We start from the raw sequence: 50,050 nt of genomic DNA, 5'->3' as shown, positions 1-50,050 counted from the left end.
CCCCCCCCCCCCCTCTCCCCCCCCCCCCCCCCCCCCCCCCCCCCCCCCCCCCCCCCCCCCCCCCCCCCCCCCCCCGGCCCCGGAGGGGACCGGGGCGCCGGCTCAGAGACCGGCGACGACCTCGCGGATCGCCGCGATGACCTTCTCCTGGGTGTCCGGCGGCAGGGACGGGTACATCGGGAGCGAGAAGATCTCCTCCGCCAGCCGCTCGGTCACCGGCAGGCTGCCCTCCGCGTAGCCGAGGTGGGCGAAGCCGGTCATGCGGTGCACGGGCCACGGGTAGCTGATGTTCAGCTCGATGCCGTAGTCCTTGAGGCGCTCGATGATCCGGTCCCGCTCGGGGTGGCGGACCACGTGGACATAGTGGACGTGATCGTTTCCCACCGCGTTCGAGGGGAGGAGCAGATCGGTGCCGGCCAGCCCCACCTCGTAGCGGCGCGCCACGGCGCGGCGGCCCTCGACGTAGGCGTCGAGGCGCTTGAGCTTGCGGCGGAGGATCTCCGCCTGGACCTCGTCGAGCCGGCTGTTGTGTCCCGGGGTGCCGACAACGTAGTACCGCTCCTCCATGCCGTAGTAGCGCAGCCGGCGCAGGGCCGCCGCCACGTCCGCGTCGCGGGTCAGGACGGCGCCGCCGTCGCCGTACGCGCCCAGCACCTTCGTCGGGTAGAAGGAGAAGGCGGCGGCGTCGCCCATGGTGCCGGCCAGCCGGCCGTGGTGCCGGGCGCCGTGGGCCTGCGCGCAGTCCTCCAGCACCTTCAGGCCGTGACGGGCGGCGAGCTCGGTGACCGGCGCCATGTCGACGCACTGCCCGTAGAGGTGGACGGGGACGATCGCGGCGGTCCTCTCGGTGATCACCCCGGCGAGCTGGTCGGTGCGCATGAGGTGGTCGTCCTCGCGCACGTCCACGAAGACCGGGGTGGCGCCGACCGCGTCGATGGCGAGCACGGTCGGGGCAGCCGTGTTGGCGACGGTGACGACCTCGTCGCCGGGCTTCACGCCGAGGGCCTGAAGACCGAGGACGATGGCGTTGGTGCCGTTGTCCACACTCACGCAGTGCTCCACGCCGTGGTGGTCCGCGAACTCCTGCTCGAATCCGGCGACGGAGGCGCCGAGGACGAGCCGCCCGGACCGGAAGACGGTGTCGACGGCGTCGAGGATCTCCTCGCGCTCCGCCGCGTACTCCCGCAGGTAGTCCCAGACGTACGTGGTCATCGCCCGCCCTCCTTGACGCCGACGAACAGGCCGCGGCCGGTCGGGTCGCCCGGCCGGTACACGACGGAGCAGCCGGCGTCACGGAAGGCCGACTCGTACTCCTCGCGCGAGAAGAGGGTCAGGACGTCGATCTCGGTGAAGGTGCGGATGCCGTCGGGATCGCCGACGAGGAACCGCACCTCCATCCGGGTCGCCCGGCCCTGGAGCGTGGAGTGGGAGATCCGCGCGACGGTCCGGTCACCCTCGCGCGCCAGGTCGCCGGCGACGAAGCCCTCGGAGAACTGCTCGGGGAACCACCAGGGTTCGACGACGAGCACGCCGCCCGGTTCGAGGTGCCGGCTCATCGACGCGATCGCCGAGCGCATCTCCTCGACGCTGCCGAGATAGCCGATCGCACAGAACATGCACGTCACGACGGAGTACGTGCGCCCCAGGTCGAAGTCGCGCATGTCCCCTTGGTGGATGGTCAGTCCGGGCCTGCGGCGCAGCGCGAGGTCACGCATCGGCGCGGCGATCTCCAGCCCCTCCGCCGTCGTGAAGAGCTTGCTGAAGGGGCCCAGGTGGGCGGCTGTGCCGCAGGCCACGTCGAGCAGCGAGTCGGCGTCCGGGGCGTGTCCGCGTGCCAGGTCCGCGACGGCCTCGGCCTCTGCGGCCCAGTCCTTGCCGCGGCTGCGGTACACCATCTCGTAGACCTCGGCGAGGTCCGTGCTGTACATGCGATTCTCCTCGGGTCGGCTGCGGTCCACGGCGTCGGTCGGCACGCCGCTGGAGCAGGGGGTGCGGGAGGGGCCGGGGGGTGTCCCGGGCGGGTCAGGGGGCCTCGTCGACGAGCGCGACGGCACGGGTCCAGCCGGCGCCCGCGCCGGCCACCTTCACCGGGAAGCAGGCGATGCGGAAGCCGGTCGGGGCGGGCAGCAGGTCAAGGCCGGACAGCCGCTCGACCTGGCAGTACTCCCGGTGCCGGCCGGCGACGTGGGCGGGCCACAGCACGGCCTTGTCACCGGTGCGACGGTAGGCGTCGATGACGGTGCCGAACGGCGCGTCCAGGCTGAACGCGTCGGTGCCGACGACCTTCACGCCCGCGTCGAGCAGGAAGGCGATCGCACCCGCGTCGAGGCCCACGAAGTCGGTGAAGTACCGCTGCGTCCCCGCCCAGGCGTCCGCTCCGGTGTTCAGCACCACGATGTCGAGCGGGGCGAGGACGTGCCCGATCCGGTCGAGTTCCTTGCGCAGGTCGGCCTCCCCGACGACGCCGGCCTCGCGGCCCCGTACGTCGAGGACCACACCGGGGCCGAGGAACCAGTCCAGCGGCATCGCGTCGATGTGCCGGGGCACGCCGGTGCCGTACGTGGTCCGGGAGCCGTAGTGGGAGGGCGCGTCGACATGCGTGCCGGTGTGGGTGGTCAGACTCAGGCGGTCCAGCGAGAGGAACTCGCCGTCCGGCAGGTCGTCGGGGTCGAACTCCAGGCCGAAGTGGGCCCGCATCTCGTCGCGCATGTGCAGCGCGCCCTCGCGCGGGGTCAGCACCTCGTGGACCACGGGGTCCGGTTCGAACGAGCCGGCGTCCACCGGCGAGGACAGGTCAATGATGCGCACGGTCACCTCCTGAGCGACAGCGGCCAGCCTCGCGGCCCCCGCTCAAAGGGCATTGGAAGACGGCTCGACACGGCCGGCCCCGGCCCTGGGGTCGAGCCGGTCTCGACGCGGCTCCGCCAGACTCGGCCCCCGACGACGACCACCGCACCGGGAGGCACCGTGACCACCACGCCCCGCACGCACGGCGACGGCACCGACGCAGACATCGACGCCGTCGCCGTCCAACGCTTCTACGCCCGGCACATGCACCTCCTGGACGGCGGAGCCGCCACGGCCTGGGCACGCACCTTCACCGACGACGCGTCCTTCGCGTCCCCGTCCATGACGCGGCCGGTGCGCGGCCGGGACGGCATCGAGGCGGGAGCCCGCGCGGCCGTGGCGGGCCGGGCCGCCGCCGAGGAGGTCCATCGGCACTGGGTCACGATGACGACGGTCAGTCCGGCCGCCGACGGGGTCGAAGCGGTGTCGTACGTGGAGATCCTGGCGACTCCGCGCGGCGGGGTGCCGAGGATCGAGCTGTCCTGCGTGATGCGGGACAGGCTGGTGCGCCGGGACGGGGAGCTGCTCGTGGCGGAGCGCGTCATCACCCGCGACGACCGGCCGCAGGGCTGAGGATCGACCCCGTCTCGAGCCCGGCGCCGTACGGTCGCCGCCATGACGACACGGGCAGTGATCATCACGGGTGGTGGGACGGGGATCGGACGCGCGGCGGCCCTCCGGTTCGCGGAGCGCGGCGACCGGGTCCTCGTGGTGGGCCGCACCGCGGCCACGCTGGACGAGACCGCCGCCGGGCACGAGAACATCCGGACCCTGGTGGCGGACGTGACCGGCCCCGGCGCCGGCGAGCGGGTGGTGGAGGCCGCGCTGCGCGCCTTCGGCCGCCTGGACGTCCTGGTGAACAACGCGGCGACCGGCTCCTTCGCGCCGCTGGCGAAGCTCGACCGGGCCGCCGTGGAGCGGCAGTTCACCACGGACCTGGTGGCGCCCGCGTTCCTCGCCCGGGCGGCGCTGGACGAGCTGGAGAAGACGGGCGGCACCATCGTCAACGTCAGCACGGCGGCGTCGCTGACCACCCAGGGCTTCCCGGACAACGCGGTCTACATGGCGGCGAAGGCGGGCCTGAACCAGTTCACCCGCGCGTGGGCGGTCGAACTGGCACCGCGCGGCATCCGCGTGGTCTCGGTGGCGCCGGGCGTCACGGACACCGGCATCGGGCAGCGCGCCGGCATGTCGGACGCCCGGTACCAGGGCTTCCTGGACCAGATCGCGCAGCGCATCCCGACCGGGCGGGTGGCGACGCCCGAGGACGTGGCGTGGTGGATCACCACGCTGGCCGAACCGGGCGGCTCGTACCTGACCGGGGCGATCGTCCCCGTCGACGGCGGCCTCACCCTCACCTGAGGAGCACGGACCCCGAGACCCCGCCACGCGCACCGGCGGGGAGCGCGGTCATCCCTGCGGTCAGCCGGAGTTGAGGGCGGCCGTGACGCCGGCCGTCGCCTGCTGGGCGACCGTCGCGTCCTGACGGTCGGCCGCGTCGCGCAGGGCATGCAGCGCGGCGGTGATCCGGGCTGCCCGGGCCGGGTCCGCGTCGTCCTTGACGCGGTCCCAGGTGAGTTCGAGGCCGGCCACGTCGCCGGCGATCGCGCCCGCGTCCCGGGCGGCGCCGTCCAGCGTCGACTGGCGCGCCCACATCTGCATCCGGGCGGCCTCGACGGTCTCCAGCGGCTGGTACCGCAGGTGCAGGTCGAGCTCGTTCTGGGCGACCCGGAGCACGGCACCGCGGACGAGCTCCGCGTCGCGGGCCTTGACGGCCGCGGTGAGCGAGGCGACGTCCTTGTCCATCTGCTCGACGAGCAGCCCGGGCACCCGGTCGGAGGCCCGGTACGCGTCCCAGGCGGTTTGCACCTTCGCCACGGCCTCCTCGGTCGCCCCGGCGTGCGCCGCGCGGACCGCCGCCGACAGGGCCGCGAGCTCGGCGGGTACGGGGCCGGGCGTGACGTCCGTCGGTACGGCCAGCGTGACGGCCTCCAGGTCGGGGCCGGGCTCGTCGATGGTGAGTTCGCCGTACCCGGGGGCGATGACCTTGTTCTCGCGCGAGCCGTCCAGGTTGATCTCGGCCGTCCTGATCGCGCCCTTGACGGGTCCGTACGGCCCGGGGACCGTCTGCCCGACGGCCTTCACGGTGACCTCCTCGAAGACCGTGCCCGGGATGTTCTCCGGCCGGAACACGTCACCGGCCCTGGGCCCCCTCGGCATGATCATCGCGGCCGGTCCGGCGTTCCCGGCCCGCCAGCTGCCGTGCGTGTCCGCGACCACCCCGTCCTCGTAGTTGAAGACCTCCTCGCCGAGGTACCAGACCGATCCGTCGTCGGCCTGCGCGAACCAGTCGCGCGCGACCTCCTGGACCCGGCCGTCCGAGAAGGACATGAACTGGAGCGTGCGCGCCCGGACCTGCTCGCCGTTCACGGTGACGGTCTCGATGTGGGGCAGCAGAGTGAGCTCCGTACGGAACGGCTTGCCGTCGACATGACCGTCGTAGATCACCTGCTGGAGCTCCGAACTGGCGTGGAGCGGGTTGGTGATCTCGGTCGGCCGGCTGAACACGGGCGTGACCCGGTCGACCCGGGTCTGCTCCGGCGAGAGCGGCAGGCACTCGTCGGACTTCGTGCCGTTCTCCCCCACGATCCGCACGCACTCGGAGCCCGTCGCCGAGGTTCCGTTCGCGGATCCGCCGCCGACGGCACCGGCGCTGCAGGCCCCGCTCGCGAGGGTCGCGGCCAGGGCCGCGGTCAGCACGGTCGCGGGTCGTCTGTTCCTCATGGCTGCCTCCTCTGCCGTGACACCGACGCTGCCACCCGGGGGCTGAACGGAGCCTGAACGGAACTGAACCGGCCTTCAGGAGCGGTCGCACGGTCTCAGGTCGCAGGGTCTCAGGCCGCCCGGTCTCAGACCGCCGGGTCCGGCGGGAGCACCACCTCGAAGCGGGCCCCGCCGAGCCGCCCGTCGGTCACCGTCGCCGTACCGCCGTACGCCGCGACCAGTTCGGCGACGATGGCGAGCCCGAGTCCGCTGCCGGCGGCGCCGCCCGCGTCGCCCCCGTCGGGCGTCCAGCGGGACCGTGCCTCGTCGAGGCGTACGAACCGTTCGAAGACCCGCTCGCGGTCCGCCGGCGGCACGCCGGGACCGTCGTCCTCCACGCCGAGCAGCACCCGGCCGTCCGGCAGTTCGGCGAGGTCGAAGGCGACCTCGGAGCGGGCGTGCCGGGCCGCGTTGTCGCCGAGGTTGCGCACCACCCGGCTCAGGCCCCGCGGGTCCGCCCGCCGCCGCGCCGCCGACACCCCGACCGAACCGATCCGCAGCCCGGGTGCCTCCCGGCGCAGCCGGCGCACCTCGTCGAGGACCAGGTCGTCGAGGTCCACCGGCCGCATCCGGGGGCGCAGCGCGTCCTCGTCGGCGCGGGCGAGCAGCAGCAGGTCCTCGACCAGGCGCTGGATCCGCAGGTCCTCGCCGAGCACGGTCCTGGCGAGCCGCTCGTTCGTCGCCCGGTCCGTCAGCCGGTCGGGGTGGGCGAGTGCGACCTCGACGTGCTGCCGGATGGACGCCACCGGGGAACGCAGCTCGTGCGAGGCGTCGGAGACGAACCGGCGCTGGGCGCTCTGCGCCCGTTCGAGCCGGTCCAGCATGCGGTTCATCGTGGCGGCGAGGCGCGCGATCTCGTCGCGGCCGGGCGGGAGCGGCACCCTGCGGTGCAGCTCCGCCGCCGAGATCGCGTCGACCTCCGAGCTGATGGCCGCCACCGGCGAGAGCGCCCGCCCGACCGCCATCCAGGTCGCACCGGCCACCACGAGCATCAGGAGGGGAAGCCCCGTGACGAGCAGCCGGGTGACGATCCGGGTCGACTCGTCGACCGCGGCGAGGGTCTGCCCGACCAGGACGGTCCGGTTCCCGCCGGGCGCTTCGGCGGTGACCGCCACCACCAGGAACCGGTCCTCGTCGAGCGGCGTCGTGAGGGTGGACTCGGAGCCCCGCCGCGGATCGGCCAGGGCTGGCAGGTCCTTGACGTTCGGGCTGCTCGCGATCACGTCCCGCCGCCCGTCCAGGACCTGCACGAACTGGTCGTTCTGCTCGCTCACGGTCAGGGACGGCACCCCGTGCCCCGACTCGATGACGGCCGCCACCTGCTCGGCCCGGGTCTTCACGGTCTGCCGTACGTCGTCGGTCAGTTCGGCCCGCAGGAGCGCGATCAGGGCCACCGCTCCCGCGATCAGGCCCACCGCCACGACGAGGACGGCCGCCACGGTCGACCAGAACCGCACGCCCATGGCCGCCTACCCTCCGCCGGGGGCGAGGCGGTAGCCGCAGCCCCGTACGGTCTCGATGGACGCCCGGCCGAAGGGCCGGTCCAGCTTGTTCCTGAGGTGCCGGACGTACACCTCGACGATGTTCGGGTCGCCCTCGAAGGCGTCGTCCCAGACGTGCGCGAGGATCTCCTGCTTGGACAGGGTCTCGCCGCGCCGGCGCAGGAGGAACTCGAGCAGGGCCAGCTCGCGCGCGGTCAGCTCGACCCGTACACCGCCCCGCGACACCTCCTTGGCCGCCGGGTCGAGCCGCAGGTCACCGGCGGTGAGGGCGGCGGGCCGCTCGCGGGGTTCGCGGCGCAGCAGCGCACGCAGCCGGGCGAGCAGCACGGCGTACGAGAAGGGCTTCGTCAGGTAGTCGTCGGCGCCGGTGTCGAGCCCCTCCACCTCGTCCCACTCGCCTTCCTTGGCGGTGAGCATGAGGATCGGGGTCCAGTTCCCCTCGGCGCGCAGGGTGGCGCAGACGCGGTAGCCGTTCAGGCCGGGGAGCATGATGTCGAGGACGATCGCGTCGTACGCGTGCTCGCGGGCCCGCCACAGGCCGTCCGTGCCGTCCAGGGCGACGTCGACGGCGAAGCCCTCCGCCTCCAGGCCGTTGCGGAGCCCCTCGGCGAACCGCTCCTCGTCGTCCACGATCAGAACCCGCATGTCCTGATTGTGACCCGGGTCACCTGAACCGGAGCTGAAGGGCGCGCGGTGCCGCGCGCCCTCCGTCTCGCCGGTCCGACAGCGCGGGCACGAGCCCCTTCACGAGGGCGGGCTCCGCGGGCGGGGTGGTGCCGTACACGTCGGGGCTGATCTTGTAGCCGCGCTTGTCCTGCTTGAGGACCTCCTTGTCGACGGCCGCGAGCTGCTTGGCGCTGAGCCGGGTGAACTCGGTCAGGGACAGGGTCTCCGGGTTCGCCTCGCCCACGGGCACCACCTTGATGTTGCCGACGTGGGGCGCGTACGACTTCCGCTGGTGGCCGCCCTCGGGGTCGAGCGGCGCGAACTCGTCCGTCACGAGGACGTCGTCGAAGCAGGCGACCGGGACGCAGACGCTCTGCCCGGTCTGGAACACCGTGGCGCAGTCCAGGAAGTCGATCTCTGGAGCCAGGCCCTCGGTGTAGGTGGGGGAGCCCACGCGCGGCCGGGCCAGCATGGCGATGCCCGCCTTGGCGTCCTGCACGCCGGAGATCCAGGTGTCGGGGGCGCCGGTGAGCTTGCCGTTCTCGTAGAGCTCCGGGTACTCCCCGAGGCGCCAGACCGCTCCGCGCCAGTCCTGGGCGAAGAAGGCCAGCTCCGACTCCTGGACCTTGTTGCCGTTGAGGTCCTGGTCGAACACCACCACGGTGCGGACGCCGTCGATGACCTTGGTCAGGTCGGTCACCGTCGTCACCACCGTGTGGTCCTCACCGGCGACGTCGCCCTTGAGGACCAGCCGGGTCCCGGGCTTCAGCGGAAGGAACCTGTTGGTCACCCGCGGAGCGGCGGGGAAGGCGTACGGGCGCAGGGCGGGCGGGTTTCCGCAGCCGTTCTGCGCGCGCGCACCGCTGTGCGCCGTGGCGGGAGAGGGGGCCTTGGGGGCGTCGGCGGTCGCCGTGCCGGGGGCGAGGAGCAGCGCGGTGACGATCGGGCTCAGCAGGGCAGCGGACGCGCGCAGGCGACGGGGCATTCAGCTTGATCCTCTCGGTGGAGCCAGGGTGGGGCTCCACCGAGAGGCGGCGGCCCCGTCCGCCGCCTGCCTCAGTGCGTGGCGGCCGCCTCATGCTGCGGCCTGTGGCGTCTGAAGCCCTTGCCGAAACGCAGGTACAAGGAGGGCACGACCAGCAAATTCAGCAGGGTGGACGTAACCAGACCGCCCACGATGACCACGGCGAGCGGGTACTCGATCTCGTGGCCCGGCCGGTTGCCGAGGAAGACCAGCGGCAGGACCGCGAGTCCGGTCGCCAGCGAGGTCATCAGGATGGGGGACAGCCGTTCGCGCGCACCGCGCAGCACCAGGGCGGGTCCGAAGGCCATGCCCTCGTGCTCCTCCAGGTGCTGGAAGTGGTTGATCATCAGGATGCCGTTGCGCGCGGCGATGCCGAGCACGGTGAAGAAGCCGACCAGGGAACCGAGGGTGATGTTCCCGCCGGCGATCCAGACGGCGAAGACGCCGCCGACCAGGGCCATGGGCAGGGTGAGGAACGACAGCAGCGCGAGCCGCCAGCTGTGGAAGGAGACCTGGAGCAGGACGAAGATCGCCAGAGCGGCGAAGATCGCGCTGTAGAACAGGACCCGCTGGGCGGCCTGCCGCTCCTCGTGCTCGCCGAGGAGCTCCGTGTGGTAGCCGCGGGGGAAGTCCGTGGAGGCGATCGCCTTCTTGACGTCCGAGACGACACCGCTGAGGCCGCGTCCGGAGAGGGAGGCGTTCACGTCGAGGTGCCGCGAACCGTTCTCCCGCGCGATCACGTTCGGCTGGGGCTCGATGACCACCTGGGCGACGTCACCGAGCGGCACCGTGGTCCCGGCGGGCGTGTCGATCGGGAGCCGGCTGATGGCCGCCACGTTGCCGCGCGTCTCGGGGGTGCTCCACACCACCGTGTCGTAGGCCCGGCCGCCGCGGAAGATGTCCCCGACCTCCTCGCCGGCCACGAGCGTGGACGCGGCGCGGCGCACGTCGCCGGGCTTCAGCTCGTACTTCGCCGCCTTGTCGACGTCGACCCGCACCTGGACCTGCGGGACCTCGACCTGGAGGTCGGCGTGGACGTCGCCGGTGCCGGCGATCTTGCTGATCTTCTCCTGGAGTTCCAGGCCCTTCTCGCGCAGGACCTTCTGGTCCTGGCCGTAGAGACGGACGACGACCGGGTACTTGGAGCCGGTGAGGACCTCGTCGACGCGCTCGTTGAGGTACGTCTGGACGTCCTGTTCCATGCCGGCGTACCGCGCCACGGTCTCCTTGATCCGCGTGAGGGTCTTGTCGTAGTCGGCCTTGGGCTCGATGCCGATCCAGCCCTCGCCGAAGTTGACCCCCGCGATCTCGTCGCCCAGGAACGCCTGCCCGATGTGGGCCCCGAAGACGTCGCGCACTCCCGGGATGGCCCGTACCTCACGGCTCAGCCGGGAGACCATGCGCTGCTCTTCCTGTACGGACGTGCCGGGTGTGGTGATGAAGTGCACCAGGAAGTCCCGCTCCTTGAAGGAGGGCAGCAGGGACTGGCTGAGCTGGGGCACGAGGAGGGCCGCGACGACCGCGAGCACGCCGGACACCAGATAGGCGTTCACCGGCCGCTTGACGATGCGCCGCAGTCCCGCCGTGTAGCCGGTCTGCAGCCAGCGGAGCAGCGGGGACTGCCGGCGTTCGACCTTGGCCCTGCGCAGCATGATCAGGCACAGGGCGGGGGTCACCGTCAGGGCCACGACCATGGAGGCGAGGATGGCCAGCGTGTACGAGACGGCCAGCGTCCGGAAGAACGAGCCCGCCACTCCCTGGAGCAGGAACACCGGCACCGTCGCCACGACGATGATCATCGTCGCGTAGACGATCGGGCTCCGGACCTCCAGGGAGGCGTTGAGGATGATCTTCGCGACCGAGGTGCCGCTGCCGGCCTTCCGGTGCTCGCGCAGCCGTCTGAGGATGTTCTCGACGTCGATGATGGCGTCGTCCACGACGGCGCCCAGCGCGATCACGAGTCCGGCGAGGGCCATCGTGTTGATGGTGTCCCCGCGCCAGTGGAGCACGAGCACGGCCGCCATCAGGGACAGCGGGATCGTCAGCAGGCTGATCAGCGCGACGCGCCATTCGTAGAGGAACGCCGCGAGCACCACGACGACGAGCAGGAAGCCGAGCACCAGGGCCTGGGTCAGATTGTCGATCGCGGTGTGGATGAAGTCCTGCTGCTGGAAGATGGTCGTGTCGAAGTGGACGCCGGGCAGACCGGGTTCGAGGGAGGCGATGGCCTCCTCGACGTTCTTGGTGATCTCCGGGGTGTCGCCCCAGGGCAGCTTCTCGACGATCAGCAGCAGACCGGGGTCGGAGCCGACGATGGCGCTGCCGCCGAGCGGCTGGTGGGTCTCCTCCACCCGGGCCACGTCCCCGATCCTGACGGTGCCGCCGCCCGCCGCGGAGACCGGCACCTGGGAGAGGTCGCCGGGCGTCACGACCGGCAGCACGTGCCGGATGCCGAGGCGCTGCGTGGGGGTCTCGATCCAGCCGCCGGTGCCGATGAGGGAACCCGTGGTGAACTTCAGCAGACCGGAGTCGACCGACCCGTCGGTGGCCGCCATCACGTCGTCGAGACTGACCTTGTGGGCCTGCATCTTGAGCGGGTCCACCTGCACGGTCATCATCTGCAGCCGCTCGCCGAAGATGCTCACGTTGGCGACCCCGGGCACCCGCAGCAGACGGGCCCTGACCTCCCAGTACGCCGTCATGGACATGGACATCAGGGCCTTGTCGGAGTGGTCGTCCGAGGACATCCCGATCTTCATGACACGGCTGGTCGCCGCGACCGGCGGCATGATCACCGGTGGTGCCGCCCAGGTCGGCAGGGAGTGCGACACCTGCTGCACCCGTTCCTGGACCTCCTGGCGCGCCTTGAAGATGTCCGTCCCCTCGTGGAAGATCAGCTGGATCGACGAGAGCTGCGCGATGGACTCGGAGCGCAGGTCGTCGAGTCCGCTGAGGCCGTTGAGGGACTGTTCGAGCGGAACGGTGACCAGGGACTCGACGTCGCCCGTGGACAGGCCGACGCAGGTCGTCTGGATCTCGACCCGCGGCGGTGCGAACTCGGGGAAGACGTCCACCCGCTGCTGGGGCAGCGACGTGATGCCCACGACCATCATCACCGCGGCCGCGGCGACCACGAGGTAGCGGAAGCGCAGGCTGGACCGGACGATCCAGCGCATCAGGGTGCTGCGGTCCCCGGCCATCAGTGCTCGCCGTCCGTCTCGTACTCGATGCCGAGCAGTTCGGCGGCCCCGACGGTCACGACGGGCGTGCCCTTCGGGAGGCCGGACTTCACGACCGCGTAGTCCTTACCGAACGTCCCCAGTTCGACGGGCGTCCGGACGTAGACGAAGGACTCCGGGTTGGTGAAGGCGAAGGTCTTGCCCTCCGGGTCGTAGACCACCGCTCGCAACGGGATGAGGGTCTGCGGCGGCCCGGTGCCGTCCAGCGGCGCCTGACGCAGCGGCTCCGTCGTGATGTGGATCCGGTCCGCCGTGTCCTCGGCCAGGGTCAGGCGGGGGATCTTCCCCTCCGGGACCTGCTCGATCTCGGCGGGCGGCTGCTCGGAGTGTTCGGCGGCCGAGGCGGAGGAGGAGTGCGAGTCGGAGCAGGCCGTCAGGCCCGCTCCACCGGCGAGCAGCAGCCCCGCGGCCGACAGACCCACGGCCCACCGTCGCCCGGTGCGACGCCGGCCGGGCCCGCCGGGGGGCGCGCTGGGGGGCGCCTCCCGCCGTTCCTCCCGCTGCTCCTCACGCCGATCCTCCCGCCGTTCCTCCCCGTGCTCCTCCAGCCGTTCCTTCCGCGGTTCCTCCCGCCGTTCCGTCCTGCCGTCGTCCGCGGCCGGCACGTCCGGGGCCGGTCCCGCCGTCGACAGGTCGGGTTCCGGGCCTCCGCGGAGCTGCCCGCGGCCGCCGGGAGCGGAGAAGAAGCGGATGTAGAGGGCGGGCACGATGAACAGCGTGACGAGGGTCGAGGTGACCAGGCCGCCGAGCACGACGACGGCCAGCGGGTGCAGCACCTCCATGCCCTCGACGGTTCCGAGGAAGACCGCCGGCAGCACCGCGACCGCCGTGGCCAGCGCGGTCAGCAGGACCGGGCCGACCCGGTCGCGCGTGGCGTCGACGATGCGCTGCGGGTCGGCGGACCCGTCCTCGCGCGGCTCCGTCTCCTGGTAGCCGCGGATCAGCAGCACCAGGTTGCGTACGGCGATGCCCACCACGACCAGGAAGCCGCCGAGCGCGCCGATCGACGTGACGCCGTCGAGGGCGAACGCGGTCAGCACACCGCCGACACCGGCCAGCGGCAGCGCGAGCAGGACCAGCGTCGCCGCCCGCCAGCTGCCGAAGGCCGCCTGCAGGAGGAGGAACGTGCCGAGCAGCGCGGCGGCCACCAGACCCGCGATGCGCAGGTCCTGGCTCTGCTGGTGCGCGACGTCGCTCTGCACCTCGGCGTGGAACTCGTACGGCATCGGCATGGCCTGGACGCGGCTCTTGACGTCGTCGAGGACGGAGTTCAGATCACGCCCGCTGACGTCGGCGACGACGTCGAGGCTGCGAGAGGTGGCGTCGTGCTCGATGACCGTCGGGTACGGCGTGACGCGGACGGTGGCGACGTCGCCGAGGCGGACGTGGCCGCCGTTCGGCGTGTCGATCAGGAGGTCGTGGACGTTCTGCGGGGCGGAGCGCGTTCCGGGCGAACCCCACACCACGACGTCGAAGACCTTCTGCTCCTCGTACAGGCTGCCCACCGGCAGGCCGGAGAAGTAGGTGGCGGCCGTGCGGCGGACGTCACCGGGCTTGATCCCGTGGCTCCGCGCCGCCGCGAGGTCGACCTTGACCTCGATGGTCGGCTCCTCGGCCACGGCCGGGACCTGCGGCCGGACGACCCCGGGGACCTGCGCGAGGACCTTGCTCACCTGCTGGGCCTGCTGCCGCAGCACGCCCAGGTCGTTGCCGTAGACGCGGACGGTGACGGGCGGCCCGGAGCCGTCCTCGGCCCGCACCGCGTCGAGGCGGGCCTGCTCGTACGTCAGGACGTCGCTGTCGAGACCGGCCTGGTCGTGCATGGTGCGGTTGATCGCGGCGACGGTCTTTCCGTAGTCGGCCGAGCTCTTGAGGTTGACCCAGAGCTCACCGGAGTTGACGTTGACGACCTGGTCGGACTCCCTGGCGCGGCCCACGTGCGCTCCGACGCTCTCGACGCCCGGCAGCGCGCGCAGCCGGGCGGCGGCCGCCTGGCCGAGCTGGTTCATCTCCGGCAGCGACGTGCCGGGCGCGGCCTCCACCTGGATGAGCAGCTCACGCTGGTGCAGGGCCGGGATGGGGGAGGCGCCGTCGAGCTGCGGCCACACCGCGAAGCCCGTGCCGGCGAGCACGGCGGCCGCGACCAGCGCCGGGCCCGGCCGGAGCAGGGCCTTCGGGCTGATCCGGTCGAAGCCGCGGTGCAGCCGTCCGAGCAGCGGGTTGCTGTGGTGGCCGAGCCGGGTGCGCGCGAGCAGCAGGGAGGCCAGTACGGGCGTGAGGGTCAGGGCGACGACCGTGGAGGCGAGCACCGCGAGCACGTACGACAGGGCCAGCGGCCGGGCGAACGCTCCGCCCACGCCGTTCAGGAAGACGACGGGGACCACGGCGAGGAGCATGATCAGCGTGGCGAAGAAGACGGGCCGCCGCACCGCCGCCGTGGCGTCGACCACGACGTCGGCCACCGACCGGCGTTCACCGGAGCGCCTGCCTTCGCGCTCGAACTGTCTCTGGATGCGGTCGAATCCGATGACGATGTCGTCGATGACGGCGCCGAGAGCGATCGCGAGCCCGGCCAGGACCATCATGTTGAAGGTCGAACCCTGCAGATAGAGCACCCACAGGGCGGTGATCTCCGCCATGGTGATCGAGACGAGGCTGATCAGGGCGACGCGCCAGGAGAGGAAGTACAGGCCGAGCAGCACCGATACGGCGGGCACGGCGACGAGCACCCACAGACCCACGTGGTCGAGCGCCGTGTCGACGAAGGACGCCGGCCGGTACACATGGGTGTCGACGGTGATGCCGGACAGTCCGGGCTGGAGTGCCGTCAACGCCTCTTCGACGGCGTGCGTGACCTCACGGGTGTTGGCGTCGGGGTACTTCTCGACCACCAGCATGATCCCGGGGCCCTTGCTCAGCATCACGTCGCCGATGAGGGGCTGGTGGTCCTCCACCACGGTGGCCACGTCACCGATGCGCAGCTGCTTGCTCGCCGTGTCCTCCACGGCCACCGAAGCCAGGTCCTGCGCCTTGGTGATGGGCAGCACGTGCTGGATCGCGAGGCGCTGGCTCGGCGTGTCGATGAACCCGCCGGTGCCCGGGGTCGAGGCCTCCACGAAGGTCAGCGGCGACACCCACAGGGCGTTGCCCGTCGTGCGGACCACCTGGTCGAGGGAGACGCCCCGGCTGCGCAGCTGCTCGGGGTCGACCTGGACCTGGAGCTGGCGGTCCCGCTCGCCCCAGATGACCACGTTCGCGACGCCCGGGATGCCGAGCAGGCGCGGCTTGATGTTCCACCGCGCGAGCACGGACATGTCGATGCGGGAGACGTCCTTGGAGGACAGCCCGATCATCATGACCCGGCTCGTGGACGACAGCGGCTGGATCATCACCGGCGGCTTGCCCACCTGGGGCAGGCCGCCCACCTGGATCAGGCGTTCCTGGACGGCCTGCCGGGCCTTCTGTTCGTTCGTGCCCGGTCCGAAGACCAGGTTGACGGACGACAGACCGGGGGCGGACTCGGAGGTGATCTCGTCGAGCCATGCCACGCCGTTCAGCAGGTCCTGTTCCAGCGGGACGGTGATGAGCTGCTCGACCTCGGCCGCCGACAGGCCCGGCGCCTCGGTCTGGATCTGCACCTGCGTCGGGGCGAACTCCGGGAAGACGTCCGTCGACGCCGCTTTCGGGAGCTGGATGAAGCCCAGGGCCATCACGGCCGCCGCGACACCGAGGATCAGGTTTCGGAACGTAAGACTGAGGGAAAGGATTCTGTGGACCACGACGGGGTCCTGCCTTCCAGAGCGACTGCGCGATCCGCCGCGCCGCTCTCGCACCCTTCGGCAGGGCCTCGCGAGAGCGTGGTGCCGCCGGTTTCGACCGGCGAGGGAGAGGATTCCCGGCCACCGTCCTCACCGCGCAGCCGCGGGAACCGAACGGGCCGACCTCATATGCGCTATGCACTGTGCCTAGGGTCGATGGATACGCCGTAAATGTACCCAGTAGGGGAAAACCCTGTCAATGATTTCCCCACGAAAGGGACATTCCGTGCAAAGGGTGTCACGGTCGGCGACCTCGGTCTCTCCCTCGTTGTCCGGCGAGTACGCGCTAGAATTGCAGAATTCTTCAATTCAGCAGATGTCGATCCTCAGAACTGTGCGGGGCAGGGAGTGTGACGTGAGCACGTTCGCGGAAGCGGTCGTGGAGAGGGTGCGCGCCGCGCGGGCGCGGCTGGCCGCGGCGTACGAGGAAGGGGACGCCTACGGGGCGTCCCTGGCCCAGGACGAGCTGGAGGACGCGCTGCGGCTCGCCCGCAAGCACGGCATCGACACGGGCGACGAGGAGGGCCGAGGATGAGCCCCGTCCCCGTCCCGCTCTACCAGGCGAAGGCCGAGTTCTTCCGGATGCTGGGCCACCCGGTCCGGATCCGGGTCCTGGAACTCCTCAGTGACGGCCCGCTGCCCGTGCGGGAGTTGCTCGCGGCGATCGAGATCGAGCCGTCCAGCCTCTCCCAGCAGCTGGCCGTGCTGCGCCGCTCGGGCATCGTGACCGCGACCCGCGAGGCCTCGACGGTCGTCTACGAACTCGCCGGCGGAGACGTGGCGGAGCTCCTCCTCGCCGCCCGCCGCGTCCTGTCGGGTCTGCTCGTCGGACAGCAGGAGCTGCTCGCCGAACTGCGCAAGGCCGAGGAACAGGAGGTGGGGGCGTGACCACGGAACCGGAGCACGGAGGCGGCGGCACGGAGAAGTGGAAGGAGCGCGGCGTGATGCTGCGCGTCTTCGTGTACATCTTCGCGACCCACCTGTTCGCCGGGTTCGTCTGGATCCTCTTCTACGTGGGCCAGCACGCCCAGAAGTGACGCCGCCCCGCTCCCGCCGTCACAGGTCGTTGCCCGCGTACGAGAGGTTGAAGCTCTTGTTGGTCAGCGGGAAGTCCGGGACGATCGTGTCGGCGAGGGCCAGGGGCAGCGCCGGCCAGTTGTAGAAGGACGGGTCGACCGGCTTCACCCGGGTCAGCCGCCCGTCCGGGCCGAGTTCCACCCGCGTGCTGATCGTGCCGCGCCACCCCTCCACGATGCCGACACCGCTGCCGCCGGCCCGCCCCGGGTCCGGTGGGCCGCCCCACGCGCCGGGGCCCAGGCCCTCCGCCAGGTGCTCGACGAGCGCGAGCGAGACGTCGATCTCCTCGGCGCGGATCAGGAACCGGGCCAGCACGTCGCCGGTGTCGCGCACGGGTACGGAGACCTCGGTGTCGTACGCGGCGAACGGATGCGCCACCCGGGCATCGGTCCCTGGCAGCCCGCTCGCCCGTGCCACGTAGCCGAGGCAGCCGAGGTCGCGGGCCGCGTCGGCGGTGAGGACGGCGGTGCCGGTGAAGCGGTCGCGGACGGTGGAGTGCGCCAGGGCGAGACCGGCGATCTCCCGGATGTCGCGGCCGATGGCCGCGAGGCGTGCCGTGTCCGGAAGGGCGCGCAGGACCGCGCCCCCGGGCACGACCCCGCCGCGCAGCAGCCGGTGGCCCGTGACCTCCGCGTCGAGGCGCAGGAGTTGCTCCCGTACCCGCTGGGCATGGGTGTTGAGGATGCCGTGGCCGACGTCGTTGCAGAGCATGCCCAGGTCGGCGACGTGGTTGTGGAGGCGTTCGAGTTCGAGGAGGAGGGCGCGGGCGCGCCGGGCGGTCGCGGGCACCCGGGTGCCGGTGGCCTCCTCGACGGCGAGGCAGTAGGCGAGGGCGTGGCCGACGGCGGTGTCGCCGCTGATGCGTTCGGCGAGCGGGAGTCCGGCCGCGACGGTGCGACCCTCGAAGAGCTTCTCGACGCCCCGGTGGACGAACCACAGCCGGGCCTTGAGCTTGAGGATGGTCTCGCCGACGACCGAGAAGCGGAAGTGGCCGGGTTCGATGAGCCCGGCGTGCACGGGCCCGACGGGGATCTCGTAGACGCCGTCCCCCTCGACCTCGAGGAAGGGGTAGGGGCCCTCCTGCTCGGCGAACGGCGGCGGGGGACCGGCGTCGGGGCGCATCGGGTACCAGCCCTTGGGCCAGTGGAAGTGGCGGACCAGACGGCGGGGCAGCGGGTGGCCGAGCGGGACGACGCCGTGCAGGTCGCGCATCTCGCGTTCGAACCGCCCGGCGGGGAAGGAGATGTCCGCCAGGCTCGGGATCTCGGGCTTGACCGCGTCCAGGTGCACATGGAGCTCGGTACGGCTGTCCGGCCGTCCCGCGACGAAGAGGTACACGACGCGGACACGGTCCTCGTCGTGGTGGGCGGCGACGAGGGCGAGACGGTGGCCCGATCCCAGCAACTCACCGGCCTTCGTGTGGAGTTCGCCGACGGCGGTCTCGTGGAGCGTACGCATGGTCTCAGTGCCCTCCGATCGCCTGGGCGGCTTCGTGCAGGACGTCGGTGAGCGGGCCGGTCGCGACGCCGAGGACGGCGCAGGCGGCCAGGCCGAGGACGAGGGGCCAGGCGGCCCCGGCCACGGCCTCCGGATTCTCGGGCGTGGCGGTGGGCGCGGGGCCTTCGAGTCGGGGCGCGGGGCCGAGCACCATGCGGGCCGTCCGCAGGGCGAGCGCGGCGAACGCGATCAGGAGCAGCAGCAGCGCCGCACCGGTCACCCAGCCCATCCGGGCCGCGAACCCCGCCCGGGCGATGCCCAGTTCGGAGGCGAACAGGCTGAACGGGGGGAAGCCGAGGAGCGCGACGACGGCGAGGCCGAAGGTCGCCCCGAGCCACGGGACACGGGCGACGAGCCCGCGGACCCGCCCGATACGGGTGGTGCGGGTCAGCCGCAGCACATGGCCGGACGCGCAGAACGCGACCGCCTTGACGAGGCCGTGCCCGGCGATGTGCAGGAGCACCGCGGCCCGGGCGAGCGGGGTCCCGATCGCGGCACCGAGGGCGATCACGCTCATGTGCTCCATGCTGGAGTACGCCAGCATCCGCTTGTAGTCGCGCTGGGCGAGCAGCAGCGCGGTGGCCAGCGCCAGGGTGAGGAGCGCGACCCCCGCGAGCAGGGCGCGGGTCCAGCCAGGCCCGAGAGCCGCGTCGGCGACGAGCTGGTACCGCAGGATCGCCGTGAAGGCCACGGACAGCAGCACGCCGGACATCAACGCGGAGACGGGCGCGGGGGCTTGGCTGTGGGCGTCGGGCAGCCAGGCGTGCAGGGGCACGAGCCCCGCCTTGGCGCCGAAGCCGAGGATGACGAGGGAGATCCCGAGGCGGGTCACGTCCGGGTTCAGGTCCCCGGCGTGCGCGACGAGGGTCGGCCAGTCCAGGGCGTGGGCCTCGTCGATGCCGGCCTGCCGGGCCGCGTAGTGGACGAGGACGGTGCCGAGGAAGGCGAGCGCGATGCCCGCCGAGCAGATCACCACGTACTTCCACGCCGCCTCGACGGACGTGCGGCCCCGCCGGTGCCCGACGAGGAAGGCCGTGACGACGGTGGTCGCCTCGACGGCCACCCACATCACGCCCAGGTCGGCCGTGAGCAGCGCCAGGCACATGCACGCCAGGAACGCCTGCACGAGGAGGTGGAAGCGCGCCGTGGACCGCGCGGTGGCCCGGCCCGCGGCGCGCTCCCCGGCGAGGTGGGAGGGGACGGTGGCACAGGCGATCAGGGCGACGGCGCCCACGACCATCAGCATCCAGGCGGTCAGCGCGTCGGCGCGCAGCAGGCCGCCCAGCGCGGTGACCGGGCCGTCCGCGAGGACGCGCGCGGCGAGCACCGCGCCGCAGACGAGGGCCGCCACGGGGGAGACGAGCGGCAGCCGGTCGGAGACGCGCCCCGGTGCGCGGGCCGGCGGCGTGCGGAGACAGGCGGGGGCGAACGCGCCCGCGACGACGACAGGGACGGCCACGGGGGCCGTGAGGAGGAGGACGGTGGTGGCGGTCATCAGTCGTGCAGCTCCCGCAGGTCGTCGAGGTCGGTCGTGCCGAACGCGGCCCGCATCCGGGCGGTGAGCACCTGGAGCACCAGTACGGCGAGCAGGACGTCGAAGGAGACGCCCAGCTCGACGATGAGCGGCACTCCGGACGTGGCGAGGAACGCGGTGGCGGTGATGCCGTTGTCGAGCAGCAGGAACCCCACCACCTGGGAGAGCGCCCGCCGTCGGGTGACGAGGACGAAGAAGCCGATGAGGACGACCGCGAGGCCCACCGGCAGCGCCTGGATGGCGGGGCCCGGGTCGAGCGCGACCAGGGGGCGCGCCACGGCGTACGCGAGCAGGGTCAGGGCGGCCGCGGTGAGCAGCGAGGCCGCCACGTTCACCAGCGGCTGGGTCTCCCGGCTCTCCGTGCCGTCCGTGTCGTACGGACGCTCCCCGGCCGTCAGCGAGCCGAGTGCCCGCCGCATCAGATACGGCAGGACGCCGGCCCTCAGCAGACCGATGCCGACGGCGACCGCCACGAGGTCCGCGCGGCCCTCGTGCGCCCCCAGGACGCCGGCGATCGCGGCGAGGGCGATGCCCTGGAGGGCGAAGACCCTGACGATCGCGGCGATCTCGCGGCGCCACAGGATGACCACGGCGGCGAGCAGGAACGCCCCGCACGCCAGGTCGAGCAGCTGGGTGTACGTGCTGTCGCTCATCCGGTGCTCACGCTCCGCTCAGGAAGTACGAGGAGGTCACGGCGAGCAGCGCGAGCAGGAAGGAGCCCGCGAGCAGCTCCGGCACGCGGAACAGGCGCAGCTTCGCCCAGAACACCTCGGCCGCGGCCAGTACGGTGCCGAGCACGGCGACCTTGAGGACGAACACGGCGAGGGCGAGCGCGAGCGCCGCGGCCGAGGCGGTGGTGGCGATGCCCCAGGGTGCGAACAGCGAGGCGAGCAGCCCGAGGAGCACCGTGAGCCGCAGCTGGGCGCCGAGCTCGATCAGGGCCAGGTCGGGACCGGCGTACTCCAGGACCATCGCCTCGTGCACCATCGTCAGTTCGAGGTGCGTGGAGGGGTTGTCCACCGGGATGCGGCCGGTCTCGGCCAGGACGGCGACGGCGAGCGCCGCGGCCGCCAAGAGGCCCGCGGGAGACGCCAGTCGGGCCGGGTCGTGCACGGCTCCCTCGACGATCGCCGCGAGGTTGGTGGTTCCGGCCGGTATCGACAGGGCGAGCACCGCCATGAGGAGGGTCGGTTCGACCAGGGCGGCGATCGTCATCTCCCGGGACGAGCCCATGCCGCCGAACGCGGTCCCGGTGTCGAGCCCGGCCAGGGCGAGGGCGACGGTGCCGAGCGCGAGGAGCGCCACCACGACGATCAGGTCCCCGCGCCCGGCGAGCGGGCTGTCGGTGGAGAGCAGGGGGACGAGTGCGGCGACGACGAGCGTGGTCGCCACGACCAGGGCCGGGGCCGTACGGAAGGCCGGTCCGGTCCCGATCGGGGTGATGGACTCCTTGCGGAGCAACTTGCGCGCGTCGCGCCAGGGTTGGAGCACCCCGGCCCCGGCGCGGCCCTCCATCCGGGCGCGGACCTGCCGCATGAGGCCGGTGAGGAGTGGCGCGCCGGCCACGACCAGGACGAGTTGCGACGCCGTCGCCGCGTATCCGGACGCGCTCACGAACCCACCGCCAGGACGAGGAACAGGGCAAGCAGGCCGAGGAAGCCGTAGCCGAGGTACAGGTGGACGCTGCCGGTCGCGAGCCTTCGCGAGGCCCGGCCCGCGCGGGCGAGCCAGGCGAGCACCGGGAGGTACGCGCGGTGCTCGATCCGGTCGGGGACCTGGTTGCGGAAGCGGACCCGCTCCACCAGGTAGGCGGACTCCCGGGCATGGGTGATGTCCACGTCCCGCTCCGGCGCGAGGACGTCGTCGAAGACGCGCTGGAGGGGCTCGGCGAACGAGGTCGCCGTGTAGGCCATGCGCGGGGTCGGCGCCCCGCCGCCGCAGTCCCACAGCTTGGCGTTCGGGCGCCGGTGCCGGCTGCCGTACAGCCGGGGCAGGGCGGCCGCCAGGGCGAGCGCCGCCGTGAGGGCGGCGACGAGCCAGACGGGCGACAGGGAGGCCGACAGCGCGTCGAGCCGCAGTGCGGCCCTCCCTCCGGTGACGGCGTCCGTGCCGGGGAGCCCGGCGGCGATCGCCGCCCGGTCGAGACCCGGCCCGAGGAGTCCGGGGACGAGCGCGAGCGCGGCGCACCCGGCGCCGAGCAGCACCATGCCGGTGAGCATCGCGGGCCCCGGCTCCCGGGCCCCGGCGGCCTGGTCCCCGCGCGGTCGGGAGAAGAAGCCGACGCCGAGCGCCTTGACGAACGCCGCCGCCGCGATGCCCGCCGACAGCGCGATGAGCCCGACGGCCAGGGGCAGCGCGATCGCGACGGCGACCCCCGGCAGCTGCAGCCCGTGGACGAGGGACTGCAGGAGCAGCCACTCGCTGATGAACCCGTTGCCGGGCGGCAGGGCCACGGCGCCGAGCGCGCCGAGCGCGAAGAGACCGGCGGTGACGGGCATCCGGGCCCGCAGCCCGCCGAGCCGGTCGAGATCGCGTTCGCCGGTGGCGCGCAGCACCGACCCGGCCGCGCAGAACAACAGGGCCTTGAACGCCGAGTGGTTGACGACGTGGAGCAGGGCGGCGACGAGAGCGAGCGCCGCAAGGGGGCCGTTGCCCGCGTGGGCGAAGAGACCGGCGGCCCCCGTGCCGATGAGGACCAGGCCCATGTTCTCCGCGGTCGAGTAGGCCAGGAGCCGTTTGAGGTCGGAGGCCATGGCCGCCTGGAGGACGCCGTACACGGCGGACAGGCCGCCCACCGTGATCAGTCCGGTCCACCACCAGGAAGGACCGCCGCCGAGCAGGTCGAACGCGGTGCGGACGATGCCGTAGGCGCCGAGGTTGACCATCACGCCGCTCATCAGCGCCGAGACCGGGCTGGGCGCCTCGGGATGCGCGCGGGGCAGCCAGGCGTGCAGCGGCACCGCGCCCGCCTTGGACGCGAACGCGGCGGCGGTCAGGACGAAGACCGTGTTCCGTACGGCCGGTGACATGCCGCCGGCCCCGGCGCGCAGGTCCGCGAAGGTCTCCCCGCCGGAGTGCGCGGCGAACAGGGCGAGTCCGGCGAGGAGCAGCACCAGACCGAGGTGGGTCATCACCGCGTACCAGAGCCCCGCCGTGCGCACCCGCGGCGTCTCGCGGTGCTCCGCGAGCACGAGCAGCAGCGAGGAGAGCGCCATCAGCTCCCACAGCACCAGGAACGTGGAGACGGACGCCGCCGCCGGTACGAGGAGCAGGGACAGCGCGAACAGCGGCAGCACCGCCTGCGTCGTACGGGACGCGGGACCGTGCGAGCCGTGCCCGCCGACATAGCCGATGCCGTACACCGCGACCGCCGCCGTGACGGCCCCCGCCACGGCCATGAAGAGGCCCGACAGCGGATCGACGGCCAGATGCACCCCGGCGAGGGGGAGCAGGTCCGGCAGGCTCGCCGACCACGCCTCGCCGCCGAGCGCGGCCACCCCCGCGGCGCAGCCCGCCGCTCCCACCCCCGCCGTGCAGATTCCGGAGACGGTCACGCGGGCGCGTACCGGCAGCGCGGAGCCCGCCACGGCGGCGGCGCACAGAGAGACGGCGGTGAGGAGTCCCGCCGCGACCGGGTTCACCGGCCGGTCACCCGGCGCAGCGCCGCGACGATGGCGTCCGGCCCGGGAGGGCACCCGGGCACGGCCAGATCGACCGGTACGACGTCGGCGACGGCGCCCTCGATCCCGTACCCCCCGGCGAACTCCCCGCAGCCGATCGCGCAGTCCCCGAGGGCCACCACGATCCGGGGCTCGGGCATCGCGGCGACCGTGCGCCGCAGCGGCTCGGCCATGTTCCGGGTGACCGGACCGGTCACGAGCGCCACGTCGGCGTGGCGGGGCGAGGCGACCAGGCGGGCGCCGTAGCGCTCGGCGTCGTACACGGGCCCGAACGCGGCGGCGATCTCGATCTCGCACCCGTTGCACGATCCGGCGTCCACGCAGCGGACCTGGGCCGATCCCCGCAGAGCACGGGCTGCCGGCAGTGGTTCGCCGTCCGGTGGCGGCGGTGCCGGTTCGGCCACGCGTCCCGTCGTCCGGATCTTGCGCAACAAGCCCATGAACGCCCCTCCCGCAGGTGGTGAGCACTCTTCCGAACCGGCTAACGGGCCATCCCGTAGCCGGAGTTACGGAACTTTTCTCGCGCTTTGCGTGCTTTGTTGAGATTTTGTCGTCGTACTGAGGTGGCGCTCGCCGCCACCGTTCCCGTCGCTGTCCATCAGTGGGGCACGGTGGCGGCGAACGCCGGTCCAGGGCCGCCGTCAGGCGGGCGGCTTCGCCGCCGACGCCCGCAGGTCCGCGAGCAGTTCGGCCTGTCCGGCCAGCACGCCGGAGAGGATCGAACGCGCCACGGCGAGCAGCTCCGCGACCTGGGGGTCGGTCAACGAGTAGAAGACCGTGGCTCCCTCCCGCCGGGCGACGACCAGGTTCGCCCGGCGCAGCACCGCGAGCTGCTGCGAGAGGTGCGCCGGCTCGATGCCCAGCTGGGGCAGCATCTCGCTCACCGCGTGCTCGCGTTCACTCAGCAGCTCCAGGACGCGGATCCGCACCGGATGCCCCAGCGTCTTGAAGAACTCCGCCTTCAACTGGTAGAGCGGCGCACTCATCCGCACCGCCTCCACCGTGTCGATGCCGGGCTCCCCGTTCGATGCCATCTCTTCGTCATGGCCCTATCCTCGCGCCCTCACGACAACGTGATGACCTCGGTAATTGCCAACATTAGCAACTGCTGAAGATCGATATGCGGAATCCGGAAACCTACGCCCGCGTGCTGGGCCAGTCGTCGCTGCGCCACTCCCGCTGATGCGCGCCCCCGCTCCGGTGCGCGGCCAGGGCGGAGGGCAGGTCGCAGTGGACGGGGATGGCCGGATGGTCCCCGGTCGGCACGAGGGAGCCGTCCGCCGGGATCGCCGCGAGCTCCATCGGCCGGCCCTCTTCGCGGAAGCGGCGGGCCGCCTCGGCGACCGCGAGCTGACCGCCCACCGACCAGCCGCGCAGGCCCGTCAGGTCCAGGACCACCGGCCCGGTCCCGCGGGCCAGCGCCCAGCCGACCGCGCCGCTGAAGCGGTCCACGGCCTCGGCCCCGAGGAACCCGGCCAGGGAGAGGACGCCGAGGTCCTTCTGGATGGTGTATCGCCACTCGATGGTCATCGCTGCCGCTCTCTCGTACTCAGGGGCTCGTTCTCGCAACCGGTGGCGGTGGGCCGTCCGCACCTTCGGGAGGGATGGGTGGGTGCCGTCACCGGGCGCTCTCCTTCTCGGCGCCCGGCCGAGGGCCGGGCAGCGGCGGCAGGAGCCCGGCGCCCTGGAGGTGGGCGCGGGCGCCGGCGATGGCCGCCGGGGTGGTGGCGTACTCCCGGCCCTCGAACCGCAGCAGGTCGAGGGCGCCGACGGAGTCGAGGACCTGGCGCTGGCCGGGCCGTATCCCCGAGGTCATGACGGCGATGCCCCGCCGGTTCAGCTTCTCGACGGCGTCCTTGAGGACGAGCGCACCGGTCGCGTCCATCGTGGTGACCCGGGACATCCGCAGGATGACGACCCGGACGTCCGCGACTTCGGAGAGTTCGAGCAGGAAGCGGTGGGCCGCGGCGAAGAAGAGGGGGCCGTCGATGCGGTACGCCACGATGTGCTCGGCGAGGAGCGCGTGCTCCTCCTCGCTGTGCTCCCCGGGCAGGTCGGCACGGAAGTCCACCTGGTCCATCCGCGCCTGCTTGGCCACGGCCCGCAGCGCGAGGGCGCCCGCGACGGCGAGGCCGATGATCACCGCGTACACGAGGTCGAGCGCGAGCGTGGCGACCGCGGTCAGGACCAGGACGACGGCGTCCGAGCGGGTGGCCCGGGCCATCGCCCGCAGGGACCCGACCTCGACCATGCGGATCGCGGTGGCAAGGAGCACGCCGGCGAGGGCCGCGAGCGGGATCTTCGACACCAGCGGCGCCGCGGCGAACACGATCACGGCCAGGACGGCGGCGTGGGTGAGCGCGGCCAGGCGGGAGGAGGCGCCCGAGCGGACGTTCACCGCCGTACGGGCGATGGCGCCGGTCGCGGGGACACCGCCGAACAGCGGGGCCACGAGGTTGGCCAGACCCTGACCGAACAGCTCCCGGTCCGGGTCGTGCTTCTGCCCCACCGTCATGCCGTCCGCGACCTGCGCGGAGAGCAGCGACTCAAGGGCGGCGAGCGCCGCCACGGCCACCGCCGGGGCGAGCAGCGACCCCAGGGCGGACAGGTCCAGGAAGCCGAGGGAGGGGGCCGGAAGCCCGGCGGGCAGCTCGCCGATGGGAGCGGCCGCGTCGAGGTCGAAGACCTGGGCCACGACCGTCGCGGCGATCACGGCCACGATCGAGAAGGGGACCGCCGGCCGGAGACGGGCGCCGACCAGCATGACGACGGCCACGCCGGCGGCGAGCGCCACGGCCGTCCAGTTCGGCGTCCGGACGAACTCCTCGACGGCCCGCCACGTCACGACGAGGACGCGCTCGCCCTCGGGCTTGGGCACGCCGAGGGCGTGGGGGATCTGCTGGAGGCCGATCACCAGCGCGATGCCGAGGGTGAAGCCCTCGATGACCGAGGCCGGGATGTACGCCATGTACCGGCCGGCGCGGGCGAGCGCGAGGCCGATCACGATCAGCCCGGCCAGCAGCCCGACGGTGAGCACACCGCTCGGCCCGTGCTGGGCCACGATCGGCACGAGGACCACCGTCATCGCGCCCGTGGGGCCCGAGACCTGGAGGTTCGAACCGCCGAAGAGGGCGGCGAGCGTCCCGGCGACGACGGCGGTCGCGAGCCCGGCCTCGGCACCCAGGCCGGAGGAGACGCCGAACCCGAGCGCGAGCGGCAGGGCGACGATGGCGACGGTGAGCCCGGCCAGCAGGTCCCGTCGCGGGTCGCGGGCCATGGCCGCGGCGTCGGCGCGGACGGGCAGGAGGGAACGGACCCGGGTCCAGACGCTGTGCACGGGGCTCACGAGGACGCGACCTCGGCTTCCCGGTCCGCTTCCTTCTCCGCTCCCAGCAGCTCGGCCAGGAGCTGGTTCTGTCCGGCGAGCATCTCGGTGAGGATCCGCCGGGCCGCCTGCATCAGCTCCGCGACGTCCCCGCCGGCCAGCGTGTAGACCACGGTGGACCCTTCACGGCTGGACGTGACGATCCCCGACCGCCGCAGGACGGCGAGCTGCTGCGACAGGGCCGAAGGCTCGACCGGGATGCGCGTGAGCAGCGCGCGCACCGCGAGCGGGCCGCCCTGGAGCAGCTCCAGGATCTGGATGCGTACCGGATGTCCGAGCATCCGGAAGAACTCGGCCTTCGCCTGATAGAGCGGAACCGGCACGGTCTCTCGTCTCTCCTCGCCTCACCGGCGGGAGTGCACCGGCCGGGTGGCTGTGCCCGCGGCTACCTGCGGGCACAGCCACACCATCATGTGATGAATTGCCGAATTTCGCAATTGCTGGCTCTGCTGACGGCCTGGCCCGGGTCACGAGGAATTCCGACGGGTTGAGCCGGTACGGGACTCGGTGGACCGCCGATCCCGGATCCGGAGCTCCGTCGAGCCGCCGCCCATTCGCGGCATTTCCGTCACGACATCCCTTGACGCCCCTGCCCGGCAGGACGAGACTCCGCACGGTCAAGAACCCCACGCCCCGCACGGCCTCGTTCCGTCCCCCGAACGAAGGGTTCCGTCCATGACCGCAACCGCACCCTCCGGAAGACCCGGCCCCTCCGCCGTCCACGACGCCCCTGTCGAATTCGCGTTCGGCACCGTCCCGGACGACCCCCGCTTCGTCAACGACGACCTGCTCCCCGTCCCCGTGGCCGACCGCCGCTGGACCACGTACAACTTCGCCGCCCTCTGGGTCGGCATGGCCCACAACATCCCCTCCTGGATGCTCGCCTCCGGTCTCGTCGCCCTCGGCATGGACTGGAAGCAGGCCGTCCTCACGATCGCCCTGGCCAACGTCGTCGTGCTGCTGCCGATGCTGCTCACCGGCCACGCGGGCCCCAAGCACGGCATCCCCTTCCCCGTCCTCGCCCGCGCCTCCTTCGGACTGCGCGGGGCCAACCTGCCCGCCCTCGTCCGGGCCGGCGTGGCCTGCGCCTGGTTCGGCATCCAGACCTGGATCGGCGGCCAGGGCGTCTTCGTGCTGCTCGACAAGGTCGCCGGCGGCGGCTGGGCGGACGCCGGGAAGGTCGCCGGCCAGCCATGGACGCTCTGGGCCTGCTTCGTCCTCTTCTGGGCACTCGAACTGGCCGTCATCTACCGGGGGATGGAGGCCCTACGCCGCTTCGAGAACTGGGCCGCGCCCTTCGTGATCGTCGGCGCGCTCGCCCTCCTCGTCTGGATCACGGTCAAGGCGGGCGGCCTCGGTCCGCTCCTCGACCAGCCGTCGAAGCTGGGCTGGGGCACCGACTTCTGGTCCGTCTTCTTCCCCGCCCTCATGGGCATGATCGCCTTCTGGGCGACGCTCAGCCTCAACATCCCGGACTTCACACGCTTCGGCGCGGGCCAGCGCTCCCAGGTCCTCGGCCAGACCCTCGGCCTCCCGACCACGATGACCCTCTTCGCGCTGCTCTCGGTGCTCGTCACCTCCGGCTCGCAGGCCGTGTACGGGGCGCCCGTCTGGGACCCGGTGGCGCTCGCCGCCAAGACCGACAACGTCTTCGGCCTGCTCTTCGCCCTGGTGACCGTCCTGGTCGCCACGCTGTCGGTGAACCTCGCGGCGAACGTCGTCTCCCCGGCGTACGACCTCGCCAACCTCGCCCCGAGGCTGGTCACCTTCCGTACGGGCGCGCTGATCACCGGCGTCGTCGGCGTGCTCATCATGCCGTGGAAGCTCACCGCCACCCCCGAGCTGTACATCTTCACCTGGCTCGGCCTGGTCGGCGGCCTCCTCGGCACGGTCGCGGGCATCCTCATCGCCGACTACTGGCTCGTCCGCCGGACCGTCCTCGACCTCGAAGGGCTCTACCGGGCCGACGGCCCGTACTGGTACCGGGGCGGCTGGAACCCGGCGGCCGTCCTCGCCTTCGCGGTCGGCGGCGTCCTCGCCGTCGGCGGCTCCCACTCGGCGCCGGGCACGGGCCCGTTCCCCGCGAACGGCCTGATCCCCTTCCTCAAGCCGCTCGCCGACTACGGCTGGGCCGTGGGCCTCGCGGCCGCGCTGCTCCTTTACACCGCCCTCATGAGGCGCGGGACGGCGTCCCGGCCGTCCTCCCGATCCAGCTGAGATAGGACCAGACGCGGGTGTTCACGGCGGGGGTGTCGGTCGCGCACCCCTTCCCGTACGAGACCAGACCGATCAGGTACGGCGTCCCCGCGATCGTGTGGACCAGCGGGCCGCCGGAGTCGTACTGGCAGGTGTCCCGGCCCGGCGCGTACGTGCACAGCTGGGCGGCGGTGACTCCGGGCATGCCCCGGGTCCCGCACGCCGGGCTGCTCATGGTGCCGAGGACGACGGTCCGCAGGACGTCGGAGGTACGGCCCCCGAAGGAGGTGGTGCCCCAGCCGGGGGCCTCGACCTGCGTGTGGTCGAAGGTGCCGTGGGCGTAGCGGACGGGCAGGGCGACCGGCCGCACGTCCCGGTTGAACACGACGGGCTCGGCCAGCCGGACCAGGGCGATGTCGTCGCGCTGGGTGGCGGGGTCGTAGCCGGGGTGCGTGAGGAAGGCGGCCGGGCTCGCGAGCACCGCGTGCGGGCTGTCGTCGCCGCGCGTCAGGTCGTGGTCGCCGAGGAGCACGCCCACGCGTGCGGTGTCGCTGTACGAGCCGGTCAGGCAGTGCGCGGCGGTGAGCACGTACCGGTCGTCGATCAGCGCGCCGCCGCACATCACCCGGCGCTCCGTCAGATCCACGAGCCCCACCATGAACGGGTACTGATGGGGCCGCGCCTCCCGGCCGCCGACGACCGCCTGCGCGGGCGGCGCGATCCCGAGCGGGGACACCGCCATCACCGCACCCGCGACCGCCGCCATGAGCTTCCGCACCCGTGCCACCTGATCTCCGCCCTGTCTGTGCGGAGACGTTTCCGCACACCCGTCCCGGCCTGCGTGGGCATCAACGACGGGGCCGCGCACGAGTCACCCTGCCGCCCGCGGCGGGCGCGGGTGCGCGGGGGCCGGCCGGGGGCGCCGCCCCGCCGGCCGCGAGCCGCACACGGCCAGCCCGACGCCGAAGGCTCAGCCCGCCGCCTCCGCGAGGCGGATCACCGCCGACCGCGCCCTGATCTTCGGAATCAGCAGCCACTGGCCGACCGCCGCACCGAGACACAGGAGCACACACACCGCCCAGAGCCCCCCGGCCCGCCACTGCAAGAGCCACGTTCCCATGAGGGGGGCGGCGAGCGCGGCCGTGGACCAGGTCATGCCGTAGAGGCCGTAGTACCGTCCGCGCAGCGGGGCGGGTGCGAGGGACGCGATGACGGCCTGGTTCACGGAGCTCACGGCCACTTCTCCCAGCGTCCAGACGGCCACGGTGGCGGCGTACCCGACGGGGGTGGACACCAGTGCCGTCGCGCCGTACCCGATCCCGAGGACGAGGATGCCGCCGATGAGTACGTGGCTGTGGTCCAGACGGGAGAGCAGCGGGCTCGCCACGGGCTGGATCGCGATGATGACGACCGCGTTGGTGGCCATCACGTAGCCGAAGGTCGAGGGCGCGATGCCGTCGATCCTCATGGCCAGGGGAAGCGTCGACAGGGCCTGGCAGAAGACGACTCCGTAGGCGAACCAGGATCCGAGGTAGGCCAGCATCAGCCGATCCCTCGCGACGTCCAGATAACTGCCGGACGGGGTATCCGCATCGGCCGGCCGCAGGGGACTCGCCGTCGGCCTTCCCATGAACCACACCAGGAGACCGGCGATCACACAGGCGGCGGAGTTGACCCAGAAGAGCAGGGTGAAGCCGTGGCGGACGAGCGACCCGCCGAAGACCATGGAGATCGCGTAACCGAGGTTGACGGCCCAGTACAACAGGCCGAAGGCCTTCGGCCGGTCGGCCGGGGTGTAGTGGGCGGCGATCATGGAGGCCGAAGCGGGTCGGTGCATCTCCGCCGCCAGGCCGACGAGGAAGGCGAACAGGGCGATCAGGGCCACCTGGTCCACCGCTCCCAGCAGGAACAGGAAGACTCCCGTTCCGCTCATCCCCAGCGTCATGGTGGCCCGGTAGCCGATGCGGTCGACCAGCAGCCCGCCGGACAGCTGCGAGATGATCCCGCCGAAGCCGGAGGCGGCGAGCACCGCACCGACGACGGAGAGCGAGACGTTCCGGTCCTGTGTCAGGTAGTAGCTCAGATAGGGGATCACCATGGATCCCAGCTGATTGGTGAGGGTGGCACCCCAGACCACCCAGAACTGGCCGGTGAGGGCACCGGTCCACTTCCGCCACACGCCGCTGCCCTGGACGGACCGTGCGGAGGTTTCCCGGCTGTCCGCTGCAAGCTCGTCTTGCGGATTCGGATTCGGATTCGGATTCGTCATGTGTCACGCTTTCCGCCGGACAGCGACTTCCGGCCTGTACCTTCCCGAAAACCGCCGCGCCGGTGACACGGTGAGCACCGCGTCACCAGCGGAATCAGTCGGAGACGTAAGTGAAGGCCTGGTCCGAGGCCAGGTAGTCGGCCAGGTCGAGGAGCGCGTCCGGCGATTCGGATGCCGCGATGACGCGGGCCAGTTTGCCGCCCGACGTTCCCCGCGCCCAGTCCGGTCGGTCTCCCACCCCGTAGAACAGTTCGGCCTCGACGACCTCGTCGAAGGCCGTCAACTGGTCGACGGTCGGCACCTGGGCGAGCGTGACGTCCCTGGCAGGCGACTGCGGGACGTACAGGGAACTCGAGCGCAGTCGGGGGCCCATCGGTGCGAGGGGGCGCCCGGTGGCGATATCGGCCATCGCGGTCACGACGTCGTAGTCGAAGCTGAGCTGGAGCATCTCGATGGCGCCTCCCCCCAGCCGGCTGTTGACCTCGATGATCCGCGGTCCGGCCGCCGTGAGCATGACTTCCGTGTGCACCATGGAGTTCCTGATGCCCAGGGCGTGGACGGCCTGCGTGGCGCACTCCAGGATCGCGTCGATCCGATGCCGGGGGAGGCTGGAGGGGAAGACGTTGCCGTTCTCGCGGAAGGGTTCCGACAGAGGGAGCTTGTCGGTCACGGCGCAATGCGTCACCGAGCCGTTCTGTACCAGCGACTCGACGCTGACGTAGGGCGCGTAACGGGCGTCGTCGTGCCACCGCTCGCCGATCAGCATCTCCTCCAGCACGAAGTGCACCGAGCCGTCCCCGCGTGGATCCGCCGTGTAGCGGGACGTCGCCATGTCCCACAACCCGGGCAGGTCGACGCCCTCCGTGACGGGGTAGGTGGCCATGCTGCCGACGCCGGCCGACGGCTTGAGGACAGCGGGCAGGCCCACCTCGGCCACCGCCCTCACCAGATCGGGCAGCGAGAGCACGGAAGCGAACCTCGGCACCGGGACTCCGCCCTTGGCCAGCGCGGTGCGCTGCTCCTCCTTGCTCCTCAGGGCGGGCAGGGATTCGGGTGAGTTCGCCGGCAGCCCCAGTTCGAGGGCCGCCGCATGGGTCTCCGTCACGACCAGCTCGCTGAACCCGAGAATTCCCTCCGGACGCCACTTCCGGGAGAACTCCAGAACGGCACCCACGGCATCATCGCCGCCCAGGAGGGGCGAATGGGCGCAGAACTGACTGAGCGTCCGGGCGTGCGACGCGTCCTTCTCGGCATCCCCTGTGGGGGCCCACAGGATGTGGACCTCGAAGTTCTCGGTGAGTTTCGGCAGGTACCACGCCGGGGGAGGCGGGCCCGGACCGTCGAGGAAGACGAGCCTGGGCAGATTCTTCTCACGGGTCACGCGCAACTCCTCATGAACGGAGGGGGCTTGGTGCTACCGGCGAGCAACCTACGAGCGACCGCACACCTAGTCAACATCGCAGTCACATTCATGACTCCGCGCTGTGCGGCGAAAGGGTCGTAGTTGTGCCTATTTAGGCCAAGGGATGCGCCTAGTTGCTTCGTTGGAAGCCTCGCTCGCGGGGGTGAGGGGTAGGTTCTCAGCCCAGGTTGTCAACTATCAGTCAAATTGCTGACGCATGCATTGACTCCCTTGTCTGGGCCTACCTAGCTTGAGCGTCGCAGTCCTGTAGGACTCCACTCCATCCATCAATCCCGGGGCGTTTCATGTCCTTGAACATCACCCTTCTTGTTGGCGGCCGGAGCACCGAGCACGATGCATCCCTGCACGGCTATCACCATGTACTGCACGAACTGCTCAAAGAGCCGAACCGCGTCGTGGTCGACTCCGTCTTCTATGTCGGCCGCACCGGTACGGTCCACTTCTTCGGCGGCGGACCCTGGCCCGAGGACGAGAACGCGCTCCGCGCGGGGGAGGTCTTGTCGCTGGGCGCTGCCATCGAACGGCTCAGGTCGGGCGGCGCGTTCGTGTTCTCCCTGCTGCACGGGAACGAAGGCGAGGACGGCGGCTGGCAGGGCCTGGCCGAAGTCGCGGGGATCCGGGGGAACTTCGGCCCCGTACTCGCCTCGGCCCTGGGCATGGACAAGTACCTCCAGGCCGCCGTGGCGACCGCTCTGCTGCCGGGATTGCGCGCTCCGCGCTCCGTTCTGGTCCGCGCGGACTCGTTCGACGCACAGCGCGTCCTGCGGGAGATCGGGCCTGGTCGCGTCGTCGTCAAACCCAACCGCATGGGCGCTTCGCTGCTCACCACGTGCCTGAACGATCCGGACGAACAGGAGCTGGCGAAGGCGGTCGCGGAGGCCGCGCCGTACGACGACCAGGTGCTGGTGCAGGAGTTCGTCAGCGGCCGCGAGTACTCCTGCAGCGTGTACCGGGAGGACGGACGCCTCGTCGACCTTCCGGTGGCGGAGGTGGTGTCGCAGGGTTTCTTCGGTCACGAGGAGAAGCACGTCAAGGGGCGTGCGCGTATCGAACTGTGTGCCGAGGACCCGACCACCAAGACCATCCGCGAGTACGCGCACGCGCTGTTCGAAGCCACCGAGGTGGCGACCTTCGCGCGCTGCGACTTCCTGGTCAGGGACGACGACGTCTACTTCCTGGAGATCAACACCCTGCCCGGTCTGATGTCCGGCAGCATCTTCCCGATGGCGCTCGCGGCAAGCGGCCGGACCGTCACCGACCTCGTCATCGCCGCGTCCGGGGACTTCGACTCCCGTCCCGCACGCGACAAGGTCAAGGAATACGACATCAGTCACTGACCGGGCGATGGAGTGAACGCACGCATGTGGTCACGACACTGATGGGACAGTCATGTCAGTACAACTGAAGGAACGACTCCAGCCGATTCGCACCCGCGTCGTCCGGCTCCAGCCGCACGGCTGGCGGGGCATCCTGGTCAAGGATGAGACCGCCCAGATATCCGGGGCGTTCAAGTACCGGGGCAACTCCCACAAAGTGGCGGGGTTACCGGCCGGAAGCACACTGGTCACGGCCTCCACCGGGAACCACGCGTCCGGTCTGGCGGCGGCGGCCTCGGCCCGCGGCCTACCCCTTCGGGTGTTCGTTCCGCGAACGACTCCGCTGGCCAAGCGGCAGAGGATCACCGGAGCCGGCGCCGAGGTCGTCCTCGTGGAGGGCGGCTACGACGACTGCGAGGTCCTCGCGCGCAGGTACGCGGACGAGAGCGCCGCGATCTTCGTGCACAGCTTCGACGATCCCGACGTCATCGAGGGCCATCGAAGCCTCTACCGGGAGGTGCGTGAGGAGGCCGGCCTGCCCGACGCCGCGTTCGTGCCCGTGGGCGGGGGCGGCCTGGTGGCGGCGGGCATCGCCGAGTGGGGCGACACCGCCACCAGGATCGTGGGCGTCGAGTACCAGGGCGCACCGGCGATGCGGATGTCACTGCGGGCGGGGCGCCGGATCGCTCTGGACTCTGCGCAGGGCCTGCCGGAAGGGCTCCTGGTCCGGCGGATCGGCGCCCGGTCCTTCCAGGCCTGCCGGGAGTACGGCCTGGAGGTACACACCGTCGACGACGTGGAACTGCACCGGGCGATGCGCATCCTGTGGGCCGAGGCCGGTATCCGGGCCGAGGGAGCGGGCGCGGCGGCGTTCGCGGCCGCACTGCGGAATCCCGATCCCCACAAGGTGGCACTCTGCGTGGTCTCCGGTGGCAACATCGACGATGAGACCTGGAGCGACTGCATCCTCGGCTGAGCCGGGCCCGGCCCCTACCGACCCGTGATCCCCAGGGTGACGCCCCGTTGCGCGAAGAACCGAGGCAGTGCCTGCCATGGCACCTCGGCGAAACGCTGCGATGCGCCAGGCAGGCCCGACGGGTTGTGGATCAGTAGGTGGCTGGGCGTGCAGCCGACGGCGAGGACCAGATGCCCACCGCGGCCGGGCGGCGTACCGTCCGGCTCGCGGATCGAGGGGTGGACGGAGAGCATGACCAGCTTGCCGTCTTCGAGGTGGTCCGGGATCTCCTCGATCGCCAGCGTCCCGTGGACTTCGGCCTCGATGTCCCACCGTCGCGCGGCGTGCGCGGCGAACGGAGCGTAGATGAGGCCGTCCACGCCGTCCTCACGGCGTACGTACGCGCCGGCGTCCAGGAACTCCCGGGCCAGGGTCATGAGATTCGGCGGGTTGAGGTTCCAGTAGGCGAGGGCCATGCGCAGGCAGGCCATGCCGCAGATACGCCAGGACCAGAAGGCGTATTCCTCGGCGGTATCCGCCCCCGAACTGCGCCATGAAGGATCATCCTCGGCCTTTGTGTGGCCGGAAAGCAGGTCCGGGACGAGCTCTGCGGATTCCCATTGCGCGTAATACGGCACGTCATGCCGGACTGAAATGTTCCTCATATTCCTTCCATGTGCCGGTCGCGCGCGGGAAATTCGCATGTCGAGCGCAGTGATTCAGGACGATAGCATGGCGTCCGGCGTCTCCTGTCGGCACGGGCCGATCAAGCCACCCCTCCAAACAAGTCGACGACTTTCGGCCACTTCCCTTGTCTGCCTGACGCGCACGCAAAGGAAATGCCATGAGGGCGTGAGGATATGCATCAGCGCGGACGTGGGGGGCGTTACCGGGCCCGGGTCGCCATGACCCCGACCGACCCCATTGCTGACATATGTCAGTATTTCGCTCCATCCTCTGCGAAGAGTCCATCGTTCAGTCGGTACGAGTCATGGACGGGGCATGAACTTGCCTCGTAACATGTCTGCACTTGACTCATTCGGAGAGTCAACGCTGTCGAACCGTGTCCACTGGCGCATCAGCTGCTCCGCTTCGGCCCACAAGGCAACCATCGGAGTGAGATCGGCAGTCATCGAGCACACGCATTCCGCTCCGGCCACCCGATTACGGCCACTCGATCTCGACGGGCATCAGGGACATCTCTTCGATGCCGGCAGTAGCGCCGCTGTCGCCGATCATCACGTGAGCGGCGAGTTGCATAGGTGTGAACTTTCGAACGCTGCGGGGCATGTGACTCTCCTATCGGATCAGAGGACGTTGCATGGAGATCGAGCAGCCTTCCTTCGGGCGGCGGCTGAGAAGACTTCGTCTCGAAAGCGGACTGACGCAGGGGGATCTGGCCGGTGGGCCGGTCTCCACGAGCTATGTCTCGCGCATCGAAAGCGGTAGTCGCCTGCCGTCCGAAGAGACCCTTCGCCACCTGGCCGGGAAACTCGGACTCCGCGTCGCCGAACTGGTGGCGAGTGACGGCGTCCAGGACTCCTGGGGCGCCACCATGGCCGAGGTCTCCACGGCTCTGGCGGACAAGGACCTGTCCAGGGTCATGGACTTGCTGGAGTCGCGCTGCGGACAACCGGCGCGGCTTCCGGAGGACTGGGCCTGGCAGGCGCTATGGGCCCGCTCCCTCGCCCGCTCCGAGAAGGACCCCGTCGGCCGACGCGAGGATCTGCGTCAGTTGGTCGTTCTCACCAGGAATTGGGACTCTCCCTGTCTGCTCGGCCGGCTGCTTGCCGAGCTTTCCGGGGCGGAACGCAAGCTGGGGGGCATCGCCGAAGCCCGGACCGCCGCCCAGGAGGCGCTTTCCCTGGTCGACGCGTTTCCCTCCGGTGCCCATGCCCTCAAGGTGAGCGTCCGCCTGGCCCTGATCGCCGCGGAAACCGAGGCCGGCCTGCTGGCGCAGGCCGCCGCACGCGTTCCCGACGTCCTGCACATGGCAGCCGACGCCCCCGCGGAGACCGCGGTCCAGGCGTACTGGACGTGCTCCGGTGTGAGAATCCGGCAGGGACTCTTCCAGGAAGGCAGGGAGCTGATCGCGCAGGCCTTGTCCGCCATGGACAGCCGACGCGACCTGCTCGGCTGGGCGCGCTTGAGGCTGGCCGCGGTGTCCCTCGAACTGCGGTGCCCCGAGCCTTCCTCCTCCGAGATCCAGACCTGGCTCCACGAGGTGGCCGATGCGTTCCGCTACGTGGGAGAACCCATCCATCACGCCGAACTCACGGCGGTATCGGCCCGTGTGCACCTCGTGGAAGGCCGGCCGGCCGACGCCCTGGCCGAGGCGGCAGCCGCGGAGGAGACGGGGCTGCTCACCTTCCACGACAGGTTGCGGACGAGGCTGCTGCGTGCCGAGGCCGCCATGAGACTGGGCCGGAGCCACGAGGGGGTTCGGCTGGCGCAGAGCGTCGCCGAGGAATCCGAAGGTGCCGGATACCTGGATCTGGCGGCGGAGGCGTGGAAGACGGTGGCGGTGTCCCGAACACTCCCGCCGGCTGTGTGAAGCACCCTGCCCCCCTTCCCTGGACAACCGATCTCCCATTCAACATATTGACTGCACTGTGAACTGAGAACAGTGAATCCAGTCAGTGAATCATGGCGGGAATTCTTCGCGGTCACCCCCGTGAAGTACCTGCCCACCTGGCGTGTCCCCGCCACGGTTCACTGTGTGTAAGGGGTGAAATCAGCCAAAGGGTGCTCCGCGGGGAAACGGAGGATGACAAGTGCGGCATTCCGGTTGTCAGCGGCCCGTGCTTAGCTGGAGGCATGATCGAAGACTTCTTTGAGCAGGTCGTCGGTGGGCGCCCGACCGAGGTCGAGGAGGCCGTCCGCAAGGCGGCCGCGGCCGAGATCATGCCGCGCTTCCGGCAGCTCGCCGCCGACGACATCGTCGAGAAGAACGGGCCGCACGACCTGGTCACCGTCGCCGACCGGGCCGCCGAGGCGCACCTCACCGCGTCCCTCACCGCCCTGCTGCCGGGCTCCGTGGTCGTCGGCGAGGAGGCCGTCCACGCCGACCCGGGCCTCTACGAGGCGCTGCGCGGCGACGCCCCCGTCTGGATCGTCGACCCGGTCGACGGCACCCGGCAGTTCGTCCACGGCGACCCCGGCTTCTGCACCCTCGTCGCCCTCGCCCAGCGCGGCGAGGTGCTCGCCTCCTGGACCTACGCGCCCGTCCTGGAGGAGTTCGCCGTCGCCGTGCGCGGCCGCGGCGCCACCCTCAACGGGCAGGCGATACGGTCGGGTTCACCGGCGCCCGGCGAAGTCCTGGAGGTCGCCACCTCGCACCCCGACTACACCACCCCGGACCAGAAGCGCGCCCTGCTCGGCCTGGCGGTCGAGGGCGTCCGTCCGCGCCCCTGCGGCTCGGCCGGGCTCGAGTACCTCGCCGTGGCACGCGGAGAGCTGGCGGGCACCGCGTTCTCCTGGGAGTACGCCTGGGACCACGCCGCCGGACTCCTCCTGGTCGCCGAGGCCGGCGGCGCGACCACGACGATCGCGGGGGAGCCGTTCCGCATAGCCGGGGGGAACGCGCTGCCGTTCACGACCGCCCGGGACGCGGCGACCGCCGAGCGGATCCGGACGCTCCTCGGGGGTGCGTGAGACGCCGTTCCCCACCCGCCTATCCTGGGAGCCTTGGCCATCGGCTGACGAAGGAGTCCGAAGGTGACGAACGAGACGTCGATGCTCGATGCCGTCGTCGTGGGGGCGGGACCCAACGGACTCACGGCCGCTGTCGAACTGGCCCGCCGCGGGCTGTCCGTGGCCGTCTTCGAGGCCAAGCCCACCGTCGGCGGCGGCGCCAGGACCGAGGAGCTCACCCTCCCTGGCTTCCGCCACGACCCCTGCTCCGCCGTGCACCCGCTCGGCGCCGGCTCGCCCGTCTTCAAGACGATGCCGCTCGACCGGTACGGCCTGGAATGGCTCCACCCCGAACTGCCCATGGCCCACCCCTGGGACGACGGCACCGCCGCCGTCCTCGCCCGCTCCGTCGCCGAGACCGCCGCCTCCTTCGGACCGCGCGACGCCGGGACGTACCGCAGGCTCGTCGCCCCCTTCCTCGGCAAGTGGGACACGCTCGCGAGCGACTTCATGCAGCTGCCGCTCACCGCGCTGCCCCGCGACCCGGTCACCCTCGCCCGCTTCGGCCTCGCCGGGCTGCCGCCGTCCACCTGGCTGATGCGCAGGTTCCAGGACGAGAAGGCGCGCGCGCTCCTGGCCGGGCTCGTCGGCCATGTCATCGCCCCCCTCGACGGCCTCGCCACCGGCGCCGTCGGCCTGGTCTTCGCGCTCGCCGCGCACGCGGGCGGCTGGCCGATGCCCAGGGGCGGCTCGCAGTCGATCTCCGACGCCCTCGCCGCGTACCTCAAGGACCTCGGCGGCGCCGTCCACACCGACTTCGAGGTCAAGCGGCTCGACGACCTGCCGCCGGCCCGCGCCTACGTCTTCGACACCTCGCCCACCGCCCTCGCCCGGATCGCCGGCTTCGGCGGGCACTACGACCACTACAAGTACGGCGCCAGCGCCTTCAAGATCGACTACGCGCTCGACGGGCCCGTGCCCTGGACCGCCGAGGAGGCCCGCCGGGCCGGCACCGTCCAGGTCGGCCCCACCGCCGGCGAGATCGGCACCGCCCTGCGCCAGGCCTCCTCCGGCACCGCCCCCGACGCGCCCTTCCTCATCACCGCCCAGCCCAGCCTCGTCGACCCCTCCCGCGCCCCCGAGGGCAAGCACGTCTTCTGGGCGTACGGCCATGTGCCCAACGGCTGGCGCGGCGACCTCACCGAGGCCATAGAACGGCAGATCGAGCGCTTCGCCCCCGGCTTCCGCGACCGCGTCCTGGCCCGCGCCACCGCGGGACCGGCCGAACTCGCCGAGCGCAACGCCAACTACATCGGCGGCGACATCGCCTGCGGCGCCGCCCGCGGCCTCCAGCTCCTGCTGCGCCCCACGCTCTCGCTGCGCCCCTACGCGACCCCGCACCCGGCGGTGTTCCTCTGCTCCTCCGCGACCCCGCCCGGCCCCGGCGTGCACGGCATGTCCGGGCACAATGCGGCGAAGGCCGTCTGGCGGAGCCTGCGAAAATAGACTGGTCGGCATGGCCAAGTACTTCGACGTGCACCCCGACAATCCCCAGCCCCGCACCATCGGCGCGGTGGCCGACTCCATCCGGAACGGGGCGCTCGTCGCGTACCCGACCGACTCCTGCTACGCCCTCGGCAGCCGCGACGGCATCAGCCGCATCCGCGCCATCCGCGACCTCGACGACCGGCACCACTTCACGCTGATGTGCGCGAACTTCGCCCAGCTGGGCCAGCTCGTGCACATCGACAACGACGTCTTCCGCGCCGTCAAGGCGTCCACCCCCGGCGCGTACACCTTCATCCTCCCGGCGACGAAGGAAGTGCCCCGGCAGCTGCTGCACCCCAAGAAGAAGACCGTCGGCGTCCGCATCCCCGACCACGTGGTCACCCAGGCCCTCCTCGCCGAACTCGGCGAGCCGCTGCTCTCCAGCACCCTGCTGCTGCCCGACGAGGCCGAGCCGCTGACCCAGGGCTGGGAGATCAAGGAGCGGCTCGACCACCAGGTGGACGCGGTGCTCGACTCCGGCGACTGCGGCACCGAGCCCACCACCGTCGTCGACTTCTCCAGCGGCGAGCCCGAGGTCGTCCGCCGCGGCGCGGGGGACACCACCCGCTTCGAGTAGAGATCACCCGGAGACACGGGGGCGGACGTCCATGTCGTTTTCTCGCCAGCCCGCGAGCCGTCCGTCCCCGATCCTGGAACCATGCACACCGACACCGAGCGCTGCGTGCGGGCCGTCCAGTCCAAGGAGGCGCGCTTCGACGGCGTGTTCTTCACCGCCGTCCGCACCACCCGGATCTACTGCCGGCCCAGCTGCCCCGCCGTCCCGCCCAAGCCCGAGAACATGGAGTTCCACCCCAGCGCCGCCTCCTGCCAGCGCGCCGGATTCCGGGCCTGCAAGCGGTGCCGGCCCGACACCAGCCCCGGCTCGCCCCAGTGGAACGTCCGTGCCGACGCCGTCGCCCGCGCCATGCGCCTCATCCAGGACGGCGTCGTCGACCGCGAGGGAGTCCCCGGCCTCGCCCGGCGGCTCGGCTGGTCCACCCGGCAGATCGAACGCCAGCTCCTCGCCGAGCTGGGCGCCGGACCCCTCGCCCTGGCCCGCGCCCAGCGCGCCCAGACCGCCCGGCTGCTCATCGAGACCACCCCGATGCCCTTCGGCGAGATCGCCTTCGCCGCCGGCTTCTCCTCCATCCGCACCTTCAACGACACCGTCCGCGAGGTCTTCGCCCTCACCCCCGGCGAGCTCCGCGCCCGCGCCACCCGCCGGGCACCGCTCGGGGCGGCCGCCACCCCCGGCGTCATCAGCCTCCGGCTGCCGTTCCGCGCCCCCCTCGAACCCTCCAACCTCTTCGGCCACCTCGCCGCGACCGCCGTCCCCGGCGTGGAGGAGTGGCGCGACGGCGCCTATCGGCGGACGCTGAGCCTCCCGTACGGACACGGCATCGTCTCCCTCGCCCCGCGACCCGACCACATCGCCTGCCGCCTCTTCCTCACGGACCCGCGCGACCTCACCCACGCGATCAGCCGCTGCCGCCGGCTCCTCGACCTCGACGCCGACCCCGTCGCCGTCGACGAGCGCCTCCGCGCCGACCCGCTGCTCGCCCCGCTGGTCGGCAAGGCGCCCGGCCGCCGGGTGCCCGGCACCGTCGACCCCGCCGAGTTCGCCGTACGGGCCGTCCTCGGCCAGCAGGTCTCCACCGCCGCCGCCCGCACCCACGCCGCCCGCCTCGTCACCGCGCACGGCGTCCCCGTCGAGGACCCCGAGGGCGGGCTCACCCACCTCTTCCCCGGCCCCGAGGCGCTCGCCGCCCTCGACCCCGAGAGCCTCGCCCTGCCGCGCAGCCGCCGCACCACCCTCCTCACCCTCGTCCGGGCCCTCGCCGACGGCACGCTCCCGCTCGGCCCCGCCGACGACCGCGAGGAGGCCCGCGCCCGGCTGCTCGCCCTGCCCGGCTTCGGCCCCTGGACCACCGAGGTCATCGCCATGCGGGCCCTCGGCGACCCCGACGCCTTCCTCCCCGGCGACCTCGGTGTCCGCCGCGCCGCCGAAGGCCTCGGACTGCCCGGCACCCCGGCCGCGCTCACGGCCCGCGCCGCGCACTGGCGCCCCTGGCGGGCCTACGCCGTCCAGTACCTCTGGGCGACCGACGACCACCCGATCAACCTCCTGCCCGCGTAAAGGACCCCGTCCCATGCCCGTCGTCCAGCACACCGTCGTGGACAGCCCCTACGACCCGCTGACCCTGGTCGCCGTCGACGGCGTCCTCAGCCGCCTCCACATGACCGGCCAGCGGCACCGCCCGCCCGAGGAGACCTTCGGCGAGCCCGACCCGCGCCCCTTCGGCGAGGCGATCCGCCAGCTCGACGCCTACTTCGCGGGCGAACTCACCGCGTTCGACCTGCCGTTGAACCTCGTCGGCACCCCGTTCCAGCTGCGCGTCTGGGAGCAGCTCCTGCGCATCCCGTACGGGGAGACCCGGACGTACGGAGAACTCGCCGAGGAGCTCGGCAGCCCCGGCGCCTCCCGGGCCGTGGGCCTCGCCAACGGCAAGAACCCCGTCGGCATCATCGTCCCCTGCCACCGGGTGATCGGCGCGGGCGGAAGCCTCACCGGCTACGGCGGCGGCCTGGACCGCAAGCAGCGGCTCCTCGCCTTCGAATCGGGTACGGCGGAACCGGACGCCCTGTTCTGAGCGGGATGTTAGGTTCCCGCCATGGCCAAGGTGAACATCGGTCTCGACGCCGAACTCGTCGTGGAAGTCATGGTCCTGGCAGGCATCGGCAACCCCCAGGACGCCGTCGAGGCGGTGGTCCGCGACTACATCGCCCGCGGCCACCGCACCGAGGCACGCGCCGTCAGCCGGGACGAACCGCAGCGCACCGGCGAGATCGTCCCACCGGAGCCCCCGCAGGGCTGACGTACGGGATTCTCAGACCTGCTCGGCCAACCGCAGCGTCCGTTCCGCCAGTTCGCTGACGCGGATCCCGTCGAAGCCGAAGACGGCGCTGCGCACCCGGTCGCGCAGGGGCTCCGACCACTGCGGCGGGATCGCGGCCGCGCCGCAGCGGACCCCGGCCACCGAGCCCGCCGTCGCCCCGTTGGAGTCGGTGTCCAGGCCGCCGCGGACGGTGAGCGTGATCGTCCGGGTGAAGTCCCCCTCCCCGTACAGGAGTCCGGCCGTGAGGACGGCCGCGTTCGGGACGGTGTGGATCCAGCCGAGGCCCGCCGTCCGCTCCGCGAGCTCGGCGAGGGTCTCCGACCAGCCGAGTCCCGACTCGTACAGCGCGATCGTGCCCCGTACGGCCCTGGCCAGCCGGCTGCTCGCCGGCACCCGCTCCAGGCCGGCCTCCAGGGCGGAGCGCACGTCCGGCGCGGTGAAGGCCGCGGCGATGAGGGCGGCCGCCCACATCGCCCCGTACACGCCGTTCCCGGTGTGCGAGAGGACCGCGTCCCGGCGGGCCAGCGAGGCGGCGCGGCGCGGGTCGCCCGGACACGTCCAGCCGTACACATCGGCCCGGATCAGCGCGCCGATCCACTCCTGGTACGGATTGTCGTACGTGGCCGTCAGCGGCGGCCGCAGCCCGTCGGCGAGGTTCCGGTAGGCGACCCGCTCCGCCGTGAACGTCTGCAGGTACGGCAGCCGCAGCAGCCACTCCTCGCCGACCTGCTCGGTGGTGAACGCGAAGCCGCGCGTCTCCAGCAGGTGCAGGCCCAGGACCGACCAGTCGACGTCGTCGTCCCGGCAGCTGCCGTCGATCCCGCCCCGCACGCACCGCTCCCACTCGGGCCGCAGCTCGAAGCCCTCCGCCCCGGGCGGCGGCGGAGGGAGGTAGTCCGTGAGCGGGAGCGCCCCGGTCAGCCGCAGGTACGCGTCGATGCGGTCCCGGGTCCAGTGGTCCCCGCGCTCCACGGGCTTGCCCAGCATGTTCCCGGCGATCCGGCCCGTCCAGCCGCCCAGGATCCGGTCCCCGAGCTCCCCGTGTGCGAACCCCATACCTCCGGTGTACCGAATCAGACGGCCCGGCGCGCGCCGGGGCACGGACGCTGCCGCCGGGCGCACGCCGAGGCACGGACCCTGCGGCCGGGCGCGGGCGGGGGCATGGACCCGGCAAGCCGGGTACACCCGGGGCCTGGACCCCGGCCGCCCCCGCGCGCGTCGACCGTCAGTCCTCGGGCGGCTCCGCTCCGGTACGGGCCTCCGCCGCCTCCCGGGGCCGTGGGCGCCGGTCGCCGGCCTGCTCGGTCATCGCCTCCCCGACCAGGCTCCGCACCGCGTCCCGCAGCCCGTGCATCGCCGGGTGCCGGGCCGGACCCGCGCCCGGATCCTCCCGCAGCTCCTTCAGGAGCGCGAAGCACAGCACCAGCATCACCACCACGAACGGCAGCGCCACCAGGATCGTCGCCGTCTGCAGGGAGCTCAGACCGCCCGCCACGAGCAGCACCGCCGCCACGGCGGCCATCAGGACACCCCAGGTCACCACGAGCCAGGTCGGCGGATGCAGCGAGCCGCGGCTCGTCAGCGAACCCATCACCAGCGAGGCCGAGTCGGCGCTCGTGATGAAGTACGTCATCACGAGCAGCATCGCGAGGACCGACGTCACCGTCCCGATCGGCAGCGCCTCCAGCATCGCGAAGAGCGAGGCCTCGGCGCCGTCCTTCATCGCCGTCGCCAGATCCGCCGCGCCCGTCGACTGGAGCCGGATCGCGGTCCCGCCCATCACGCAGAACCACACCACCGTCGCCCCCGACGGCACGAGGAGCACGCCCACCAGGAACTCGCGGATCGTCCGGCCGCGCGAGATCCGGGCGATGAACGTGCCGACGAACGGCGCCCAGGACAGCCACCACGCCCAGTAGAAGATCGTCCACGTGCCCAGCCAGGCACGGTCGGTGAACGCGCCCGTCCGGCTGGCCATCGGCAGCAGCTGGAAGAGGTAGCCGCCGACGGAGGCCGGGATCGTGTCCAGGATGTAGACCGTCGGGCCCAGCAGGAACACGAAGACCATCAGGCAGGCCGCGAGCACGATGTTCAGCGTGGACAGCCACTTCACGCCCTTGTGGAGACCCGAGAACGCCGACAGCACGAACGCCGCCGACAGCGCCACGATGATGATCAGCTGCGTGGCCGTGGAGTTCCTCACGCCCATCGTCAGGTTCAGCCCCTCCGCGACCTGGAGGGCGCCGAGCCCCAGACTCGTCGCCGTGCCGAACACGGTCGCGAACACCGCGAGCAGGTCGATCGCCTTGCCCGGCCAGGACGCCGCCCGGCGCGCCCCCATCAGCGGCACGAAGGCGGAGCTCAGCCGGTTCCCCCGGCCCTTGCGGAAACCCGCGTACGCGAGCGCGAGGCCCGCGATGCCGTAGATCGCCCACGGGGTCAGCGTCCAGTGGAAGAACGAGTACTCCAGGGCCGTCCTGGCCGCCGCACCCGACTCCGGCGGGACCCCGGTCGCCGGGGGAGGGCTCAGGAAATGCGTCAGCGGCTCCCCGACCCCGTAGAACATCAGCCCGATGCCCATTCCGGCACTGAACATCATCGCGATCCACGCCAGGTTCGTGAACTCCGGCTCCGAGTCGTCCGGGCCCAGCCTGATCCGGCCGAAACGACTCAGCGCGATCACCACGCACAGCACCAGAAAGGTGTCCGCGGCGACCACGAAAAGCCAGGCGAAATTCGACAACACCCAGCTCAGGGCCGAGGAGGAGGCGCTGTCGAAGGAATCCCCGCCCAGCGCCGCCCAGCCGACGACCGCGATCACGGCCGCCACCCCGATCCCGATGACCTTGCCGTCCGGAATGATCTTTTCCGCGCTCATGCGACCCCACTATGGTGCGGAATATCCCCTTATCAGGGGGTGGCACGCCGTCTGGACGTACGGATAGGGTCTGCCTCGGCGCGACTGCACGTTCGAAAGCAAGGGATGCAAGGTGACGGACGGAGCAGCAACTCAGGTCGCTCACGTGCTCGTGGCGGCCGACAAGTTCAAGGGCTCGCTCACGGCCGTGCAGGTCGCGGAGCGGGTCACAGCAGGACTGCGGCGGGTCGTCCCCGAGCTCACGGTGGAGACACTGCCCGTCGCCGACGGCGGCGACGGCACCGTCGCGGCGGCCGTCGCGGCCGGCTTCGAGCGGCGCGAGGTCCGCGTGACGGGCCCGCTCGGCGAGCCGGTCACCGCGGCGTACGCGCTGCGCGGCACCACCGCGGTCGTCGAGATGGCGGAGGCCTCGGGCCTCCAGCTGCTCCCGACCGGCGTGTTCGCGCCTCTCACGGCGACCACGTACGGCTCCGGAGAGCTGCTCCGCGCCGCCCTCGACGCCGGTGCGACCACCCTCGTCTTCGGCGTCGGCGGCAGCGCCACCACCGACGGCGGCGCCGGCATGCTCGCCGCGCTCGGCGCCCGCTTCCTCGACGCGGCCGGCGAGCCCGTCGGACCCGGCGGCGCGGCCCTCGCCGAGCTCGCCACGGCCGACCTCAGCGGGCTCGACCCCCGCTTCGCCTCCGTCGACCTGATCCTCGCGAGCGACGTCGACAACCCGCTCACCGGACCCAAGGGCGCGCCCGCCGTCTACGGTCCCCAGAAGGGCGCCACGCCGGACGACGTCCGCACCCTCGACGCGGCCCTCGCCCACTTCGCCACGGTCCTGGAGAAGGCCGTCGGGCCGCGCGCCGCCGAAGCGGCCGTCGCGCCCGGTGCGGGCGGTGCGGGCGGCATCGGGTACGGCGCGCTCATCCTCGGCGCGAGCTTCCGGCCCGGGATCGAGCTGATGCTGGAGGTCCTCGGCTTCGCGCCCGCCCTTGAGCGCGCGACCCTCGTCATCACCGGCGAGGGCTCCCTCGACGAGCAGACCCTCCACGGCAAGGCCCCGGCCGGCGTCGCCGCCGCCGCCCGTGCCGCCGGCAAGGAGGTCGTCGCGGTCTGCGGCCGCCTCGCCCTCCCGCCCGAGGCCCTGGGCACGGCCGGCATCCGCCGCGCCTACCCCCTCACGGACCTCGAACCGGACACGGCGAAGTGCATCGCGAACGCGGGCCCGCTCCTCGAAATGTCGGCCTCGAACATCGCACGCGACTTCCTGTCGTAGGACCCGCTCCGCCCGTCGTGGGCAATCGTTCCGCTGGGGCGATTGCCCACGCGGCGGTGGGGGACTGGTGGTCGGGGGGCCGCCACGCTCTGCTTCGAACAGCTCCAGGGCATGCGAAAGGGCCCGGGAGGCGGATCGCCTCCCGGGCCCTTCGTACGCCGTCCGCTACGGCAGCTGGGCCGCCCGCGCCTCCCGGCTCTCACGCCGGTTGCCGCGGAAGGTGTTCACCCGGCGGGCCGTCGCGAAGAGGGGGATCACGGCGCCCATCACGACCTGGAGCGCGCAGCCGGTCTGGAGCAGGATCTGACCGCCCGGGGCGTCGAACGCCCACGCGGCCAGCATCGCCATCGCTCCGACGATCCAGCTGAGCATGGCCGCCGCGAGGACACCCCGCGGCTTCGGGTACTCCACCCGGCTCACCATCAGCCACGCCGTGCCGATGATCGCGAGCAGGGTCGGGATGAACGGCAGCTCGAGCAGGATGATCGAGACGACCGTCAGCGCGCCGAAGGGGCTCGGCATGCCCTGGAACATGCCGTCCTTCATCGTCACGCACGAGAAGCGGGCCAGCCGCAGGACCACCGCGAGGAGGACCACGATCGCGGCGACCGCCGAGACCTTCTGCTGCGCGTCGTCCGCGACCATGCCGTACACGAGCACGAAGTAGGCCGGGGCCAGACCGAAGCTGATGAGGTCCGACAGGTTGTCGAGCTCGGCGCCCATCGGCGAGCTGCGGAGCTTGCGCGCCACGATGCCGTCGAAGAGGTCGAAGATCGCCGCGGCCAGCATGAGGATCACGGCGGTGGCGGCGCTGTTGCGCGCCATGCCGCTCTCGCTGCTGCCGGTGAGGTGCGGGATGAGGATGCCGGTGGTGGTGAAGTACACCGCCATGAAGCCGCACGTGGCGTTACCGAGCGTGAGGGCGTCCGCTATGGACAGCCTCAGCGACAGCGGCATCTCCTCGGCTTCTTCGGCCGCCTCCGCCTCGGCGTCGGCGGCCCAGTCGGCAGTCCGTGTGTCGGGATCAATCACGGTCAATGCGAGTCACCCCCGCGGTGGTGGCCTGGCCGACCTCGACCGCGACCTCGACACCCTCGGGGAGGTAGATGTCGACGCGCGAGCCGAAGCGGATCAGACCGATGCGGTCACCCTGCTCGACCTTCGTGCCCTGCGGGATGTACGGCACGATCCGCCGGGCGACGGCACCCGCGATCTGGACCATCTCGATGTCGCCGAGCTCGGTGTCGAAGTGCCAGACAACGCGCTCGTTGTTCTCGCTCTCCTTGTTGAACGCCGGGACGAACCCGCCCGGGATGTGCTCCACGGACGTCACCGTGCCGGCCAGCGGCGCGCGGTTGACGTGGACGTTCAGCGGGCTCATGAAGATGGCGACCCGGGTGCGTCCGTCCTTCCACGGCATGATGCTCTGCACCACACCGTCGGCGGGGGAGATGACCCGGCCCTGAGCGATCTCGCGCTCGGGGTCGCGGAAGAACCACAGCATGCCGGCCGCGAGAGCGGTGGTCGGCACGGCGATGGCCGCGGCGCGCTTCGACTTCCGGGCGCGCACGAGGCTGAGCGCCGCGGTGGCGACGGTCGGCAGAAGCCACGGCGATGCTCCGCGTGCGATGCGTACGCCCTTGGGGCTGTCGCGGTGTGCAGAGGTTTGGCTGTGGGGCATGGATGACCTTCGTAGCGGATGATGCCGCACTGGCAACAGGGGGACGGCGGCTTTCCGGCGATGCTATCGGTTGCGGGGCGCAACTGGGCAAGCCAGGAACCGAGTCGACGGCCGGAAGACGAACACGGGGTGTGATCTTCTTCGCGGCCGAATCGACCCAAACCTGGCAATCAGCCCTGGAATCGGTACTCCTCGAGCAGTCGCCGACCAATGATCATTTTCTGGATCTCGGCGGTACCTTCACCGATGAGCAGCATCGGGGCCTCGCGGTAGAGGCGCTCGATCTCGTACTCCTTCGAGAACCCGTATCCACCGTGGATGCGGAAGGCGTCCTCGACGACCTCCTTGCAGTACTCGGAGGCGAGGTACTTCGCCATCCCTGCTTCGAGGTCGTTTCGTTCCCCGGAGTCCTTTTTGCGTGCTGCATTCACCATCATGGCATGGGCGGCCTCGACCTTGGTAGCCATCTCGGCCAGCTTGAACTGAATCGCCTGGTGCTGGGCGATCGCCTTGCCGAAAGTGTGACGTTGCTGGGCATAAGAGACGCCCAGTTCGAAAGCACGCTGCGCGACACCGCAACCACGGGCCGCCACGTTCACGCGGCCGACCTCGACGCCGTCCATCATTTGGTAAAACCCTCGGCCGGTGACCCCGCCGAGCACACGATTGGCCGGAATGCGCAGTCCGTCCATGATGAGTTCGGTCGTGTCGACGCCCTTGTACCCCATCTTGTCGATCTTGCCGGGGATCGTGAGGCCCGGACGGACCTCTCCGAAGCCGGGCTCCTTCTCGACGAGGAAGGTCGTCATCGACTTGTGGGGGGCCGTGCCCTCCGGGTGTCCTTCGTCACTTCGGACGAGAACGGCCACCAGCGTTGACGTTCCGCCGTTCGTCAGCC

The 50,050-nt window shown here is 71.8% G+C and carries 44 protein-coding genes (1 of these 44 cut by a window edge); 16 read left to right on the top strand and 28 right to left on the bottom strand.

Annotation, left to right across the window (positions count from 1 at the left end; all coding sequences use genetic code 11):
- Positions 1 to 102 precede the first annotated feature (102 nt).
- From ACZ7HT_RS25755 to ACZ7HT_RS25745, 3 genes are all read right to left on the bottom strand, one after another.
- On the bottom strand, positions 103 to 1,212 hold the full coding sequence (locus ACZ7HT_RS25755; RefSeq protein WP_471170226.1) for a DegT/DnrJ/EryC1/StrS family aminotransferase: 1,110 nt from the start codon (positions 1,210 to 1,212) through the stop codon (positions 103 to 105).
- Positions 1,209 to 1,928: a class I SAM-dependent methyltransferase gene (locus ACZ7HT_RS25750; protein WP_471170222.1), complete on the bottom strand. Its 720-nt coding sequence runs from the start codon at positions 1,926 to 1,928 to the stop codon at positions 1,209 to 1,211. The genes ACZ7HT_RS25755 and ACZ7HT_RS25750 overlap by 4 nt, the downstream gene beginning before the upstream one ends.
- Before the next feature lie 94 nt (positions 1,929 to 2,022).
- A complete protein-coding gene (locus ACZ7HT_RS25745; RefSeq protein ID WP_471170219.1) occupies positions 2,023 to 2,808 on the bottom strand; it encodes a cyclase family protein in 786 nt (261 codons plus the stop codon).
- Positions 2,809 to 2,967: 159 nt separating this feature from the next.
- Here ACZ7HT_RS25745 and ACZ7HT_RS25740 point away from each other — a divergent pair, with 159 nt between their 5' ends.
- Positions 2,968 to 3,420 carry a nuclear transport factor 2 family protein gene (locus ACZ7HT_RS25740; RefSeq protein WP_471170216.1) on the top strand — a complete coding sequence of 151 codons (453 nt, stop codon included), beginning with the start codon at positions 2,968 to 2,970 and terminating at the stop codon, positions 3,418 to 3,420.
- 57 nt (positions 3,421 to 3,477) lie between these two features.
- Positions 3,478 to 4,209, top strand: a complete 732-nt coding sequence (locus tag ACZ7HT_RS25735; RefSeq protein ID WP_471170364.1) for an SDR family NAD(P)-dependent oxidoreductase — start codon at positions 3,478 to 3,480, stop codon at positions 4,207 to 4,209.
- A 60-nt stretch (positions 4,210 to 4,269) separates the two neighbouring features.
- On the opposite strand, the gene ACZ7HT_RS25730 is transcribed toward ACZ7HT_RS25735, so the two are convergent.
- The 6 genes from ACZ7HT_RS25730 to ACZ7HT_RS25705 all read right to left on the bottom strand — a co-directional run bounded on the left by ACZ7HT_RS25730 (position 4,270) and on the right by ACZ7HT_RS25705 (position 15,880).
- Entirely contained in the window at positions 4,270 to 5,631 is a 1,362-nt protein-coding gene (locus ACZ7HT_RS25730) for a hypothetical protein (protein WP_471170213.1), read from the bottom strand.
- A gap of 125 nt (positions 5,632 to 5,756) precedes the next feature.
- The gene (locus ACZ7HT_RS25725; protein ID WP_471170210.1) at positions 5,757 to 7,133 is read right to left on the bottom strand and encodes a sensor histidine kinase; all 1,377 of its coding nucleotides are present in this window, start codon (positions 7,131 to 7,133) and stop codon (positions 5,757 to 5,759) included.
- 6 nt (positions 7,134 to 7,139) lie between these two features.
- On the bottom strand, positions 7,140 to 7,817 hold the full coding sequence (locus tag ACZ7HT_RS25720; RefSeq protein ID WP_471170207.1) for a response regulator transcription factor: 678 nt from the start codon (positions 7,815 to 7,817) through the stop codon (positions 7,140 to 7,142).
- Between the two features lie 19 nt (positions 7,818 to 7,836).
- Entirely contained in the window at positions 7,837 to 8,823 is a 987-nt protein-coding gene (locus tag ACZ7HT_RS25715; RefSeq protein ID WP_471170204.1) for a hypothetical protein, read from the bottom strand.
- Positions 8,824 to 8,894: 71 nt separating this feature from the next.
- Positions 8,895 to 12,062 (bottom strand): efflux RND transporter permease subunit, encoded by a 3,168-nt coding sequence (locus tag ACZ7HT_RS25710; protein WP_471170201.1) that lies wholly within the window; start codon positions 12,060 to 12,062, stop codon positions 8,895 to 8,897.
- A complete protein-coding gene (locus ACZ7HT_RS25705) occupies positions 12,062 to 15,880 on the bottom strand; it encodes an efflux RND transporter permease subunit (protein ID WP_471170199.1) in 3,819 nt (1,272 codons plus the stop codon). Before ACZ7HT_RS25705 ends, ACZ7HT_RS25710 begins: the two co-directional genes overlap by 1 nt.
- A gap of 394 nt (positions 15,881 to 16,274) precedes the next feature.
- Between ACZ7HT_RS25705 and ACZ7HT_RS25700 the strand changes: the two genes are divergently transcribed.
- Genes ACZ7HT_RS25700 through ACZ7HT_RS25690 form a run of 3 tightly spaced genes read left to right on the top strand, consistent with a single transcriptional unit; the run spans position 16,275 to position 16,956 of the window.
- Entirely contained in the window at positions 16,275 to 16,454 is a 180-nt protein-coding gene (locus ACZ7HT_RS25700) for a hypothetical protein (protein WP_471170197.1), read from the top strand.
- Positions 16,451 to 16,807: an ArsR/SmtB family transcription factor gene (locus tag ACZ7HT_RS25695; protein ID WP_471170194.1), complete on the top strand. Its 357-nt coding sequence runs from the start codon at positions 16,451 to 16,453 to the stop codon at positions 16,805 to 16,807. The genes ACZ7HT_RS25700 and ACZ7HT_RS25695 overlap by 4 nt, the downstream gene beginning before the upstream one ends.
- Positions 16,804 to 16,956 (top strand): DUF6126 family protein, encoded by a 153-nt coding sequence (locus tag ACZ7HT_RS25690; RefSeq protein ID WP_471170191.1) that lies wholly within the window; start codon positions 16,804 to 16,806, stop codon positions 16,954 to 16,956. The genes ACZ7HT_RS25695 and ACZ7HT_RS25690 overlap by 4 nt, the downstream gene beginning before the upstream one ends.
- Before the next feature lie 19 nt (positions 16,957 to 16,975).
- On the opposite strand, the gene ACZ7HT_RS25685 is transcribed toward ACZ7HT_RS25690, so the two are convergent.
- The 10 genes from ACZ7HT_RS25685 to ACZ7HT_RS25640 all read right to left on the bottom strand — a co-directional run bounded on the left by ACZ7HT_RS25685 (position 16,976) and on the right by ACZ7HT_RS25640 (position 27,415).
- The gene (locus ACZ7HT_RS25685; RefSeq protein ID WP_471170189.1) at positions 16,976 to 18,454 is read right to left on the bottom strand and encodes a hydrogenase large subunit; all 1,479 of its coding nucleotides are present in this window, start codon (positions 18,452 to 18,454) and stop codon (positions 16,976 to 16,978) included.
- 4 nt (positions 18,455 to 18,458) lie between these two features.
- A complete protein-coding gene (locus ACZ7HT_RS25680) occupies positions 18,459 to 19,988 on the bottom strand; it encodes a proton-conducting transporter transmembrane domain-containing protein (protein WP_471170186.1) in 1,530 nt (509 codons plus the stop codon).
- Positions 19,988 to 20,680 carry a hypothetical protein gene (locus ACZ7HT_RS25675; RefSeq protein WP_471170183.1) on the bottom strand — a complete coding sequence of 231 codons (693 nt, stop codon included), beginning with the start codon at positions 20,678 to 20,680 and terminating at the stop codon, positions 19,988 to 19,990. Before ACZ7HT_RS25675 ends, ACZ7HT_RS25680 begins: the two co-directional genes overlap by 1 nt.
- A gap of 7 nt (positions 20,681 to 20,687) precedes the next feature.
- Positions 20,688 to 21,641, bottom strand: a complete 954-nt coding sequence (locus ACZ7HT_RS25670; RefSeq protein ID WP_471170180.1) for a respiratory chain complex I subunit 1 family protein — start codon at positions 21,639 to 21,641, stop codon at positions 20,688 to 20,690.
- A complete protein-coding gene (locus ACZ7HT_RS25665) occupies positions 21,638 to 23,668 on the bottom strand; it encodes a proton-conducting transporter transmembrane domain-containing protein (protein WP_471170177.1) in 2,031 nt (676 codons plus the stop codon). Before ACZ7HT_RS25665 ends, ACZ7HT_RS25670 begins: the two co-directional genes overlap by 4 nt.
- Entirely contained in the window at positions 23,665 to 24,027 is a 363-nt protein-coding gene (locus tag ACZ7HT_RS25660; RefSeq protein WP_471170174.1) for an NADH-quinone oxidoreductase subunit B family protein, read from the bottom strand. Before ACZ7HT_RS25660 ends, ACZ7HT_RS25665 begins: the two co-directional genes overlap by 4 nt.
- 321 nt (positions 24,028 to 24,348) lie before the next feature.
- Positions 24,349 to 24,693: an ArsR/SmtB family transcription factor gene (locus ACZ7HT_RS25655; RefSeq protein ID WP_471170357.1), complete on the bottom strand. Its 345-nt coding sequence runs from the start codon at positions 24,691 to 24,693 to the stop codon at positions 24,349 to 24,351.
- A 151-nt stretch (positions 24,694 to 24,844) separates the two neighbouring features.
- Positions 24,845 to 25,237, bottom strand: a complete 393-nt coding sequence (locus tag ACZ7HT_RS25650) for an STAS domain-containing protein (protein ID WP_471170171.1) — start codon at positions 25,235 to 25,237, stop codon at positions 24,845 to 24,847.
- Positions 25,238 to 25,325: 88 nt separating this feature from the next.
- Complete coding sequence (locus ACZ7HT_RS25645; RefSeq protein WP_471170354.1) at positions 25,326 to 26,984, bottom strand: SulP family inorganic anion transporter; 1,659 nt, start codon at positions 26,982 to 26,984, stop codon at positions 25,326 to 25,328.
- Between the two features lie 65 nt (positions 26,985 to 27,049).
- A complete protein-coding gene (locus ACZ7HT_RS25640) occupies positions 27,050 to 27,415 on the bottom strand; it encodes an ArsR/SmtB family transcription factor (protein ID WP_471170168.1) in 366 nt (121 codons plus the stop codon).
- Positions 27,416 to 27,767: 352 nt separating this feature from the next.
- On the opposite strand from ACZ7HT_RS25640, the gene ACZ7HT_RS25635 reads away from it, so the two are divergent.
- A complete protein-coding gene (locus ACZ7HT_RS25635) occupies positions 27,768 to 29,309 on the top strand; it encodes an NCS1 family nucleobase:cation symporter-1 (RefSeq protein WP_471170165.1) in 1,542 nt (513 codons plus the stop codon).
- Here ACZ7HT_RS25635 and ACZ7HT_RS25630 read toward each other — a convergent pair.
- The 3 genes from ACZ7HT_RS25630 to ACZ7HT_RS25620 all read right to left on the bottom strand — a co-directional run bounded on the left by ACZ7HT_RS25630 (position 29,263) and on the right by ACZ7HT_RS25620 (position 32,938).
- Complete coding sequence (locus ACZ7HT_RS25630; RefSeq protein WP_471170162.1) at positions 29,263 to 30,075, bottom strand: serine protease; 813 nt, start codon at positions 30,073 to 30,075, stop codon at positions 29,263 to 29,265. The genes ACZ7HT_RS25635 and ACZ7HT_RS25630 overlap by 47 nt on opposite strands.
- Positions 30,076 to 30,258: 183 nt before the next feature.
- Entirely contained in the window at positions 30,259 to 31,467 is a 1,209-nt protein-coding gene (locus tag ACZ7HT_RS25625) for an MDR family MFS transporter (protein WP_471170159.1), read from the bottom strand.
- Between the two features lie 184 nt (positions 31,468 to 31,651).
- Positions 31,652 to 32,938 carry an ATP-grasp domain-containing protein gene (locus ACZ7HT_RS25620; protein ID WP_471170156.1) on the bottom strand — a complete coding sequence of 429 codons (1,287 nt, stop codon included), beginning with the start codon at positions 32,936 to 32,938 and terminating at the stop codon, positions 31,652 to 31,654.
- A 326-nt stretch (positions 32,939 to 33,264) separates the two neighbouring features.
- On the opposite strand from ACZ7HT_RS25620, the gene ACZ7HT_RS25615 reads away from it, so the two are divergent.
- Both ACZ7HT_RS25615 and ACZ7HT_RS25610 read left to right on the top strand, forming a co-directional pair.
- Positions 33,265 to 34,317: a D-alanine--D-alanine ligase family protein gene (locus tag ACZ7HT_RS25615; protein WP_471170153.1), complete on the top strand. Its 1,053-nt coding sequence runs from the start codon at positions 33,265 to 33,267 to the stop codon at positions 34,315 to 34,317.
- A 52-nt stretch (positions 34,318 to 34,369) separates the two neighbouring features.
- On the top strand, positions 34,370 to 35,272 hold the full coding sequence (locus tag ACZ7HT_RS25610; protein WP_471170150.1) for a pyridoxal-phosphate dependent enzyme: 903 nt from the start codon (positions 34,370 to 34,372) through the stop codon (positions 35,270 to 35,272).
- A gap of 14 nt (positions 35,273 to 35,286) precedes the next feature.
- Here ACZ7HT_RS25610 and ACZ7HT_RS25605 read toward each other — a convergent pair whose 3' ends face one another.
- Positions 35,287 to 35,916, bottom strand: a complete 630-nt coding sequence (locus tag ACZ7HT_RS25605; protein WP_471170147.1) for a C39 family peptidase — start codon at positions 35,914 to 35,916, stop codon at positions 35,287 to 35,289.
- Positions 35,917 to 36,572: 656 nt separating this feature from the next.
- Between ACZ7HT_RS25605 and ACZ7HT_RS25600 the strand changes: the two genes are divergently transcribed.
- The 7 genes from ACZ7HT_RS25600 to ACZ7HT_RS25570 all read left to right on the top strand — a co-directional run bounded on the left by ACZ7HT_RS25600 (position 36,573) and on the right by ACZ7HT_RS25570 (position 43,308).
- The gene (locus tag ACZ7HT_RS25600) at positions 36,573 to 37,805 is read left to right on the top strand and encodes a helix-turn-helix domain-containing protein (RefSeq protein WP_471170144.1); all 1,233 of its coding nucleotides are present in this window, start codon (positions 36,573 to 36,575) and stop codon (positions 37,803 to 37,805) included.
- A gap of 263 nt (positions 37,806 to 38,068) precedes the next feature.
- Positions 38,069 to 38,905, top strand: a complete 837-nt coding sequence (locus ACZ7HT_RS25595) for an inositol monophosphatase family protein (protein ID WP_471170141.1) — start codon at positions 38,069 to 38,071, stop codon at positions 38,903 to 38,905.
- A gap of 81 nt (positions 38,906 to 38,986) precedes the next feature.
- Positions 38,987 to 40,390: a phytoene desaturase family protein gene (locus ACZ7HT_RS25590; RefSeq protein WP_471170351.1), complete on the top strand. Its 1,404-nt coding sequence runs from the start codon at positions 38,987 to 38,989 to the stop codon at positions 40,388 to 40,390.
- Positions 40,391 to 40,400: 10 nt separating this feature from the next.
- On the top strand, positions 40,401 to 41,009 hold the full coding sequence (locus tag ACZ7HT_RS25585) for an L-threonylcarbamoyladenylate synthase (protein WP_471170138.1): 609 nt from the start codon (positions 40,401 to 40,403) through the stop codon (positions 41,007 to 41,009).
- A gap of 81 nt (positions 41,010 to 41,090) precedes the next feature.
- Entirely contained in the window at positions 41,091 to 42,569 is a 1,479-nt protein-coding gene (locus tag ACZ7HT_RS25580; protein ID WP_471170135.1) for an AlkA N-terminal domain-containing protein, read from the top strand.
- A gap of 13 nt (positions 42,570 to 42,582) precedes the next feature.
- Positions 42,583 to 43,083, top strand: a complete 501-nt coding sequence (locus tag ACZ7HT_RS25575) for a methylated-DNA--[protein]-cysteine S-methyltransferase (RefSeq protein WP_471170132.1) — start codon at positions 42,583 to 42,585, stop codon at positions 43,081 to 43,083.
- A 21-nt stretch (positions 43,084 to 43,104) separates the two neighbouring features.
- Complete coding sequence (locus ACZ7HT_RS25570; protein ID WP_093873280.1) at positions 43,105 to 43,308, top strand: type II toxin-antitoxin system VapB family antitoxin; 204 nt, start codon at positions 43,105 to 43,107, stop codon at positions 43,306 to 43,308.
- A 12-nt stretch (positions 43,309 to 43,320) separates the two neighbouring features.
- Here ACZ7HT_RS25570 and ACZ7HT_RS25565 read toward each other — a convergent pair whose 3' ends face one another.
- Positions 43,321 to 44,385, bottom strand: a complete 1,065-nt coding sequence (locus ACZ7HT_RS25565; RefSeq protein WP_471170129.1) for an ADP-ribosylglycohydrolase family protein — start codon at positions 44,383 to 44,385, stop codon at positions 43,321 to 43,323.
- Between the two features lie 169 nt (positions 44,386 to 44,554).
- The gene (locus ACZ7HT_RS25560) at positions 44,555 to 46,207 is read right to left on the bottom strand and encodes a BCCT family transporter (protein ID WP_471170126.1); all 1,653 of its coding nucleotides are present in this window, start codon (positions 46,205 to 46,207) and stop codon (positions 44,555 to 44,557) included.
- A gap of 112 nt (positions 46,208 to 46,319) precedes the next feature.
- On the opposite strand from ACZ7HT_RS25560, the gene ACZ7HT_RS25555 reads away from it, so the two are divergent.
- On the top strand, positions 46,320 to 47,471 hold the full coding sequence (locus tag ACZ7HT_RS25555; RefSeq protein ID WP_471170123.1) for a glycerate kinase: 1,152 nt from the start codon (positions 46,320 to 46,322) through the stop codon (positions 47,469 to 47,471).
- A 165-nt stretch (positions 47,472 to 47,636) separates the two neighbouring features.
- Here the strand turns inward: ACZ7HT_RS25555 and pssA are convergent, their stop codons facing one another.
- The 3 genes from pssA to ACZ7HT_RS25540 all read right to left on the bottom strand — a co-directional run.
- Positions 47,637 to 48,503 carry a CDP-diacylglycerol--serine O-phosphatidyltransferase gene (gene pssA, locus ACZ7HT_RS25550; RefSeq protein ID WP_471170349.1) on the bottom strand — a complete coding sequence of 289 codons (867 nt, stop codon included), beginning with the start codon at positions 48,501 to 48,503 and terminating at the stop codon, positions 47,637 to 47,639.
- Positions 48,496 to 49,152, bottom strand: a complete 657-nt coding sequence (locus ACZ7HT_RS25545) for a phosphatidylserine decarboxylase (RefSeq protein ID WP_116158044.1) — start codon at positions 49,150 to 49,152, stop codon at positions 48,496 to 48,498. The genes pssA and ACZ7HT_RS25545 overlap by 8 nt, the downstream gene beginning before the upstream one ends.
- A gap of 170 nt (positions 49,153 to 49,322) precedes the next feature.
- Positions 49,323 to 50,050, bottom strand: partial view of an acyl-CoA dehydrogenase family protein gene (locus tag ACZ7HT_RS25540; protein ID WP_017236794.1) — the 3' portion only. 478 nt of this gene lie beyond the right edge of the window; only the last 728 of its 1,206 coding nucleotides appear in the window; the start codon falls outside the window, past its right edge; its stop codon occupies positions 49,323 to 49,325.

It is taken from the genome of Streptomyces sp. NPDC037410, from assembly GCF_055602235.1.
This window is presented reverse-complemented; position numbering and strand designations above follow the sequence as displayed.

Bases quoted from the DNA above. Each gene is read 5' to 3' on its own strand.
- ACZ7HT_RS25605 (WP_471170147.1), bottom strand. From the start codon at position 35,916: ATGAGGAACATTTCAGTCCGGCATGACGTGCCGTATTACGCGCAATGG.
- ACZ7HT_RS25610 (WP_471170150.1), top strand. From the start codon at position 34,370: ATGTCAGTACAACTGAAGGAACGACTCCAGCCGATTCGCACCCGCGTC.
- ACZ7HT_RS25650 (WP_471170171.1), bottom strand. From the start codon at position 25,237: ATGACCATCGAGTGGCGATACACCATCCAGAAGGACCTCGGCGTCCTC.
- ACZ7HT_RS25695 (WP_471170194.1), top strand. From the start codon at position 16,451: ATGAGCCCCGTCCCCGTCCCGCTCTACCAGGCGAAGGCCGAGTTCTTC.
- ACZ7HT_RS25655 (WP_471170357.1), bottom strand. From the start codon at position 24,693: ATGAGTGCGCCGCTCTACCAGTTGAAGGCGGAGTTCTTCAAGACGCTG.
- ACZ7HT_RS25565 (WP_471170129.1), bottom strand. From the start codon at position 44,385: ATGGGGTTCGCACACGGGGAGCTCGGGGACCGGATCCTGGGCGGCTGG.
- ACZ7HT_RS25570 (WP_093873280.1), top strand. From the start codon at position 43,105: ATGGCCAAGGTGAACATCGGTCTCGACGCCGAACTCGTCGTGGAAGTC.
- ACZ7HT_RS25545 (WP_116158044.1), bottom strand. From the start codon at position 49,152: ATGCCCCACAGCCAAACCTCTGCACACCGCGACAGCCCCAAGGGCGTA.
- ACZ7HT_RS25635 (WP_471170165.1), top strand. From the start codon at position 27,768: ATGACCGCAACCGCACCCTCCGGAAGACCCGGCCCCTCCGCCGTCCAC.
- ACZ7HT_RS25755 (WP_471170226.1), bottom strand. From the start codon at position 1,212: ATGACCACGTACGTCTGGGACTACCTGCGGGAGTACGCGGCGGAGCGC.
- ACZ7HT_RS25750 (WP_471170222.1), bottom strand. From the start codon at position 1,928: ATGTACAGCACGGACCTCGCCGAGGTCTACGAGATGGTGTACCGCAGC.
- ACZ7HT_RS25600 (WP_471170144.1), top strand. From the start codon at position 36,573: ATGGAGATCGAGCAGCCTTCCTTCGGGCGGCGGCTGAGAAGACTTCGT.
- ACZ7HT_RS25645 (WP_471170354.1), bottom strand. From the start codon at position 26,984: ATGGCCCGCGACCCGCGACGGGACCTGCTGGCCGGGCTCACCGTCGCC.
- ACZ7HT_RS25725 (WP_471170210.1), bottom strand. From the start codon at position 7,133: ATGGGCGTGCGGTTCTGGTCGACCGTGGCGGCCGTCCTCGTCGTGGCG.
- ACZ7HT_RS25590 (WP_471170351.1), top strand. From the start codon at position 38,987: ATGCTCGATGCCGTCGTCGTGGGGGCGGGACCCAACGGACTCACGGCC.
- ACZ7HT_RS25615 (WP_471170153.1), top strand. From the start codon at position 33,265: ATGTCCTTGAACATCACCCTTCTTGTTGGCGGCCGGAGCACCGAGCAC.
- ACZ7HT_RS25595 (WP_471170141.1), top strand. From the start codon at position 38,069: ATGATCGAAGACTTCTTTGAGCAGGTCGTCGGTGGGCGCCCGACCGAG.
- ACZ7HT_RS25585 (WP_471170138.1), top strand. From the start codon at position 40,401: ATGGCCAAGTACTTCGACGTGCACCCCGACAATCCCCAGCCCCGCACC.
- ACZ7HT_RS25575 (WP_471170132.1), top strand. From the start codon at position 42,583: ATGCCCGTCGTCCAGCACACCGTCGTGGACAGCCCCTACGACCCGCTG.
- ACZ7HT_RS25720 (WP_471170207.1), bottom strand. From the start codon at position 7,817: ATGCGGGTTCTGATCGTGGACGACGAGGAGCGGTTCGCCGAGGGGCTC.
- ACZ7HT_RS25580 (WP_471170135.1), top strand. From the start codon at position 41,091: ATGCACACCGACACCGAGCGCTGCGTGCGGGCCGTCCAGTCCAAGGAG.
- ACZ7HT_RS25730 (WP_471170213.1), bottom strand. From the start codon at position 5,631: ATGAGGAACAGACGACCCGCGACCGTGCTGACCGCGGCCCTGGCCGCG.
- ACZ7HT_RS25560 (WP_471170126.1), bottom strand. From the start codon at position 46,207: ATGAGCGCGGAAAAGATCATTCCGGACGGCAAGGTCATCGGGATCGGG.
- ACZ7HT_RS25675 (WP_471170183.1), bottom strand. From the start codon at position 20,680: ATGAGCGACAGCACGTACACCCAGCTGCTCGACCTGGCGTGCGGGGCG.
- ACZ7HT_RS25715 (WP_471170204.1), bottom strand. From the start codon at position 8,823: ATGCCCCGTCGCCTGCGCGCGTCCGCTGCCCTGCTGAGCCCGATCGTC.
- ACZ7HT_RS25710 (WP_471170201.1), bottom strand. From the start codon at position 12,062: ATGGCCGGGGACCGCAGCACCCTGATGCGCTGGATCGTCCGGTCCAGC.
- ACZ7HT_RS25680 (WP_471170186.1), bottom strand. From the start codon at position 19,988: ATGACCGCCACCACCGTCCTCCTCCTCACGGCCCCCGTGGCCGTCCCT.
- ACZ7HT_RS25685 (WP_471170189.1), bottom strand. From the start codon at position 18,454: ATGCGTACGCTCCACGAGACCGCCGTCGGCGAACTCCACACGAAGGCC.